General features: G+C 52.4%; 50 protein-coding genes. 26 read left to right on the forward strand and 24 right to left on the reverse strand.

Features of this window, described 5'->3' with window-relative positions; translation table 11 throughout:
* The 9 genes from VFA09_26680 to VFA09_26720 form a co-directional block, all read left to right on the forward strand.
* The coding region (locus tag VFA09_26680) for a hypothetical protein (protein HZU70890.1) at nucleotides 1-195 on the forward strand (195 nt) is incomplete at its 5' end.
* 196 nt (nucleotides 196-391) lie between these two features.
* On the forward strand, nucleotides 392-997 hold the full coding sequence (locus tag VFA09_26685; protein HZU70891.1) for a matrixin family metalloprotease: 606 nt from the start codon (nucleotides 392-394) through the stop codon (nucleotides 995-997).
* Between the two features lie 141 nt (nucleotides 998-1,138).
* Nucleotides 1,139-1,726: a hypothetical protein gene (locus tag VFA09_26690; protein ID HZU70892.1), complete on the forward strand. Its 588-nt coding sequence runs from the start codon at nucleotides 1,139-1,141 to the stop codon at nucleotides 1,724-1,726.
* 281 nt (nucleotides 1,727-2,007) lie between these two features.
* A complete protein-coding gene (locus VFA09_26695; GenBank protein ID HZU70893.1) occupies nucleotides 2,008-2,280 on the forward strand; it encodes a hypothetical protein in 273 nt (90 codons plus the stop codon).
* Between the two features lie 457 nt (nucleotides 2,281-2,737).
* On the forward strand, nucleotides 2,738-5,113 hold the full coding sequence (locus tag VFA09_26700; GenBank protein HZU70894.1) for a serine/threonine-protein kinase: 2,376 nt from the start codon (nucleotides 2,738-2,740) through the stop codon (nucleotides 5,111-5,113).
* Nucleotides 5,114-5,442: 329 nt separating this feature from the next.
* Complete coding sequence (locus VFA09_26705) at nucleotides 5,443-7,629, forward strand: serine/threonine-protein kinase (protein ID HZU70895.1); 2,187 nt, start codon at nucleotides 5,443-5,445, stop codon at nucleotides 7,627-7,629.
* 96 nt (nucleotides 7,630-7,725) lie between these two features.
* Nucleotides 7,726-8,124, forward strand: a complete 399-nt coding sequence (locus VFA09_26710) for a hypothetical protein (protein HZU70896.1) — start codon at nucleotides 7,726-7,728, stop codon at nucleotides 8,122-8,124.
* A 201-nt stretch (nucleotides 8,125-8,325) separates the two neighbouring features.
* On the forward strand, nucleotides 8,326-9,165 hold the full coding sequence (locus VFA09_26715; GenBank protein ID HZU70897.1) for an ABC transporter ATP-binding protein: 840 nt from the start codon (nucleotides 8,326-8,328) through the stop codon (nucleotides 9,163-9,165).
* A 55-nt stretch (nucleotides 9,166-9,220) separates the two neighbouring features.
* Nucleotides 9,221-10,894, forward strand: a complete 1,674-nt coding sequence (locus tag VFA09_26720) for a hypothetical protein (GenBank protein HZU70898.1) — start codon at nucleotides 9,221-9,223, stop codon at nucleotides 10,892-10,894.
* A 6-nt stretch (nucleotides 10,895-10,900) separates the two neighbouring features.
* Here the strand turns inward: VFA09_26720 and VFA09_26725 are convergent, their stop codons facing one another.
* The 7 genes from VFA09_26725 to VFA09_26755 form a co-directional block, all read right to left on the reverse strand.
* Entirely contained in the window at nucleotides 10,901-12,073 is a 1,173-nt protein-coding gene (locus VFA09_26725) for a YncE family protein (GenBank protein HZU70899.1), read from the reverse strand.
* Nucleotides 12,074-12,084: 11 nt separating this feature from the next.
* Complete coding sequence (locus VFA09_26730) at nucleotides 12,085-13,164, reverse strand: hypothetical protein (GenBank protein HZU70900.1); 1,080 nt, start codon at nucleotides 13,162-13,164, stop codon at nucleotides 12,085-12,087.
* Nucleotides 13,165-13,447: 283 nt separating this feature from the next.
* Nucleotides 13,448-15,055: a FixH family protein gene (locus tag VFA09_26735; protein ID HZU70901.1), complete on the reverse strand. Its 1,608-nt coding sequence runs from the start codon at nucleotides 15,053-15,055 to the stop codon at nucleotides 13,448-13,450.
* A 368-nt stretch (nucleotides 15,056-15,423) separates the two neighbouring features.
* Nucleotides 15,424-16,146 carry a response regulator transcription factor gene (locus VFA09_26740; protein ID HZU70902.1) on the reverse strand — a complete coding sequence of 241 codons (723 nt, stop codon included), beginning with the start codon at nucleotides 16,144-16,146 and terminating at the stop codon, nucleotides 15,424-15,426.
* A complete protein-coding gene (locus tag VFA09_26745) occupies nucleotides 16,136-17,221 on the reverse strand; it encodes a sensor histidine kinase (GenBank protein ID HZU70903.1) in 1,086 nt (361 codons plus the stop codon). The genes VFA09_26740 and VFA09_26745 overlap by 11 nt, the downstream gene beginning before the upstream one ends.
* A 108-nt stretch (nucleotides 17,222-17,329) precedes the next feature.
* Nucleotides 17,330-17,716, reverse strand: a complete 387-nt coding sequence (locus VFA09_26750; protein ID HZU70904.1) for a FixH family protein — start codon at nucleotides 17,714-17,716, stop codon at nucleotides 17,330-17,332.
* 118 nt (nucleotides 17,717-17,834) lie between these two features.
* Entirely contained in the window at nucleotides 17,835-18,965 is a 1,131-nt protein-coding gene (locus VFA09_26755; protein HZU70905.1) for a hypothetical protein, read from the reverse strand.
* A 219-nt stretch (nucleotides 18,966-19,184) separates the two neighbouring features.
* Here VFA09_26755 and VFA09_26760 point away from each other — a divergent pair, with 219 nt between their 5' ends.
* On the forward strand, nucleotides 19,185-20,354 hold the full coding sequence (locus tag VFA09_26760) for an alpha/beta fold hydrolase (protein HZU70906.1): 1,170 nt from the start codon (nucleotides 19,185-19,187) through the stop codon (nucleotides 20,352-20,354).
* Between the two features lie 63 nt (nucleotides 20,355-20,417).
* Here VFA09_26760 and VFA09_26765 read toward each other — a convergent pair whose 3' ends face one another.
* Genes VFA09_26765 through VFA09_26785 form a run of 5 tightly spaced genes read right to left on the reverse strand, consistent with a single transcriptional unit; the run spans nucleotide 20,418 to nucleotide 24,597 of the window.
* Nucleotides 20,418-20,864 carry a Fur family transcriptional regulator gene (locus tag VFA09_26765; protein ID HZU70907.1) on the reverse strand — a complete coding sequence of 149 codons (447 nt, stop codon included), beginning with the start codon at nucleotides 20,862-20,864 and terminating at the stop codon, nucleotides 20,418-20,420.
* Nucleotides 20,865-20,923: 59 nt separating this feature from the next.
* The gene (locus VFA09_26770) at nucleotides 20,924-21,859 is read right to left on the reverse strand and encodes a metal ABC transporter permease (GenBank protein ID HZU70908.1); all 936 of its coding nucleotides are present in this window, start codon (nucleotides 21,857-21,859) and stop codon (nucleotides 20,924-20,926) included.
* Complete coding sequence (locus VFA09_26775; GenBank protein HZU70909.1) at nucleotides 21,856-22,776, reverse strand: metal ABC transporter permease; 921 nt, start codon at nucleotides 22,774-22,776, stop codon at nucleotides 21,856-21,858. The genes VFA09_26770 and VFA09_26775 overlap by 4 nt, the downstream gene beginning before the upstream one ends.
* Nucleotides 22,757-23,617 carry an ABC transporter ATP-binding protein gene (locus VFA09_26780; protein ID HZU70910.1) on the reverse strand — a complete coding sequence of 287 codons (861 nt, stop codon included), beginning with the start codon at nucleotides 23,615-23,617 and terminating at the stop codon, nucleotides 22,757-22,759. Before VFA09_26780 ends, VFA09_26775 begins: the two co-directional genes overlap by 20 nt.
* 44 nt (nucleotides 23,618-23,661) lie before the next feature.
* Nucleotides 23,662-24,597, reverse strand: a complete 936-nt coding sequence (locus VFA09_26785; protein HZU70911.1) for a zinc ABC transporter substrate-binding protein — start codon at nucleotides 24,595-24,597, stop codon at nucleotides 23,662-23,664.
* 188 nt (nucleotides 24,598-24,785) lie between these two features.
* Between VFA09_26785 and rnc the strand changes: the two genes are divergently transcribed.
* Complete coding sequence (gene rnc, locus VFA09_26790; protein ID HZU70912.1) at nucleotides 24,786-25,493, forward strand: ribonuclease III; 708 nt, start codon at nucleotides 24,786-24,788, stop codon at nucleotides 25,491-25,493.
* Nucleotides 25,494-25,527: 34 nt separating this feature from the next.
* On the opposite strand, the gene VFA09_26795 is transcribed toward rnc, so the two are convergent.
* Complete coding sequence (locus VFA09_26795) at nucleotides 25,528-26,016, reverse strand: hypothetical protein (GenBank protein ID HZU70913.1); 489 nt, start codon at nucleotides 26,014-26,016, stop codon at nucleotides 25,528-25,530.
* A gap of 191 nt (nucleotides 26,017-26,207) precedes the next feature.
* Here VFA09_26795 and VFA09_26800 point away from each other — a divergent pair, with 191 nt between their 5' ends.
* From VFA09_26800 to VFA09_26850, 11 genes are all read left to right on the forward strand, one after another.
* On the forward strand, nucleotides 26,208-27,824 hold the full coding sequence (locus VFA09_26800; GenBank protein HZU70914.1) for an N-6 DNA methylase: 1,617 nt from the start codon (nucleotides 26,208-26,210) through the stop codon (nucleotides 27,822-27,824).
* A complete protein-coding gene (locus VFA09_26805) occupies nucleotides 27,817-28,239 on the forward strand; it encodes a cobalamin B12-binding domain-containing protein (protein HZU70915.1) in 423 nt (140 codons plus the stop codon). The genes VFA09_26800 and VFA09_26805 overlap by 8 nt, the downstream gene beginning before the upstream one ends.
* Nucleotides 28,240-28,245: 6 nt before the next feature.
* The gene (meaB, locus tag VFA09_26810; GenBank protein ID HZU70916.1) at nucleotides 28,246-29,208 is read left to right on the forward strand and encodes a methylmalonyl Co-A mutase-associated GTPase MeaB; all 963 of its coding nucleotides are present in this window, start codon (nucleotides 28,246-28,248) and stop codon (nucleotides 29,206-29,208) included.
* Between the two features lie 539 nt (nucleotides 29,209-29,747).
* Nucleotides 29,748-30,446 carry a DUF3800 domain-containing protein gene (locus VFA09_26815; GenBank protein ID HZU70917.1) on the forward strand — a complete coding sequence of 233 codons (699 nt, stop codon included), beginning with the start codon at nucleotides 29,748-29,750 and terminating at the stop codon, nucleotides 30,444-30,446.
* Nucleotides 30,447-30,454: 8 nt separating this feature from the next.
* Nucleotides 30,455-30,994, forward strand: coding sequence for a hypothetical protein (locus tag VFA09_26820; GenBank protein HZU70918.1), 540 nt, complete (start codon nucleotides 30,455-30,457; stop codon nucleotides 30,992-30,994).
* Nucleotides 30,995-31,084: 90 nt separating this feature from the next.
* Nucleotides 31,085-33,136 (forward strand): RecQ family ATP-dependent DNA helicase, encoded by a 2,052-nt coding sequence (locus VFA09_26825; GenBank protein ID HZU70919.1) that lies wholly within the window; start codon nucleotides 31,085-31,087, stop codon nucleotides 33,134-33,136.
* Nucleotides 33,137-33,146: 10 nt separating this feature from the next.
* Nucleotides 33,147-34,148 carry a DNA-processing protein DprA gene (locus tag VFA09_26830; protein HZU70920.1) on the forward strand — a complete coding sequence of 334 codons (1,002 nt, stop codon included), beginning with the start codon at nucleotides 33,147-33,149 and terminating at the stop codon, nucleotides 34,146-34,148.
* A gap of 15 nt (nucleotides 34,149-34,163) precedes the next feature.
* Nucleotides 34,164-34,886 (forward strand): DEAD/DEAH box helicase family protein, encoded by a 723-nt coding sequence (locus tag VFA09_26835; GenBank protein HZU70921.1) that lies wholly within the window; start codon nucleotides 34,164-34,166, stop codon nucleotides 34,884-34,886.
* Nucleotides 34,887-35,035: 149 nt separating this feature from the next.
* Complete coding sequence (locus VFA09_26840) at nucleotides 35,036-35,938, forward strand: hypothetical protein (GenBank protein HZU70922.1); 903 nt, start codon at nucleotides 35,036-35,038, stop codon at nucleotides 35,936-35,938.
* Nucleotides 35,939-35,993: 55 nt separating this feature from the next.
* Nucleotides 35,994-37,139, forward strand: a complete 1,146-nt coding sequence (locus VFA09_26845; GenBank protein HZU70923.1) for a nucleotidyltransferase — start codon at nucleotides 35,994-35,996, stop codon at nucleotides 37,137-37,139.
* The gene (locus VFA09_26850; protein ID HZU70924.1) at nucleotides 37,108-38,121 is read left to right on the forward strand and encodes a hypothetical protein; all 1,014 of its coding nucleotides are present in this window, start codon (nucleotides 37,108-37,110) and stop codon (nucleotides 38,119-38,121) included. Before VFA09_26845 ends, VFA09_26850 begins: the two co-directional genes overlap by 32 nt.
* 21 nt (nucleotides 38,122-38,142) lie before the next feature.
* Here the strand turns inward: VFA09_26850 and VFA09_26855 are convergent, their stop codons facing one another.
* The 5 genes from VFA09_26855 to VFA09_26875 all read right to left on the reverse strand — a co-directional run bounded on the left by VFA09_26855 (nucleotide 38,143) and on the right by VFA09_26875 (nucleotide 44,839).
* Nucleotides 38,143-39,009 (reverse strand): S-4TM family putative pore-forming effector, encoded by an 867-nt coding sequence (locus VFA09_26855; GenBank protein ID HZU70925.1) that lies wholly within the window; start codon nucleotides 39,007-39,009, stop codon nucleotides 38,143-38,145.
* A 315-nt stretch (nucleotides 39,010-39,324) separates the two neighbouring features.
* Nucleotides 39,325-39,894, reverse strand: a complete 570-nt coding sequence (locus VFA09_26860) for a tyrosine-type recombinase/integrase (GenBank protein HZU70926.1) — start codon at nucleotides 39,892-39,894, stop codon at nucleotides 39,325-39,327.
* A 288-nt stretch (nucleotides 39,895-40,182) separates the two neighbouring features.
* A complete protein-coding gene (locus VFA09_26865; protein ID HZU70927.1) occupies nucleotides 40,183-42,426 on the reverse strand; it encodes an ATP-dependent RecD-like DNA helicase in 2,244 nt (747 codons plus the stop codon).
* 192 nt (nucleotides 42,427-42,618) lie between these two features.
* Entirely contained in the window at nucleotides 42,619-43,560 is a 942-nt protein-coding gene (locus tag VFA09_26870; GenBank protein HZU70928.1) for a hypothetical protein, read from the reverse strand.
* Between the two features lie 88 nt (nucleotides 43,561-43,648).
* Nucleotides 43,649-44,839 (reverse strand): hypothetical protein, encoded by a 1,191-nt coding sequence (locus VFA09_26875; protein ID HZU70929.1) that lies wholly within the window; start codon nucleotides 44,837-44,839, stop codon nucleotides 43,649-43,651.
* A 143-nt stretch (nucleotides 44,840-44,982) separates the two neighbouring features.
* Between VFA09_26875 and VFA09_26880 the strand changes: the two genes are divergently transcribed.
* The gene (locus VFA09_26880; GenBank protein ID HZU70930.1) at nucleotides 44,983-45,156 is read left to right on the forward strand and encodes a hypothetical protein; all 174 of its coding nucleotides are present in this window, start codon (nucleotides 44,983-44,985) and stop codon (nucleotides 45,154-45,156) included.
* Nucleotides 45,157-45,385: 229 nt separating this feature from the next.
* On the opposite strand, the gene VFA09_26885 is transcribed toward VFA09_26880, so the two are convergent.
* From VFA09_26885 to VFA09_26895, 3 genes are all read right to left on the reverse strand, one after another.
* Nucleotides 45,386-47,197, reverse strand: a complete 1,812-nt coding sequence (locus tag VFA09_26885; GenBank protein ID HZU70931.1) for a hypothetical protein — start codon at nucleotides 47,195-47,197, stop codon at nucleotides 45,386-45,388.
* 210 nt (nucleotides 47,198-47,407) lie between these two features.
* Nucleotides 47,408-48,571 carry an XRE family transcriptional regulator gene (locus VFA09_26890; protein ID HZU70932.1) on the reverse strand — a complete coding sequence of 388 codons (1,164 nt, stop codon included), beginning with the start codon at nucleotides 48,569-48,571 and terminating at the stop codon, nucleotides 47,408-47,410.
* Nucleotides 48,571-49,179: a hypothetical protein gene (locus tag VFA09_26895; protein HZU70933.1), complete on the reverse strand. Its 609-nt coding sequence runs from the start codon at nucleotides 49,177-49,179 to the stop codon at nucleotides 48,571-48,573. The genes VFA09_26890 and VFA09_26895 overlap by 1 nt, the downstream gene beginning before the upstream one ends.
* Before the next feature lie 503 nt (nucleotides 49,180-49,682).
* On the opposite strand from VFA09_26895, the gene VFA09_26900 reads away from it, so the two are divergent.
* The 3 genes from VFA09_26900 to VFA09_26910 all read left to right on the forward strand — a co-directional run bounded on the left by VFA09_26900 (nucleotide 49,683) and on the right by VFA09_26910 (nucleotide 52,908).
* Complete coding sequence (locus tag VFA09_26900; protein HZU70934.1) at nucleotides 49,683-50,693, forward strand: tyrosine-type recombinase/integrase; 1,011 nt, start codon at nucleotides 49,683-49,685, stop codon at nucleotides 50,691-50,693.
* Between the two features lie 414 nt (nucleotides 50,694-51,107).
* Nucleotides 51,108-51,815, forward strand: coding sequence for a hypothetical protein (locus VFA09_26905; GenBank protein ID HZU70935.1), 708 nt, complete (start codon nucleotides 51,108-51,110; stop codon nucleotides 51,813-51,815).
* A 169-nt stretch (nucleotides 51,816-51,984) separates the two neighbouring features.
* Nucleotides 51,985-52,908, forward strand: a complete 924-nt coding sequence (locus VFA09_26910; protein HZU70936.1) for an NAD-dependent epimerase/dehydratase family protein — start codon at nucleotides 51,985-51,987, stop codon at nucleotides 52,906-52,908.
* Nucleotides 52,909-53,380: 472 nt separating this feature from the next.
* On the opposite strand, the gene VFA09_26915 is transcribed toward VFA09_26910, so the two are convergent.
* From VFA09_26915 to VFA09_26925, 3 genes are all read right to left on the reverse strand, one after another.
* The gene (locus VFA09_26915) at nucleotides 53,381-54,166 is read right to left on the reverse strand and encodes a hypothetical protein (GenBank protein ID HZU70937.1); all 786 of its coding nucleotides are present in this window, start codon (nucleotides 54,164-54,166) and stop codon (nucleotides 53,381-53,383) included.
* 62 nt (nucleotides 54,167-54,228) lie between these two features.
* Nucleotides 54,229-55,203: a 2-hydroxyacid dehydrogenase gene (locus VFA09_26920; protein HZU70938.1), complete on the reverse strand. Its 975-nt coding sequence runs from the start codon at nucleotides 55,201-55,203 to the stop codon at nucleotides 54,229-54,231.
* 130 nt (nucleotides 55,204-55,333) lie between these two features.
* A partial coding sequence (locus tag VFA09_26925) for a hypothetical protein (GenBank protein HZU70939.1) occupies nucleotides 55,334-55,566 on the reverse strand: 233 nt, incomplete at its 5' end.

Here is a 55,566-nt window from a genome sequence, read left to right on the forward strand (position 1 = left end):
TTCATCTCGTTGGGCCAGTCGCTCATGCAAGTCTTTATTCTCTTGTCGAAGCTGAAGCAGTTCTTCTTCTGGCGTCATGCCCTTACTCTACAGGATGTTGAACTCTTTGGCAAATCTCTAGGACACCTGAGTAGTTACAAATTTTTTTCGTATTTCACATGTAGCAACAGCGATCCTTGCTCTCCTATAACTTGAGCCTCTCGTTATTACTGAGTTTTTACAAAATATTCCTTGAATTTACTAATATTCTTGGGATTTTAAAAACTGAGATATTGACAAAAGCACAAGTACTTATTATAATATTGATGAGTAATAGTTATTCAGCCAGAAAACTGAGAGATCTAGCCAAGCTATTAGTATTTTAGGATATCTATTGAAAGGAGTGCATTCAATGCATCCTCGTCGCTTCTTCTCACAATTACTACCGTTTTGCTTTGCTCTAATGCTGGTTTCTTTTATAAGTACTCTGCGGTCGCCCATCATCTTTGCAAATTATAGCTTCGATGGTGGTTATTGGCCGAATAATTTTGCAATTCAGTACATCAAAGATTCCATGACGAGCAAGGATAGCGCAGGGTTTACCAATGGTATAAATGCATGGAATAATGATCCTTATGCTCCTGTTTACTTTGTTGGTTATTCAGGTGGGAATCATGTAGAAATGTGGGATCAAAACGATGGTAACGATGGATATGACGGCTATTCATGGAGGGATACTTCGTCTTTTGGTTGCAATGTTAACGGTACTACGGTATATGTAATTGCCTATGCGGCGGCATATTTGAATACCTACTATACAAATCAGAGTAAATATACTAGTGGTGGAGCAGTTCAAAGTGTAGCGGCACACGAACTTGGACATGATGTTGGTTTGGGTCATGATCCCAATGAAAATCAACTTATGTATGCTACTACAGATCGATGGTGGGTTGATGGGATAAATAGCCCTCAAAGTGATGATAACGCTGGTGTTAATGCCATCTATTCCAAATGCTGATATGCGCTAATTGAAGCGACTCGCATTCAAGAAAAAGGAAGAACTTGGTCTTTCGCCGGATGTTCTCAAGAGCAAATTATCTCTTGCTCTAGTTTGCAATGAGAGAGGTTAATGAAAGTTTAGCTTGCAAGGAGATTTCTAATGCCAAATACTAGTAAGCATAGCCCTATATTAGCGGTCTTGATGAAAGCCCTACTTGCAATAGTGATGATTGCAGGAATTGCAGCATGCCAACAATCACCCGGCATGACGAGCAAAAAAACTTCTAGCAGCACCTCTCATATAGTGATGGTGGACGCATCTCTCGCTCATATCTACAGATCACTGAAGGAGTTAAAAGGTGACTCAACTTTGATTGTGCTAGGTACTGTAAACTCACAGTCAACGTCTATTGGAAATCATGGCATACCCTACACAACTTCGGTCTTAAATATTGAGCGCACTTTACTGGGCAAATTAACAAAGAAGGTACTTGTACGACAGATAGGAGGTATAATGTCGGATGGCGCATCCATGGAAGTGGAAGGTTTTCCATTGCTACACATTGGCTCCCGCTATTTTCTATTTCTCACACCTAGTCCAATCACTGCACAGATGTATCCAGTTGGAGCATATCAAGGGGTGTTTGTCGTAGACACAAACAATCAGGTAAGCTCTATCAATGGGCAAGGATTGCCAATCAAAGATGTTCCACTCAATACATTTGTTCAAGAAGTGCTCTCGTCATAAGTATTGCAATTAAATTTATCAGACCGTAGAATTATTATATAACTTTTCCGCTGGGAAAAGTTTAAGCCCATTACTCCAAAAAAATGTTATGGGTGGTCAGAATCAACCCATTGGAAGATAATCATTTGGAGACGGGAGTCTGGCAGTATATGAACGCGGAGAATCTGACTAACAATAGATTAAATCTTCACCCCCACATATCTTTCATGGCCCGAATAACCATGTTATTGGGAATTTTGAGTCTAGTATCTGTCTTTCTCGCTCTTACAGCAGTGTTTCTGGTGATGACAGCAGGTATCTATACCTATCTCCCAGCAGGTCGTGAGTACCTCTACCTACTCTTCTGGCTGCTCTGGTTGCCTCTCCCAATCGTTACCATCATCTGTGGCACTTATGCCAGGAAAGCCGCAACCGTGCGTGGAAAGTATGATCTTGCTTTGATTGGCCTCATGCTTGGCTATGTGAGCCTTGCTATCATCAGTGCCATTATATTTGCCGAAATAACTCTGTTCTTCCGTGCATCAGGATGCACGCCTGCTGTTCCATGCGAATAATAATGTAACTGGATAGTCAATCAGGAAGTAGCTTGCCAACCGGCCAAATTTGCTAAACTTCATCAAATCACCACTGCGTTCTCGTTTATTGCCAGTGAAAGCCGTCCTGAAGAATTGTGACAACCAAATCAGGTAATCTCCCGTCCTGTAGGGACAGCGGCTGGTGCCTGTCCTAGTATCGCAACCAGGACAGGCACCAGCCGCTGTCCCTACAGGAGCTTTGTGAACAATTTTTCATAAAAATACCACCCACATACCATTACTTTGGTCATGCTCTCAAGCCTGATCCATTGTCATACACGACTATTTTAATTAACATGTATTGACGAAAGCCAACATTCCAACGGGTGTTAGCGGCACATATTGATTGAAGTGCAAAGTGGTAGAGTGCGGATTTATCCAGCACGTGGTAGAGTGTGGGTTTATCTCGCACATCAGCAGAAGAGGTAGAGATTTGATGAACGCTGAAGCATTGATAGGAACGGTACTTGGAACGTGTACACTGCAACGATTGATTGGGCAAGGGGGCATGGGCGCGGTCTACCTGGCCCAGCAATCTCGTCCTCGCCGCCAGGTGGCCGTAAAGGTATTGCTGCCGGCTGCGAAGCTCAAGCCGCACCAGCTGGCCGCTTTCCTGGAACGCTTCCGCCGTGAGACGGACGCAGCCGCCTCGTTGGAGCATCCCAATATCATGCCCGTCCACGAATATGGCGAGTACGATGGACTGGCTTACCTGGTGATGCCCTATATCAGCGGGGGCACGCTGCGCGATGCCATGGAGCGCGAAGGGCCGATGAGCCTGGAGAAAGCTGCCTTCTACCTCGATCAAGTCGCCGCCGCCCTCGATTTCGCTCATGCGCACGGCGTCATCCACCGCGACATCAAGCCTGCCAATATTTTATTGACCTCCGAAGGTCGTGCCTTGCTGACCGATTTCGGCCTCGTCAAAGTGATTGCCGATGGGCAGTCCGCCCAGACTCGCCTCACCGGAGAAGGCGCTCCCGTTGGCACCCCGGACTATATGTCTCCCGAGCAGGTCATGGGAGATGAGGTCGATGGGCGCGCCGACCTCTATTCGTTGGGCGTCATCCTCTACCAGATGATTACCGGCACGACGCCATTTCAGGGCGAGACGCCCATGCAGATTGCGGCGCAGCAGTTGCATACTCAACCCGCTTCGCCTCGCCTGCTGCGCCCCGATTTGCCCATAGCTGTTGAACAGGTCATGCTGCGCATGATGGCCAAACGACCCGCCGACCGCTTCCCGACTGGGCGTGAGTTCGCCCTTGCTTTCCGCGCCGCCATGACCTCCGTGGAACTCCCATCCTTTGTAGCGACGAATTCAGCCTCCATCCCTGCTACTCCTGCCCATACCGGCTCATCGAGCCTGCTCTCCCGGCGTTCAGGTGGGCTGCTCGATCCCCAGTGGCAATCAGGCATGTTTCCGGTAGTGACTCAGGACCAGGACAGGAGCTATGCAACGGGCGTTCTGCCCGCCGCTAATGCCGCTATGCCGGTCCGCTCCTCCGGTCTGCTTTCCAGAACAGGCATGTTTCCCAGGGTCGGAACCACAGGAACCTTCGCGGCAGCCACGGCAAACGACCAGGTACCTGTCACACCGCCTGGCGGGCGTTCCCTACTCGGGCGCAATCAAGCTAGCGCCTATGCTCCAGCCCAGGACCTCTACGGCCAGCCAACGCTGCCACAGGTGGACTTTAACGGCATGCCTATCCCATTCGATCAAATGCCGGGCAGCGCCAATCTCACCGCCGGTGTAGCGATGTTTCCAACCGCGAGCGACAAACAGCCGGCGATACTCCCCTCTGCTTTCACACAAATGTCGCCGGATTTCAAAACAACCTCGGGTTCTCTGGCCGTGCCGAACTACGAGCAGATCAATGGCAGCACTACCGTCAAGTTGACCGGCCCTCTGAAGATTGTACAGGTTCCGGTAGCCGGTCAACCAGGCCAGTACATGACCGGCCTTTTGAGCGTCCCAACACAGGCGCCACCCCCGGCTCCCCCCACCAGAGGCTTCTCGAAAAAAGTCCGCATCATAGGACTATTGATCGCCCTGGTTATCCTGCTAGCAGGTGGCACAGCGGGACTCGCCTTCGTGCGTTCGCACTCCTCGCAGCAGTCAACATCCTTGAACAGCGGTTATCCTGCCGCAAGTAGCACTCCCAACTTGCAGGCTACCACCATCGCCCAGGCAACGGCTACCGCTCAGGCAAATATTATCCTTTCAGATGCGCTTGACCAGAACTATCACAACTGGCCCATCTCAAATTCCGGCACGAAACTCTACCAGTTCAAGAATGGCGCATATCATATTACCAATCTAAGCGATCAAGGCGTTGCGGTTGTGCTGCAGGCCGGCTCATATAGCCAGCCAATCGGTTACCAGTTAACCATGCAGGAGATCAAGGGAGATGATACCTCGATTAATAACTCCTTCGGCATGATTATCCGCTATAGCCAGCAGACCAAAGGCAACCAGGTCATCAACACCTTCTATAGCTTTGAAGTCGTCAATACCAACAACGGGGAATACAGATTTTACAAGTATGACAACAGCAAGGGCCCCTCGGTCAACCCGTGGACGTTGCTCTGGCACCAACCATTTGGCAAAGAATTTCACCAGGGTCACACCTCTAAGAGCATCAATACGGTGAAAATCTTTGCTAACGGCAGCACTTTTACTTTTACTGTGAATGGTAAGGTAGTGGGAACCGCTAAAGATAGCTCGTTCAAAGCTGGCACCGTTGGTATGCTCGTCAACCTCAAAGGTACCGAAGTCGCCTTTTCCGATCTGCTGATCACCAGGAATTAAAACATCGGTGAGCGTGCAGAGGGCGACCCCATGAATAGGGTTTTTGCAGCGCCCAGGCAAAAACCCTATTCATGTAAGGCCCTCCAGGGTTCCTACACGCTTGCCTTGATAAGTACTTTTGTCACCCCCCTGAGCCTGAAAGATTGTCAGAACTGTCTCAGTTTAATACTATACACACATGGGGATGTTGGCCGTGGGTATTCGTGTGCCCGCGAGCAATACACCTATCTATCCTGCGACCGTGTCATTCTGAGCGCAGCGAACGGGGAAGAATCTCAGTCTGACATCGCCGCGAGGTAGGCAGGGACGGACGTAAGGAGAAAATTTTGATGAAAACGGAAGCGTTGATCGGAAAGGAATTAGGCTCAAGCACACTGCAAAGACTCATTGGCCACGGCACGTTAGGCACCGTCTACCTGGCTCAGCAGAGCCGCCCGCGTCGCCAGGTTGCCGTCAAAGTGTTCGTGCGCGCAGCTGCGCTGGAACCTCCTCTCCTCGACGAATTTCTCGCGCGTTTCCAGCATGAAGTGGATGCCGCCTCTTCGCTGGAACATCCACATATTCTCTCCATCCATGAATATGGTCAACATGTTAAATTAGCATACCTGGTCATGCCGTTCGTGAAAGGTGGCACACTCCGCGACAGATTGGAACGTGATAGCGCGCTTCCCCTTTCTACAGCTGCCGATTACCTGGAGCAACTGGCAACCGCTGTAGATTTCGCTCATAGCAAGGCAATCATTCATCGTGATATCAAACCGGGCAATGTATTGATTGCGTCCGATGGCAGGCTGCTGCTTGCCGATTTCGGCTTGACCAATGTTGTATCAGAGGGCAAAATGGCCTCCGTGCGCCTGGCCGCGGCAGGAATGCTCGATTATATGGCCCCCGAGCAGGTCGTGGGCAAAAGGATAGATAGCCGCGCGGACATCTATTCGCTCGGCGTTGTGCTTTACCACATGGTTACCGGAACAGTTCCTTTTAAAGGGGAGACGTTGACACAGGTGGCCGTGAAGCATTTGCAGGTACCTCCTCCATCGCCGCGCGCCTTACGCCCGGATTTGCCGCTAGAAGCAGAACAGGTCATCTTGCGCGCGCTGGCCAAGCGCCCGGGAGAGCGCTACCAACACGCGCAGGAACTCGCCTCCGCTTTCCGCCTCGCCTTGCAATCCAGCGTTGAAGCACAAACTCAAACCGGGCAGCTCCGCGAGCAGAGCGGCACATATGAAATCAACACCCAGCCTGCATCCCATAAGCCTCACAGCCTGTTTGATCCACAGTGGCAGACGGGCACGCTTAACGTAGTACACAATGGGCGCCAGGACACAGGAGCAGATAAGGCGCTTCCATGGGCCTCGCACGGGCAAACGGGGTTCTTGCAGGAACCCACGACGAGCAGCGGAACCGGGCAGTTTCGCATGCTCGGCAAAACTTCAAGGAGCGCCACGCAAGAAGATAGGGCTTCCGGTCAGGCATTGGAGACGCCTGTGAAAGCCGATCCCGTGTCTCCTTCTCCTGACGCGGGTACGACAGGAGCCTTAAGGCTACAAAACTACGAGCCGGGCAATACCGGCACGATCAAGCTGACCGGCCCGGCCAAAGTCGTGCGCGTGCCTGTCGCGGGCCAGCCAGGTCAATATGTGACCGGACTGCTGCCGGTATTGCCTGCCGCCGAGCCACAATCATCGCCCGGCAGGCCAGCAGGTGCCAGGAATAGAAATGTAAAGGTCCTGGCAACCGCGTTGCTCGTCCTGCTCCTGGTCGGCTCCGGTATCTTCGCGTTCGCCAGGATACGTAGTAATCAGTCACCATCAACGGCTCAAAACAAATTACATAACAAACCCATGATGGTTAACCAGACGCCTGATATTGCAGCTACGGCTACCGCAGATGTGAAGGCGACTGCTGAGGCCAATATCATTCTCTCCGACCCCCTGGATCACAATATTCACAACTGGCTCGTCAAGAACACCGGAACCACACTCTATCAGTTTCAAAATGGCGCATATGTCATCACCAACAACGACCCTGCGCGGGGAGCGCCCGCTATCTTGCAGGGCGTAACTCTGAGCAGCCCGTTTGGCTATGCTTTGACGATGGAAGAAATTCGTGGCGATGACAACTCCATCAATAATGCGTTTGGCATGATCTTGCGCGCCACCACGCAGCAGAAGGGTGGCAGGACGATCACGACCTTCTATAGCTTCGAGGTCACGAATAATCCGGGCGGCGAATACGAGTTCTGGAAATACGATGACAGCCAGGGATCGAAGGCGAATCCCTGGCAAGAGCTCTGGCACCAACCATTTGGCAAAGAATTTCATGAGGGACATGGGCCAAAAAGTATCAATACCTTCAAAGTCTTCGCCAATGGCAAAAGTTTTACGTTGACAGTAAATGGGAAACACGTTGGCACCGTCCAGGATGGCTCGTTCTCCAGCGGTGCCGTTGGCATGCTCGTCAATCAGAAAGGGACAGAAGTCGCTTTCTCAAATTTGTTACTGACAAGAAACTAGTAGGGACAGCGCCTTGTGCCTGTCCTCAACAGAGCCATATTGATCGGTTGATTGTGAAAAATCATTGCCTGTTCTCATTGGAGCTGGAGGCATCACTTGACAAACATACTCATCACTATCACGCTTGTGCTTACCGTTTTTCTGTTGGCCTTGAACTGTTTCCTCGCGGTGTTCTACCGTAAAAGACGTGCTGCCGAGATTGTGTCGTATATTGTGGTGGGATTGATCGAGCTGGGCCTGTTTGTCTTTACGCTCATGCTGCGTCTTGGCATTCTGCGGCATATCCCCTATCACCTGCCGCCCCATTTGCCTTTTAACCGCGCCGAAATCGGTGCGACGATTACCATTGCCATCGGCCTCTTCCCCGCCGCTTACTGGCATCGCACCTCACTCTCGCAACTACGACAGCGTATGGCACGCGATGCCCAGGCCATGCAGCAGCGCGAAGCCGGTGTTCAGGTCCGCAGTAGCGCACCAGGAGAATGGATGAACTAGGACGAATAACTGATCTTCTGAAACTACGCGCCCTCTATTCGCGTAGTTTGCTTAGTGTCATCGACTCATTTTTCCTATTTGATAGCCATATCCATCATGCGTTCTTAACTAGCAGGTGTCTTGACAACAGCCTGTTATTCAGTTATTATGTGCTATAGCAATTAGTTATATCTTTAAATGTAGCACTAAGAAAGGGTAACAATGCTTCCTGAGCAGAATCAATCCATGATGGCAAAGCCGGTGATGCGACAGCAAAATCCTTTTCAAGAGAAGATATCGGCTGCCGTGGTAGCGCGTGACCTTGTGCGGATGTTTGGGCAGAAGGTCGCGGTGAACCATCTCAATCTGACAGTACAGCGTGGTGAGTTTTTCGGCTTTCTGGGTCCAAATGGAGCCGGTAAATCCACCACCATCAAAATGCTGACCGGCCTTTTGCGGCCTACAAGCGGCTCCGCATACGTGGGCGGCGTCGACGTATGGAGCGACCCTATCCGGGCGCGCTCGTTGATGGGCGTCCTGCCGGAATATCTGAACCTGTATGAACGCCTGACCGGGCGCGAGTTTCTTACCTTCGCCGGACACATGTACGGGGTGCCGGAAGCCGATATCCGGCGCCGTTCGGAGGAGCTGCTGCAAGTGCTGACGCTCAATGATGATGCCGATAAGTTGATCGTCGATTACTCTGTCGGCATGCGCAAAAAGATCGCGCTGGCAGCCGCGCTCATCCATCGCCCGCAGGTACTCTTCCTCGATGAGCCATTCGAGGGCATTGATCCGGTCAGTTCGCGCGTCATTCGCGATATCCTGCACGATGCGACGCGCCATGGCACCACCATCTTTTTCTCCTCGCATATTATGGAGGTGGTGGAGCGCCTTTCCACACGCGTCGGCATTATCAACCAGGGAACGCTGGTGGCCGAAGGTACGCTGCAAGAACTGCGCGACCGGGCACAGGAGGGCAAGGATGCAACCCTCGAAGACATCTTCCTGAACGTGATTGGCGCGCGCGAAGAGGCACATAATCTAAGCTGGCTTGAATAGCTCGCCGGGTGGAACATTAGCGTTTCCGCCGTTTTCCTATCTCCAGGAGGGATATATGGTCGTGCATAGTGATAAGCTGCGCTGGCTCTTCTGGTTGCGCTGGAAGGTCTTCACGCGAGGCTTTGTACGCAGCCCATGGAGCGCAGTCGGTTCCATTTTCCTGTTTCTATTCGTTTTGGGATTCGCGGGTTCGGTTGCTGTAGGCTCCTTCTTTGCCTATCGTCTCCTGCCTGCCCCTGCCAATACAGAACTGGTATTCATTGTCCTGACCGCGGTCTACTTCTTGTGGATCATCCTGCCCCTGCTGGAATATACCGTTAATGAGGGTCTGGATGTCTCCAAATTAATACAATTCCCGCTCACGCGTGCTGAATTGATGTCGAGCCTGCTGTTCTCGACCCTGCTTGATATTCCCACCATCGGTCTTATCCTTGTTTTTGCCGCCGTAGTCGCAGGTTGGGCCATTTCTGTGCCCGTGGGAATACTGGCTTTTGTCGCCATGCTGATCTTCTATGTGCAGGTAATCGGCATCAGCCAGCTGGTGCTGGCCATCTTGATGCGCACATTGCAGAGCCGCCGTTTCCGCGACCTGAGCATTATCATCATCGCCGTCTTTTCCTCGTCCTGTTACCTGATCCAGCAGTTCGTGCTGGGTGGCACGCGGCTGCAACACTTTTACGAGAGCCTGAAAAGCGCCAGTTTCTCCCCTTATCTACAGTGGTTGCCGCCGGGTATGGCTGCGCGCTCAATTCAACAGGCGGTCGCCGGCAACTGGGGGGCAAGCCTTGCCTTCCTTGGTCTCTTGCTGGTCGTCACCGCGGTAGTATTGTACCTCTGGCAGGTTGTGCTTGAAAGCAGCATCAGCACGCCTGAGGTTAGCGGCTCCGGGCGCAGGCATGCCCGTCGCCAGCATGCCCCGGCCTTGCCTGCCGGTACTGAAATTGCCGGCACGACCCTGTGGAGTCGATTGATATCTCCGCAGGTACGCGCCATCGCCACAAAAGATCTCAAATACTTCTGGCGCGACCCCCAGCTCAAGGTGGTGATGTTCCAATCGCTAATCTACGTCGCCATCTTCATTCTAGGGCCATTATTCAACCCCAACTCCGCCCGTTTCGGCGGTAGTAGCTACACGCTGTATATTGTCCCCTTAATCGTCTTCCTGTTCACCATCACGCTCTCGCTTAACTCCCTGGGCCTGGAGCGACAGAGCCTTACCACGCTATTCCTTTTTCCAGTCAAGCCGGAACGCATCCTGTGGGCAAAAAACCTGGCTGTGTTTATGCTGGGTTTAGGAGAACTGATTGTACTGATCATTCTGGCCGCATTCCTGTCGCGGGCCTGGAATCTTGTCTTGCCTGTGCTGGCTATCGCGCTGGCGGGAATGGGCATCACCCTCGGCTGCGGCAACTTCACATCCGTTTACTTTCCGCAGTACGTGCGGCAGATGCAGCGCGGCTTTCGCGCTACCGGGCAATCGTCGCAGGGAGGGTGCCTGCGCGGCATCGTATCGCTGCTCATGCTGGCCGTAACCGCCGTCTTATTGATACCGGTTGGTGTGGCGCTGATCCTGCCCGTTCTTTTCCATGTGCAGTGGGTATGGGCCGTTTCCATTCCCCTGGCTCTCGTCTACGGCATCACCTTTCACCAGGTCGTGACGCGCCTGGTAGCGCCGCGCATCATCGATCGGACGCCGGAGATACTGGCGATTACGACGCGGGAGCAATAGTCATCCCTACTGCTTCCTCATCAAGTCCTTTTTATGAGCCGATGAGCGCATATATCTCCAGAGCAGGAAAAGAGGGATGACGATGAGCGCGATGACCAGCGCGTAGGCTCCGATTGCGATGATCGTTGACAATCGCTGCGCCTGCTGTGGACTACTGTTGCCGATGGCGGGCGGATACAGCCCTGTGATGATGAAGTGTGGCTCGCCGCCTACATGGATGGTATTGAAGATTTGCTTGCCTGGAATGTCCAGCATTGCCACGTTTCCGCCCTGCAGCGCGATAAAACCGAGCTGCCCATCGCTTGTGATGGCGATTGATTGCGGGGCAACACCCAGGCGAATAGTGTTGATCGGTTCGTGCGGCGGGACAGTCGTGCCAGGTGTAATTGGGCTTAGCACCTCAATGACCTTGTGCTGTATGTCGGGTACGTAAACTTCGCCTGTGATCGCGTCATAATCCATTGGGCCAAACTGACCTCCGCTCAACAAGGCAGGCAGAGGCTTGCGCGATGCCAGGTCTATGGCGTAGACATCGCCGTTGCGCGTTGTCAGGTACACAAACTCTCCCGCCGGAATGGTGACATATTGCGGACCGCCAGGGATCGGAATGCTGGCAATCAGGTTGCTGTTGGTATACACATTCATGGCGGTCGTCGTGGCTACCCACAGCTGGTTGCCGTTCCCTCCCGAGATGCCGGAGCCAACGTAGGCTACCGCCATGCCATAGACGTCACCGCTGGTGGTGATGGTTTTCTTTATGGCGCAATTCGTGGGGTCGATTTCTGTGATCGTGTTGGAAGCGTTGCCGGCCGCGTAAAGGATATTGAGGCCTGCATCGAATGCCACCAGGCTGGGCCGTCCGGGAACATTTGCCGTACAAACCGTCTGCCCCGTTTTTGCCGCGAGCAAGGTAACGCGTCCCAATGCTGGCTGCGCGATATAGAGAAAACGCCCATCCAGGCTTAAATAGACCATGGATGGGTCGCCTGGAACAGCAAAGTTATTGACTACTTTTTGCTGCGAGATGTCGATAACACTCATGCCATTCCCTGCCCCTGCCACATATGCCAGGTTGGGCGCTCCCCCATCGGCATAGGCAAGCTGAGTGGCGGGGGACAGCAAAAATAAGCACAGCAGAGCAATGCCTATCCCATATATTTTTACATGATGCAAACTCATTGTCTCCATACTCACGATGCCGGAGGTGTTAATGAAGTCCACCCCTTGCTATTTGCGTCCAGGCGATACATTGCCGTTGGATAGGAAAGCGAGAGATATACTACTGAGGGATTGGTTGGATCGGCGGCCAGAACTGCCAGGTTGCCATTGATGTGCGGCAGCTGGCTCCAGGTGCGTCCACCATCTTCGCTGCGATAGACGGCCAGCCCGGTTTTGCCATAAATGACCTGCGGCGAAGCAGGTGACACGGTTAGCGCGGCAATAGAAGCCTGGCTATACATCAACTTGAACGTCTTGCCACCATCTTGTGATGCGTAGACACCCGCGTCACCGGAGGCATAGATAGGGCTATGTGGTCCTGCCGTCGCTACGTCATCGATGCCGCCCTCGATATTTTTGAAGACCTGCCAGTGATTCCCGCCGTCTGTACTGCGTGCCATACCATCGCTGCCGTAGACCAGCAGTTGACCCGGCGCTCCCGGAATGGGCAGGATGCCAAAGATCAATCCAAAGGGCAGTGTGCCGGTGCTGGAGAAGTGCTGGCCGTTATCCAGGCTGACTTTCAGTCCCAACGCTCCCTGGTCGAAAAGATAGATGTAGACCTCGTTGGGGTTGTCGTTACCGGCTGCCTCAGTATAGATATAGCTGGAGGTGAGGCTGGACGTGGGTATCGAAAGTTTCCACGTTTTGCCCTGATCGTCGCTTGTATAGAGGCCCAATGTACCGGAATGGGGAACTGTCGCAAGTTGTGTCAGGACATAGAGCCTGTCGGGATCGAGCGGGCTATAGGTGAGCGCATAGGCCATTAAGCCGCCCATTGGTTGGCCCGGACCTGCCGCCACCTGTTGCCAGGTCGCGCCATCATCCTGGGAGCGAAAAATACCGTAATGTGTTGCCAGCACCAGGACATGCGAAGGCAAGGCGATCAAGGAATGCACGTGATTGGTCGCTATTCCAAAACCATTGACTGCTAGAGGCGTTGCGGTTGCATCGGATTGTGCTCCATTGCCGCTCCCACCGCCACTGCAGGCGGCCAGCAAAAACGCGATCGCTATAAACATGATAATGCGTGCATGTTTAAACTGTTCCATAGTTACACTGGTTACATCTTTCTCTGTGAACGATGAACTTCAAAACCGCTCACTATATTACCATATCTAACGAATATTGACGCATCAAAATATCCTGGTGATTACCTACAAGTGGGTGGGAGATTCTTCGTTGCACTCAGAATGACATGCCCCGCGCTGTCATATCGCATTCTCTACGTTGTCATAGGGATGTTCTGCAATGGACGTAGGGCCGATTCATCGGCCTCGCGCCCGTTGCCACAGTAGCTTGTTCAAACCCATTATCGGCCCCGCCGTTGTAACATCAATCTTGCGCGGTAAATTTGACCGTCGCCTCGTGCAATGCGCCATCGGGCGTATGTATTATTATCCTCACCTGCCAGTCGCCCGGCATACTTAAATCCCCGGCGGCACTGAAATGCCCTTTCCCATCGGGTTGTAGAGTAAGCGTATCGGTCCCCATATCCATATCGAGCATGGTGTTGTCAAGCGAAACCCCGACATTTGTAGCAGGCTGACCCGTTGCATTGTCAGTAACCGTCGCTGTGAAGACGTTGGAGCCGAAGCGATCAGGATTGATGTTGAGCGTGATAGTAAATTTCTTATCGGTTGTTTTCACTGTGGTATTGAACGACGAATTTTTCGCCGCCGGGGCCGCGGAGGTTGTAACCGGAGCAAGCGTACCAACAAAGACATTCATCAGCCCGGCGCATACCAGTATACCTGCGCCCAGCAGTGGCTGCCAGCGCAGGACCGATTTCAGTTGTTGAGTTTTCTTCGCCATCCGTCCTTCGCGCAATCTCACCTGTTGAGCAAGCAATTGATTCTGGCGCGAAGTTTCCCGGCCATTGGCTGCGGTTGTGGCCTGCTGTAACGTACTACCTCGATTTATTACGTTCCCCTCTTCTGCCGCTGTCGCCTGTTCGGATGGGGCAATCAGCTGCGCTCCTACAGGCGACCCGGTGACTTGCAGATTTTTTAAGCGCTGCGCAGCATAAGCGTATTTCTTCTGCTCTTTTTTCAGTCGCGGGCTGAGCAGGCCAATCTGAATGGCGCTGGCTAGCAGTAATAAACCCGTAAGCACGATATGGACAAGCAGCGCGCGTCCATAAGCAGTCGCTAGAAATTGTTGCCCGGAACTCAGATGGAATGTGGCGCTGAAAGGACCTGTGACGGCCATAATCAGCACTCCGGCAACGACCAGCGGCGTGGCATAGGGAATGACGGTTGCCAGCGAGCGTGACTGTTCTGCCGGCGCCCTGCGTTTGAGAACCGGCAGGTAAGCGGTCGCGATGTACATGATGCCACCAACCCAGAGCGCCGCCGCCAGCAGGTGCAACCAGTCTATCACGACGGCAAAGACAAAGAGGTTTATTCTGACCCCTGTAGCAGGGCTTGACATAGACATGGCGACGAATAGCAGCGAGCCCAGGAAAAAATTGACCAGGGAAAGCCCGTTATTGACGGCCCGCGAGCGCTGCTTGTGCGCTACCATGTAGACTGCGAGCAGCAATGCCACAACAATCACTATCTCGCCCATCGTCCAGTATGTGCCGAAACGCCCGCCGCCAAGGACATCTCCAAGCAGCGAAAGGGAGAATGCATCTGCCCAGTTCCCGCCCGCGATATTGACTGCCTGCCCGATCAACACACCGATATTAGCCAGCAGGAGCACGACGAGCGTGGGCAGCGAAAGGCGCTGTTCGAAATACTGCTCCACCTCTTCATTGATGGATCGTTCCTCTACATGTGCCTGCGATGCAAGTCCAGGCACGAAATTCGACCACAGCTGCGCTCCCATCCAGAAGACAGCCCCAAGCTCAACCAGCGTTATCATAATGAAGTTGAAAAATGTCGGGCCGTCGATTTGACTGGCATTCAGGACGGCGAGCGTCTCTAAAAAATATCTCATCTATTTCATCCAAATCTTCTACTGTCAGGCGCGGGATCCTGATGAATTTTGACGAGCGAATCAGGGAATCCGTTCGTGTCATGCTGAGCGCAGCGAGAATTCCGCTCTGTTCACTTAATAAAAAGTCAGCATCAAATAGAGAATCCGTTCATGTCATGCTGAGCGCAGCGAAGAATCTGCGTCGAGGGCCACCGAGATTCTTCGCTGCGCTCAGCATGACATGGCCAGAGATTGCTTGCCTCATTCGGTTGTCAAATTTCACGAGGGGCGTACCCTGGTGGTCGCCCGCCGTCAGGTATATTGTCTTTCATCTTTATAAGAGCGTCAAGTAGGGGCGTACCCCGGTGGTCGCTCGCCGTCTCTCAGGCTCAGGGAGCGGCCGGTATAAGTTTATGCCGGATGGCGAAGCGCACCAGGTGCGTTATGTCGCGCAACCCCAGCTTTTCCATGACGTTCGCGCGGTGCGCCTGCACGGTCTTGATGCTCAGCACCAGCCGGTCGGCAATTTCTTGATTGGTATGCCCTTCCGCTACCAGCTTCAGCACCTCTATTTCGCGCGGAGTCAGCGTTCGCAGTTCCTGAGCAAGGTTCGTTGCTGCGGGGTTCGCAACATCTCTATTCTGGTCGTTTAGCCCCGCTGGAGATGCTGTAACATAGGCATGAATGAGGGCCCTGGCCAATCCGGGGTACAGGAACGCATCCCCGCGAGCCACGGCGGAAATAGCCATCTGCAAGTCGCCGGGCGCGGCCTTCTTGACTAGATAGCCAGCTGCGCCCATCCGCAGCGCCTGCAAAAAATATTCCTCGCTTTCGTGCATAGTCAGAATCAGCACCTGCGTGGCCGGCTGCTCGCTGCGAATTCGCCGGCATGCCTCAAGGCCGTCCATGTCGGGCATGCTGATATCCAGCACGATGACATCCGGTTGCAGTTCTTGCGCCAGTGCTACCGCTTCCCGCCCGGTACGTGCCTCACCCACGACCTGCAAATCCTTTTGCAGGCTGAGCAGCATCTTGAGTCCCTGGCGCAGGATATCATGATCGTCGGCGAGCAACACGCGAATTGGAGCTTGAATCCCTGCTTCAGCGCCCATATATCCCCCCTTCCGCTTGCGTTACCGGCAGAGGTAGTATGACTTCAACCGTTGTTCCCTGGCCAGGCGCAGACTGTATCGTAATTGTCCCGCCCAGTAATGCCGCGCGTTCGCGCATGCCGGGTATTCCCAACCCTGTATGTGATGTAGAGAGGTCAAAGCCGCAACCATCGTCGCGAACTTGCAGGAAGATGTGCTGCTGCTCGCGCGCCAGTGTGATACAGGCCTGCTGCGCTCGCGCGTGCCGGGCCACGTTCGTGAGGCATTCCTGGGCGACGCGGAACAATGTCGTCTCGTAGAGGCCTGAACTATCGCTCTCCCCTACGATATGCTCTACGTCATCCAGGTGCAGCTCTACAGGCAGGTGCAGGCGCTGGAAACTATCCTCAGCCAGCCAGCGAAACGCGGCATGTAATCCAAGATCGTCCAGCACGCCCGGCCTCAATTGCTGCGCTAACGTGCGTATATTTTCCAGCGTATCCTGGATGAGGTGGGACAGGTTATTTAGACCGGTACGAAGCGATGCGCGCACCTCCTCCGTAATCGCGGGGTCCGGCAATGCCGCGAGCGACTGGTTGAGAATTTCCGCGTGAATAAGGAGCGCGGTAAGCGTCTGGCTGCTCTCGTCGTGCAGTTCGAGCGCGAGCCGGCGGCGTTCCTCTTCTTGCGCCTGCAGGATCAAGAGAGCCTGTTCGCGTCGCGTCGCTTCCAGTTGATCGAGCATACCGTTGAATGCCTGGGCCAGTTCCGCGATCTGCGAATCGGTCGCCGTGATTTTCGCGCGCGCCTGTGTCTTTCCGGCACTGATAGCGCGGATCGTCGCGAGCAAGCTGAAGAGTGGGCGAAAACTGATACGCAGGAGAATCACGTTGATTGTTAGAGTGAGCAGGGTAGCCGCGACGATGAAGCTGGTATCGATCAGGTAGTGATGCGCCTCCAGGCTGTGGCTGGTCACCCATAGACCAACCAGAGCCTCGCCAACCAGCATCAAGCTATTGGCCAGGATAACTTTCTCAAATAGAGAGAGCCGCAAACGCTGTAACTGTTTCCGGCAAAAACGCCTAACTCGCGACACGCCGATATCTCACTTCTTCGCTCTATGGCAGCAAAACTCTCAGTAACTCGACATAACTATAGACCTGATTGCCCCATATCGTCAAGATTGATACTGCGCTTTGAGCCATTATTCTACCTGAACGAACAACGTGCGTTGCTGGGGATCAAAGCCGTCGGCGTTGGCTACAATGCGAATCTCCCACGGCCCCGTCATATACAATTGCAACTGCACGCTGTAGTTTCCCTGACCTTGCGCTGTGACATGAATACGGTTCGTTATCATGTCCATATTAGTCATTTTAGCACTCGGCAAAACCTGTGCCTGCTCAATGGGCAATCCCTGCGGGTCTGTCAGATGCAGTTCCACAGTGGTGAACCCGCTTGCAACCGGAGTTCGCTGTTCGAGATACACATGCAGGATCGCGGGTGAATGTTCGCGCAGGGTCGCGGCGAAGATCAGTACGCCGGTACAGCATACAGCAAGAAAACACCAGAAAATGGGTCGCACGCGCATAGATGTATTTCCTCTTTATTCATTCGGAAACGAGTTACACAGTATAGTGTAGGTTAATGTGCCGCGGCTGGCTATTAGGATGAATCCCTATTTTGCACCGTAGGGTGTTTGCCATATCTCAGTTCGTTAATACCTGCCACGACTTGCCTCCGTTTGTGCTATACAGCACCTCGGCGGGTAGAAAGAAACCGGCATAGAGATGATCGGGATGCAGGGGGTCAACGAGTAAAGAAACCATATCGCCGCGATTGAAATGCCAGCGGTGCTGCCAGGTGTTCCCGCCATCTGCTGAATACCACAGGTCTTGCCCGGATAGCGCGTACAGCGTCTTTCCTGTGGCATCGATAGCGAGGCGTGTTGGCGGACTCGCCATCGGTGAAGTTGCTAGCTGCGTAATTTGTGAACTGCCCTCGTGCCAGTAATATATCCCCTGGTCGGTAGCGCAGAAAATAATGCGCGGCGTAGTCCCGGAAGCTACGATACTGTAAACGTTGCCTTTCACAGCAGTAATATGGTTCCAGGAGTGTCCATCGTCATGCGTTTCATATAGTCCCTGATCGCCGCCGAGGATCAGGTGGTCAGGATCAGCAGGGTCGGTCAGTAGAGAAGGAACCTGCATATTTGAAAGGGTGTTATTCGTGATGGAATACCAGTGAACGCCCATATCTCTCGTCTCGAACAATCCCGCGCTGATGAAATAGGCGTAGAACTGGCCGCTGGCCGGTCCGGCTTTGATAGTATAGGGATAGGCCGAAGCGGATAAGTTGGGCGGATTATGCGCCTGCCAGCTCTTGCCGCCATCTGAACTGAAATATGTCCCCATACTCTGACCAAATCCGCTGATGGGAATAGCCGTGACCGCCAGCAAATTCGGGTTGGCGGGGCTGTCCGCAATGGAAGTAATCATCAGAGAATTCAGTACCCCGCGCGCTTGAGGCCAGGTGCGCCCGTCATCAGTACTGGTAAACATGCCGTAGTGAGTGCCCAGATAAACAACTCCCGGCTTTACGCCGAGAGCTACTGTGTGCAGGTGGGTATGTGGATTCGAGAGCGGGCGTCCTGCTACTGTTGGGTCGGTGCTATTCACCTGCCTGTTGAGTAGCAGCCAGGTGGCAACGATGACGATGGCAAGCAGCACCGGAATAAGTACGCGCAGTAGCCGTTTGCGTGGAGTGGATTTTATCACGCGGCGGCTAGATTCCTGCTCTTTTGCCGTATTGGAAACTGAAGGTGGTTTCGACAGTGACATTGCTCTTTCTGTCCTTTAACAGGCTCATAAATATATTCTTGTTACTACTCTAAGCCTTCAGGTCAAGAGGTTCCAGAAATCGGCTCGCGCGGAAAGACTATGCCTGTTGAGTTTAATGTACAGGTGGACACTAGCGCCAGCGCGTGATACAGTATGATAGCTCTTGCGCTCATCAATTCCGTGGACAGAGTACGGCAAGAGAAAGAAGAGGTATAGCCAATGAAAGACTCAGGCAAGACTACTTCGTCCCTCCAGAAGCGACCGCACCGGCGTATTGTCAAGGTCGTACTGATAGCTCTTCTCGTTCTCATCTTTCTTGCAGTAGCGGCAATTGGTGGCGTCAGTTTCTACTTCTCCAACGCCATCCTTGAGGTGATCCATTACACTCCTACCTATGCTATAACTGTGGACGCGGTCGGCGCGAAGGTGATCACGCTGCAACGGAACTCCAGCACGCTGGCTCCGGGGGTATTTGAGATCGAATGGCCCGCGGGACAGGCTATCGTAGGCCCGATTCTCTCCTCGAATGCAAGTACTGTGACGCGCCAGTTTATGCAAACCACCGGGTCTCTCGCTCCTGGCACGAAGGTATACTGGAACAGGAGGGTCTACGCGGGCAAATTCATGGACAGCCTGGGATTGACAATCAACAACGTGCAGATTCCTGATCCTCTAGGGCCAATGCCCGCGTGGTATGTTGCCGGCAAACTCTCCACCTGGGCTATCCTGGTACATGGTCGAGGGGTAACACGAGAAGAAACATTGCGCGTTTTTCAACCATTGGCACATCTCGGCCTGCCCCTGCTTGCCATTTCGTATCGCAATGATCTCGGTTCCCCGGCCAGCCCCGACGGCTACGATCATTTCGGCGATACCGAGTGGCAAGACCTGGAAGCCGGTGTCAAGTACGCGCTGGCCCACGGCGCGCAACACCTGGTACTCTACGGCTGGTCACAAGGAGGGGCCATCGTTGAAGCCTTCGTGCATCGCTCATCCTATACATCATATATCCAGGCCCTTGTGCTCGATGCCCCGATTCTCGACCTGCGTTCGACGCTCGCGTTCCAGGCCCAGATGCTTTCAGTACCAGGATTTATCGACCCTATTGCGGAAGAGGTTGCCACCATACGCGGTGGTCTCAATTTCGATGCGCTCGATCAATTGCAATTGCCTCAGCCTGCCATTCCCGTCCTGCTCTTTCACGGTGAAAGTGATACGACGACGCCGATTGGAGTTAGCGATGCTTTTGCGAAAGCCCATCTTGCTATTGTCACATACATTCGCGTTCCACATACGGACCATACTGAAGCCTGGAATACAGACCCGAAAGCCTACGATGCTGAATTGACCTCATTTCTGACGCAAAAGCTGCACCTGGTGGAGTCATAGCAACCCGCACCAGGGCGACCGGTAGGGTGCAGATTTATCCAGCACGCGGTACGCCTTCCCAGGTCAGATTTTCTCCGCGTGCTTGCGGCAGTCGGGGCAGCGGCCAAAGATGCTGAGGGAATGCCCCTCGATGGCAAAGTCGGTCTGGTTCTCAAGCGCGGCCAGTTGCTCTCTGGGAAGGCAGATGTTTACTTCGACCACGCGGTGACAATCAGTGCAGGTCAGGTGATGATGATGATTGCCGCCGCAGACGCGGTAGTGGTGTGTCCCGTCGGCAAACTCGATGCGGTCGAGCAGGCCCGCGCTGAAAAGCATTTCGACCGAGCGGTAGACAGTTGCCCGCCCAAGGCGCGGCTCAACCTCGCGCAGCTGCTGCCACAATTCATCGGTTGTGAAATCGGCCCCACTGGCTGCGAGCGCTTGCAGTCGTTCCGCGATAAGCTGGCGCGGGCGCGTGTTGCGCTGTCCCACCTCGTCGAATGCTGTACGTATCTGGTCCTCGATCCCCATGCCCATTTACTTTCTCTCCAGCTGCCTCATCTTTCTTTATAGTCTACCATGTTTACTTCTTAGCTGCCAATGGCCTGGCTGGCTTCTTTTCTTCCGGTAGAAGATATAGTTCTATTGAGCCTTCGTGCCAGTGCGCTGCCTCCAACCACTGCAACATAGCTTGCGAAAGCCAGCAGGCTGATGCAGACGCTGCTGGGGTATCCTGTATAAAAACCAATCGTAATACCTATCCAGGTCATCGCTATTGCGAGCACGCCGGATAGGGCCAGCGCGGCGTAGGGGCGAATGGTCACCTGCTGCGCGATGGCCGCGGGCAACAACAGCAGCGCGAGTACCAGCAGCGCCCCTACCGCCAGCGTTGTCTCGCTAACAGTAATCGCCAGCAGCGCCATGAAGCCCAGGCCAAGCGCTCGCACCGGAATGCCTTTTGCCGCCGCTACATCCGGGTCCAGCGAGGCAAAGAGCAATGGGCGCGCGATCATCAGGAGCGCCAGTATCGCCAGGGTGCTGGTGATGGCGATGATGCCTAGCTGGCCGGTTGAGATGCCCAGGATGTTTCCGAACAACACCGTTACCCCTGAGAAACCGGTTCCAGTGCCACTGACCTGGGAAGTGAACAGGTACAGGAAAAGTACTCCAAGCCCCAGAACCCAGGAAAGTACAATCCCAACGGCTACATCCCGTCCCCGCAGTCGCTCACCGAAGCCGCCCATTGCTAACGCGACGGCAATGGTCGTTACCAGCAGGCTCAAGAGCGGATTGAAGCCGAGAGCTGCGCCTCCCAACGCGCCCGTGAAGGCCACATCCGAGAGCGCCTCGCCTGCGAAGACCTGGTGACGCAGCACCACAAAGTAGCCGATCAGTCCCGCGACGAGGCTCAAGATGGTTCCCGCGAGCAGAGCCTGCCGCATAAAATCGTAATTGAGTATTGCCTGAACATCCTGCCACAGATTCAGCGAGAAAGGGGGCAGGATGCTCGCGAATAGTATGTTCATGCCTCACCCCCTATCTGCGCTGTACGCGATACAAATGCGCGCTGTCCTCTCCAATCAAGCACGAAGCGGGCGCCACGCACCAGGAGGTATGTCCCGAAAGCGAAAGTCGTGATAAAAAAGCTGACCGGATAGGGCGTGAAGTAGCCCACGGCCAGTCCCAGCCACGTGAAGATGAGGGCCAGTATAACCGCTACAATCACGGCTATGGCAGGGCGCGTAGTCATGTATTGCGCGATGGCCGCGGGCGTGACCAGTAGGGCGAAGATAAGCAGCACGCCCACTATCTGCACGGCCAGCGCAACCACGAGCGCCAGCAGCGCCAGGTAGCCGAAGGCGAGAGCGCGAACCGGTACGCCTCTCGCGGCAGCAACATCGGGATCGAGCGAGGCAAAGAATAAGGGCCGGGCAATCCAGGCCAGGATGCCAAGCAGGGCAATAGTTGCCCAGACGATCACATTTACATCAGCATCGCGAATGCCCAGGATGTTACCGAACAGCACATCGTAGACGCTGGCCGCGTACTCCGAGGTATTCAGGTGAATGAAGAGGAAACCCAGCGCGAGCGAGGCGGTAAGAACGGCCCCTACCGCGATATCGCTCTGGCGGCTCTGTCGCTCTCCTACGTTGAGCGCCTGGATGCCGATGGCGGCTCCAAGGCCCGCGATAAAGAGGCCCACGACCGCCGGAATCCCGAACAGGGCCGCTCCGGTCGCCCCGGCGAAACCGACATTGGAGAGGCTGTGTCCCGCGAAGCTCTGGCTGCGCAGTACCATAAAATAGCCCATAATCCCCGCGCCGATGGCAACCAGCGTACCGGCGAGGTAGGCGTTTTGCATGAAGTGAAACTGCAGCAATATCTGGAGATCGATGACCGGGTTCCAGGAGAGCGATATCCCATCAGCGAAGAGGGCGTGCATAGTGATTTGCCTCCTCTGCCGGTTGTCCCACTACCACAATGCGTCCGTCGCTGGTACGCAGCACTTCAACAGGTGTCTGGTAGAGCCGCGAGAGTGTCTCCGTGGTGATGACTTCTTCCGGTGTTCCCACGGCAACCTGCCCGTTTGCCACGTACACCACGCGATCAACAGCCGGTAGGATGGGATTGACATCGTGCGCGACCAGTAGCACCGCTGCCCCCGTTTCCTGGCTGATCTGCCGGATCACGCCTGCGACGCCTTGCTGGTTTTTCAAATCCAGGCTTTCTAGCGGCTCGTCCAGCGCCAGGATTTGTGGTCGTGTGACCAGTGCCTGCGCAATGAGCAGCCGTTGCTGCTCGCCGCCCGAAAGCTCTCCAATGGGCCGGTCGGCATAGGCGCCGGCTCCCACGAGGTCGATGGCTTCCTGAACGCGCCGTGTAGCATCACGCGCCTTGCGGGGCTGGAGAAATGGCAGGGGCAAGCCCCAGTTGCTCCCATCCAGCCCTAATCGCACGATACTGCGACCGCGTACCCGGATATCAGCATCAAAATGTCGTCTCTGTGGAACGTAGCCGATAGCCGCGTTGCCACGCCGCGCCGGGTGGCCGAATATAGACAGACTGCCCTGGGACAGTGGAATCAGTCCAAGGATAGCTTTGAGCAGCGTCGACTTGCCGGCTCCATTGGGGCCAAGGATGGCAAGGAATTCTCCTGGCTGTACGGAAAGATTCACGTTCTTCCAGATGGTGCGCCCACCCAGCACAACCTCTGCCCCCTCCAACTGAATGATTGCCGGAGCGGTAGCCAGTGTGACGAAAGTGGAAAGTGATTCATCAGTCATCAAAGTTCTGAACTCCTTGCACAAAAGTAAATGTTTTGCAACCCCTACTTGCCCGTAGCCTGAGCCAGGACGCTTTCTATCCCCTGTAATTGCGCCGATTGCCATGCCTGGAATGTTACATGCGCCGGCGATAGTGTTTCTGTGATCGTCGTTACGGGAATTGAATTGGAATGCGCCAGGCTAATCAATGCCTGTATGTTGTTAGGCGTGTTCTGCGAATTATAGACCAGGATTTTGATCTGATGCTGGCGAATCTGCTGTTCGACGGTCGCCTGGTCTGAGGCCGAAATATCTTCTCCCTCGGATACCGCTTTCAGGTAGGAATACGGCGTGATAAGGTTCAGTCCTAGCGCGGGTGCCATATAGGAAAAGATGCTTTCGGTCGCCCCGACAGGTGTGCCGGAATACTTCGCTTTGATGGAAGCGATCAGGTCATGATACTGCTTGAGACCAACGTTCAGGAATGCCTGCGCCGCCTGGTCAAATGCCGCGGCAGCGGTCGGATCGATGGCCTTCAAATCATCGCGAATCTTGTTCGCCACGGCGGTCACATAGTCAGGATTATACCACATGTGTGGGTTATCTCCGGCGTGCTTGCCGAGGAAATCACCCACGTTCAGTTCTTTGCGCCCATTTACCGGGTTGGCTTGCAGGAGCCGGTCAGCCCAGGGATCGTAGCCAGCGCCGTTGACGATGACATATTGCGCGCCTGCCATCGTTCGTGCATCCGCCGTGGTTGGTTCGTAGCTGTGCGGATCAACATTAGGATCGACAATAATGCTCGTGACCTGCACCTGTTTGCCACCAATCTGGGCCGCGATACTACCCCAGAAATTTTCCACCGCTACGACCTGCACCTGTCCGCCACTATTGTTGCCAGACGAACTCACAGTCGTGCTACAGGCGCTGGCAATCAGCAGCAGCACAAGCGCAACCCCTGCCATGGTTCGTGGCAAAGTGAAAATATGCAAGCGGAACATAGCGCTCTCCTTATAACCAACACAGGCGAAATAACCTGTTTGCAATCCTGGCCGTTTGTCTCAGCATAATGATATGCAGTATCAATAATGTACCATTTAATGAGACAAAGTGTCAATAGCTAATGAGATGGAATCTCGTTAAGTGAGTTTGGTGTGATTAGTAGCCTTTCCATGCTATAATAAGGCATATGGATAAGGTAGATAAGCTGGACGAATTAGAAGCGCTGCTGCAAGTAAAATTTCACGATCGTTCCATCTTAGAACGAGCGCTGACGCACCACTCTGTCTGTCCAGATACGGCTGTGCATGATTCGTATGACACGCTGGAATTTCTCGGCGATGCGATTCTGGGTGCGCATGTTGTGGAATATATCTACCGCCATTCCCCCGATGCCTCGGAAGGCGAGATGACCTCGCTGAAGTCAGAGGCCGTCAGCCGCCGCGTGCTGGCGAAGATCGGGCAGGACCTCGGTCTTTTCCCCTACATTCGTGTGGATGTCGCCAATTTGCGCACCTTTAATGAGCGCTCTCGCGATTCGCTGTGCGCCGATGTGCTGGAAGCGCTGGTAGGGGCAATCCAGATCGACCAGGGAGCGCAGGCGGCCTACGATTTTGTGGCGCGCATCGTTTTTCCCGTCGTCGAGCAATTAAGCCATCAGACCCTCGATAGCAATCCGAAAGGGCGCTTGCAAAAGATTGTGTTGCAGCGTTCTGGCACGCTGCCACGTTATCGCGTGTTAGAGCAGAGCGGGCGCAACAATGATCGCCTGTTTACGGTTGGTGTGTTTGAGCATGAATTTCTGCTGGGCCTGGGTCAGGCCTCGAGCATTAAAGAGGCCGGGCGCCTGGCCGCGCGCGAGGCTCTGGAAATCCTGCGCGCCCAGTACGATATTTGATGCCTTTCCACTTCATCGCGGCTCATCTTATAGCTTATTTTGACTCCATCCCGGCGAGAGCCTCGTATGTGAAAACGGTAACCAGGCCGTAGATCAGATGCGGAATAACATCACTGACCCAGCCTGAGACGCCCCACGTCTTGGGATTGCTCACGCCCGAGGTTATCAGCGGTACATCGCTTTCGGCCATTGCCGCCATGCCGACCACGGCCCCGGCAAGTGGTGCCGGAACGCTGCCGACTTGCGAGCGGAAAACTCCATACAGGATGCCTGTTCCCACTCCATTTATGTAGCCTAACAATGCGCCCAGCCCGCTTTCGCGACTCTTGGCTACCTGGTCGTTATAACCTGTGCCATTAGAAGATAAACGGAGACCTGTTTTGACAGCCATTTTCTCGACTAATTGTGCCGGTGCATTGCTCGATGAGCGACCACGAATAGCCATATCCGCATACGTCGCCATATCGAGTGCGACGGTTCCCGCCGCTCCCGCAATGGCACCTATCAGTACACTACGCAACATAGGATGTCTTCTCCTTTCTCTGCATTATGAATAGTAGATTATGTGATATCTCTATTACGGTACTGTGTCATCATGTGTTTCGTATGCCCGGGCAAGCGAGAGTGGGCTTGCCTCTATCCTCATAATGTCGCATACTTGCATCAAGGATATACAATGGACTGGATAACTCACAGAGGGGCGAGAAATTGTAGATGGCACAGGTCGGGTTAATACAGGAGCAATTTGGATGGTACGAGGCGGGTTTGCCGCTTGTAGAGCGTAAAAGACGCGGCCATTTTTCAACACCTCCGCTGCTGGTCGAACAAATCCTGGATGCCTGTGGTTATACTCCCGCAGCAAACCTCGCCCACCTGCGCGTACTCGATCCTGCCTGTGGTAGCGGTAATTTTCTCGTGGGTGCCGCGCGCCGCTTACTGGCTTTTGGCGAACGAACCGGTGTGTCGAACGCGGAATGCATTGCCATGCTCGAACGCAACCTGTGGGGATTTGATCCTGACCCGGTCTCGTGTTTTCTGGCCGAGATGCAACTGCGTATGGTAATGGGGAATGTGCCGGCTTCTCTGCATATTCACCAGGCCGATAGCCTGGTGCTCTCATGGGAGCCCTGTGTTGATCTGTTGATCGCCAATCCTCCATATTTAGCCGCCAGGAATAACGACCTCAGCGGCTATCGCTCCACGCACAGGCGAGGTCAGGTCGATAGCTACCTGCTGTTTCTGAATCTGGCACTTTCGGTGGTCAGGCCTGGTGGCTGGATTGGCCTGGTATTGCCCGATCCGGTACTGGCACGTGCGAATGCTACCGGCGAGCGTGCCCGTTTGCTCAAAGAGATGACGGTGCATCATCTCTGGCACCTGTCCAGCGTCTTCGCGGCAGAAGTGGGAGCCGTGGTAATCATTGCACAAAAACGTCCTCCCACCCCGATGCACCAGGTGGCCTGGGTAAGGGAACAGTGGGCACGCGTGAGAGTATCCCGGCAAGGGCGACCACCTGAACTTCGTGCCGCCTCGCTGAAAACCTCTGGTACGGTCCCCCAATCCATTTTCATGGAACAACCGAACGCCGAACTGCGCTATCTTTTGAGCAGCAAGCGGGGCATGGCAATTGAACGCCTGCGCTCCTATCTCGCCGGTGCTTCCGGTGAAAGGAAACGCCTGGCGTCTCTCGGCGAATTTTTATCGATTTGCCGTGGAGAGGAACTTGGCCGCGAGAGCCCATGGTTGGGTGAGATATTGGAGCAGTCGCCTGCCTATCGCCCCGTCCTGCGCGGCGGCGTAGATATCCATCCCTATTGCATACCGCGGGCGCGCTGGCAAATAGCGCAAGATGCTATTGAAAAGCCCATTCAGCGCTACTTATCACCCAAATTGCTGGTAGTGAAGAGTACTGACCACTTGCAGGCGACGCTTGACCTGCATGGACACGTGGCCTTGCAGACACTCTATTTACTGCACCCGCGTGATACAAGTAGCGTCGATACCCTGTATTTTTTCCTGGCGTTGCTCAATTCGCGGCTGCTCCGTGAATATGTATATCTCCTGCATACGGCCTATAAATGGGTGCAGCCGCAGATAGAGCAGGGTGTTTTAACTCGCCTGCCTGTTCCTCTGGTCGCGCCGGAGGAACGGCAGCAGATTATTGAGCGGGCAAAACGCCTGGTCGATGCTTGCAGCGCGGCGGACGCCGTTGTAGAATGGGATGAGCATATTACCAGCATGTACGAGGAACTGGAGTGCGCCATCTGCGCGCTTTACGATGCAGTTTTACCAGGATTATTTGCTGACAAAGGAGTCATGACATATGGCTGAGACTCGCCCAATTCGTGTACTAGTCGCCAAGCCGGGCCTGGATGGGCATGATCGCGGTGCCAAAGTCATCGCCCGTGCCCTGCGCGACGCCGGCATGGAAGTCATTTATACAGGTATTCGCCAGACGCCAGAAATGATCGTCGAGGCGGCCATTCAGGAAGACGTAGATGCTATTTTAATGAGCATTCTCTCCGGCGCGCACATGGCCATCTTCCCTAAAGTAATGGAGTTGTTGAAGGAGAATGGCGTGGATGATGTGCTGGTAGCCGCGGGTGGCATCCTGCCGGACGAGGATATCCCTGCCATCAAGGCCATGGGCATCAAGGGGTGTTTTGGACCCGGCACATCGACCGAAGAGATCATTGAATTTGTGCGCAACAACATCCATGCGGATCGCCTGAAAGCGGAGGTCTAGCATACCTTGCAGAACATTGTTGAACGGCTGCTCGATGGAGACCGCCGGGCGCTGGCCCGCATGGTAACGCTGATCGAGAATGAATCCCCAGTTGCCCGGCGCTATCTTGCCGAGTTGCACCAGTACGCGGGCCGCGCCCATATCATCGGCGTGACGGGCGCGCCGGGGGCCGGTAAAAGCACATTGGTGACGCACATAGTGCGCGAATTGCGCCGCCGCGAGCGCAAAGTAGGAGTGGTGGCCGTTGATCCGACCAGCCCTTTCACCGGCGGGGCCATTCTGGGCGACCGCATCCGCATGATGGAACTGGCGGGCGACCCCAACGTTTTCATTCGTAGCATGGCCAGTCGTGGCAGCCTGGGAGGGCTATCCGCCTCGACGCGCGACGTGGTGCGCGCCATGGATGCCGCCGGCTACGATCCAATCATCATCGAAACGGTCGGCACCGGGCAGGCCGAGGTCGAGGTGATGCGCGCCGCCCAGACGGTGCTGGTAGTGAGCGCTCCCGGTATGGGTGACGAGGTGCAGGCCATCAAAGCCGGCATCCTGGAGATCGCCGATATTTTCGTCGTCAGTAAAGCGGATAAACCGGGCGCCGATCAGACCGTCGCAGAACTTGCAATGCTCCTGAGCCTCGATCCGCAGCGTCGTCTTCACGATAAATCGAAACCCTACTGGCGTATCCCCGTCCTCAAGACCTCCGCCATCAAAGATCAGGGCATCACGCAGCTCGTAGACGCTATAGAACAGCATCGTGCATACCTGCTGGAGAGTGGCATGCTCGGCCATCGCTCTCAGCGCCAGGTCGAAAGCGAGGTGCAGGCCCTGGTGTTGCACGCGGTAGTCAACGCGCTCAAGGCCAATGTAAGTGGGGATGAATGGCGGCAGATGGTGGAAGATATTACAAAGCGGGAACGCGATCCGTACAGCGTGGCGAAGGAGTTGGAGGAGAGGATAGGGCTGAAGTAATCCTAAATCAAATCTCTACGCTTGATAGGCCCTACATGTGGCATCAGGCTACCTCTCCAACAGGTAGTTCGATTCCATCAACAGCAGGTAAAGGGAAATGGAGGGAGACGCGCAATAAAATCTCGCCTTCCAGCACTTCTTTCAGCAAGTCACGGCATGCTTCGAGTGTTTCCGCTGGCAATATCCTTGCTCTCAACCGAATTTTAACCACATCTTTACCAGAAGGTCATTGGTTTTCATCTACAATCTTCTATGGCCCAGACAAAAATAGTATAGTAGGAGATTATCATTGGCTCTCTTTCCTGAAGAAGTGATCGGGGTGGACCTACCTCAATCCTCTCAAATGAGGAAGTACTTATTATCACGGGCATTCCCAAAATCCGCTCTCAATCTACAATAGAGCCACTTTAGTAGAGCAGAGCTAGCGCCCAACGTGTCGACGGTTGCATAGTGGAGTAACTAACGAAGATACTGCTGTTAAAACGTGTCTATATTTTGAGGTATGAAAGCCGGGCTTTGTAACGAAGTATGAGGTGAGGATGAGTGCTACTTTTAACATCTATTGTGATGAAAGTTGCCATCTACAAAATGATCGTCAAAAGGTCATGGTTTTGGGTGCTGTATGGTGTCCGTTAGAAAAGACCAGGGAAATTGCCATACGTATTCGTGAAATTAAAAGACGTCACGGACTTTCACTTAATTTTGAGATTAAATGGTCCAAGGTTTCTCCTGCTAAACAATTATTTTATATGGATTTATTGGATTATTTTTTTGATGACGATGACCTACATTTTCGGGCTTTGATAGTTGCTGATAAATCAAAATTGCGTCATCAGGATTTCGCACAAGATCATGATACATGGTATTACAAAATGTATTTTGATCTATTAAAGGTTTTGCTTTTACCTCAGGCAGAATATAGTATTTACCTCGATATTAAAGATACTAGAAGTGCTACTAAAATTGCTGAGCTACATGAGGTTCTTTCTAACAATATGTATGATTATGAGCGCAAGATCATTAAACGTATTCAAACTGTCCGCTCACATGAGATTGAGCAAATACAATTGGCAGATCTATTGATTGGAATTGTGGGTTATGCAAATCGCAATCTCAATACCAATCAAGCTAAATTGGCTCTTGTTGAGAGAATGCGCTATAGGTCACATTATAGCCTCACGAAAACGACCTTACTACGTGAAGATAAAGTGAATTTATTCCGCTGGGAGGCGAGGTAAGCCTTACTATGCGTAGTGGTACACTGGTGCTTCCTCCACTGATTCTTTTGCAAGATTATCAGAACAATTGGGATCAATATTTGGAAGCAATCTATCAAATCTTCTGCCGGGATTTTGTCACGTCCAAGCCAGATTTCGAGGGTAAGCGCTTTGCGCTGAAACGTCACCCTATGATAAAAGGTAAAGAGGCCACTTTTTGGCATATTATCAGTGAAGGTGATGTAGAAGATGAACGTCTGCCAGATTTACGTCGTTGTGAACGTATACCCTGGCCACGCCCAATGATAGAAGCGATCAAATTCGAGCAGATAAAGTGGTGGAGGAACAGGCGGAAAGAGGAAGAGAGGATAGTGATTGCCCTGGATGATTTTAGCTATATTGTTGTGTTGGCTGACCGTGGCGATTATGTACTTCTCTGGACAGCTTATTGTGTGGAGCAAGAGCATAGGCGTCAAAAATTACGGCGCGAATACGACGCATATAGGGGGGAAAAGGCTGGTGCCGCCCCGAAGAACGGCACCGTTACTCCTTCTACACATGGTAGATGAGCTACCTTACGTCAGGAATCATATTCCAAAAAAATGGGGAAGTCAAGGGTTCTTTTCACAAAAATTGAATAATCAGGGGGATTTGTTCAAATGGCATCGGCGGGTACGTGGCACAGTGTTCCACCGGAAAAGCTGCTGGAAGAACGTTTCCATATCTCAGCAGGCTTCCATCCAGGTCAGCGTGACATCATCGAGCAACTTGTGCAGGGCAAACGCGTTTTTGCTATCCAGCGAACTGGTTGGGGAAAATCGCTTTGTTATCAAATGACCAGCTTATATTATCCACATCTCACGCTCGTCTTCTCACCCTTAAAAGCACTCATGCGCGATCAATGCAAACGCTGTAATGAAGTATATGCTATTCCTGCAGCTATCGTCAGCTCAGATTTTACTGAGGATGAGAACCGAATGACATTAGAACGAGCGGTAGCAGGACACTTCAAAATACTGTATATTGCTCCCGAACGTTTGAGCAATATGCTCTGGCAATCCTACGTGTATAGGATGCGCATCAGTATGATCGTGATTGATGAAGCTCATTGCATTTCTACATGGGGTCACGATTTTCGCCCGCATTATCGTCGTATTGTGAATTTGTTGAGGGCGCTTTCTGATAGAGTTCCCGTACTGGCTCTGACTGCGACTGCAAACAAACGTGTTGAGCAGGATGTACTGCAACAGATTGGGGAAAGCGCGCAAGTAGTTCGTGGTACCATGCGGCGTCCCAACTTACACCTGAACGTTGTGACGTTGAGTGGCGATCAGGAGAAGCTCAGCTATCTAGGAGAAGTCCTTCCTCAGTGGCCCGGTACGGGCATTATCTACACAGCAACTAAAAGCAGTGCGGAAGTGGTAGCCGCATTTCTCCAAAAACAGGGACTGGGAGCAGAGTATTACCATGCAGGCAGAGAAGATACTATTCGGCAGAATATTGAGCACAAGTTTATGGCCAATCAATACAAGGTTGTTTGTTCTACCAATGCACTCGGCATGGGCATTGACAAGCCAGATGTACGTTTCATTGTGCATTATCAAATTCCTGCCTCTCCCATCCACTATTATCAAGAGATGGGTAGGGCAGGGCGTGATGGGAAAGATTCTACATGTCTTCTTCTCTATGATGGTACTGACTTACTTATACAAGAACACTTTATACGTAATGCGAAGCCTGAAGGAAAGGCTTATGAGACCGTTTTGTTCCAGCTACGGATGAATCCTCAAGGTCTACGTGAGAGCGATATGATGCGAGCCACCGGATTTTCTCAGGGGTCTATTCGCACTATTCTCGCAGACCTTGAAGATCAGGGGTTGATCAAGCGCGATGTTAGAAATCCCACCTATACTGCCGTAGAATGGCCAGGGAAAATTGATTTTTCTGAGTACGATATGGTACGCGAACAGAAACAGCGCGAATTAGCTGATATTCGGAATTATGCAACCTTACAATCGTGCTACATGGGGTATCTCACGACCTATCTTGGCGATTTACCTGGATATCAATGTGGAACATGCGGATATTGCCAGCCTACAAATTTTCCACTTATTAGGCCTTCAGAAAGAATACAAGGAGCAGCGGCATATTTTCTTGAGGAGGAGCTTTTGCCTCGTATTGAGAAACGTGGAAGTGAGAGAAATCCCATTCATGAGGCCGGTTGGTCGCTTTCGTATCATGGAGATAGTCGTGTAGCTAAGCTGGTGCGGGCCAGCAAATACGAAAATGCTGGCCCATTTCCTTTAAGTCTGGTTATACGGGCCGCTGAAACGATACGTACTTGCTATCCAATTGCTGAAATCAGTGGTATAGTGAGTGTACCACCAACAAAGAGTGGATCATTGGTGGAAGTATTTGCCCGCCAGGTTGCTGATCGGTTAGGAGTTGAATACTTGCCTGTGATTATGAAAGTGCGACAGACTGGTGAGCAGAAGAGTTTTACAAATCGCTTACAGAAAGAGGATAATGTAAAAGGAGCTTTCTCAGTTCCCTCTCGTGCGCGCGTGACTGGACGTACGTTATTACTGGTAGATGACATTTATGATTCTGGCTACATGCTGCGTGAGGTGGCAAAAACACTCATGCAAGCTGGAGCAAGAGCTGTTTATCCATTCACCATAACACGCACTGTACACTCAGATGATCAATAGGAGGAAAACAATGATGAGAGATTTACGAGAGCAAGCATGCTGGCTCCTGCTGGCTTTTGAAAGCGGGCTTCCTATTCGTATCATCAATGATATTCTTGTGTCCTGGTGTGTACAAAGTAAGCGCTCCTTACAAGAGTTCTTTGCCGCAAGTTCGGAGGAATGGATAAAAACCTGCCATCTCAATGCAGGCATGATTGAGAAATTAGAGAAAGCCAATGAGAAACTTGTGGGGCAGGCATTTCTTGTGGAACAGCTGGCTCACAACTCTATCTCCTTGCTAACTGTTCTCGACGATGATTATCCTAAGTTACTCAAAACCGCTCTCAAACGTGATCAAACACCTCCAGTTCTTTTCTACGCCGGTAATTTGCGGATTCTCGAACGCAAAACTATTGCAATTATAGGTTCGCGCAATGCCGGGGAAGAAAGTCTTGCATTCACTCGCGCTGTGGCCCAATATTTAGCAACACAAGGAGCTAATGTTATCAGTGGAAATGCGCGTGGTGTTGATCGGACTGCATATGAGGGGGCAACCAATACTGATGGATGTACAACTGTTGTGTTACCTCACGGTATTCGTAAGCTGAGCCGCGTTCAGATGCAGGCGCTATTGCCGAAGATTGAAGCTGGAAAAGTACTACTGGTGAGCCAATTTCATCCTGATGCCCAATGGGTAGTAAGCCGGGCTATGGAACGCAATAAGGTCGTAACTGGTCTCGCGCAAATCGTGATTGTTGCCGAATCGGATGTTCAAGGCGGTACCTGGGCAGGCGCAAATGGAGCTTTGAAGCAGCATCGGCCACTCTATGTACGTAAGCCGGAGCTTACTTCATCACTTCCAGGCAATAAAGCCTTGATAGAGCTTGGTGGTCATCCCTTACCCTGGCCTACAGATGCACTATCAGATGTTCTATCCCCTTTACTCGTAGCAAGCGATCAAATACGTCAGAAGCAGAATGGCACATCGACCCGTCCGAGCCAACTTTCGTTGCTTGCCCTTTCTAACGAGTAGCGAATCTATCGATCTATGTCTATAACTACTCTTGACCTGCGAGGCCGCGACCTCATCATCATCCCACCCAAAGACATGCTGCACCTGCCCACTGAGGAATTGCAGCAGGCCCTTTTTGGCGATTACTTGCCCACGGCTATACGCATCTCCATGGGCCGTGATAAACGCCAGCATTTTTTGCGTACCCTGCCCATGAATTTCAGCGCTCTTAAAAGTGCTCTACGCAAACAGCAGACGCCGTTCACCGTCGCCTTTGAGGAACGGCCCGTGCTGCCTTTTGCAACCTCGCTTACGATGGAACCACGCCCATATCAGGAGGAGGCTTTGACGCGCTGGCTGGCGGAGGGTAGCGCGGGCGTCGTCGTGCTTCCTACGGGCGCGGGCAAGACGCTGGTGGCGGCCATGGCTATCCATGAAACCGGGCTGTGGACGCTGGTCGTGGTGCCCACACTTGATCTGCTGCAACAATGGCGCAATGCGTTGACCGCCGCCTTGGGATTGGCGGAGGCCGATGAATCGGCGGCGGGCGCGATTCATCGGCCCCTAAAGGCAGAAGATGGGATTCCAGAAGAGGATGGGCTTACGCTGACGGAAAAGATTGGCGTCTTTGGCGGCGGCGACAAAGATATTCGACCGATTACGATCATCACCTATGATTCCGCGGCGCTGTATCCACGCGAGTTGCGGCGCTTTGGGCTGCTGGTCTTCGACGTGCTCTGGGTAATCGAGGAGTGTTAATTAACTTTCTCCTTTATTTTGCTTACTGATTTATTCATTAGAGAGACGAGACCTTGTCATTTATGAACAGATGTGTTACTATCAAGCACGATTACTAGCAGTCTTACCAAAGGACTGCCAAAATTGTAAGGTTGCGAGGAGTTGGTCTCGTGGCAAAGACAGTGGCCCAGGGCTTTCAGGAATTTCGTTCAAGACTTGAAATCACTAATCTTCAAGCATCCGCAGTTTCTCAACGCCATCAGCATATACGCGAAATTCTTAAGAGAGAGTTGCCTGTGGTGGACGATGACGGCGATTTCTTAACCGGGTCGTATGTACGCAAGACGATGATTGCTCCACTCAAAGATGCTGATATTGACATTTTCTTCGTCCTGGATCGAAGTCTCTACTATCACCATGATCAGGCTTCACTCCTTGATACAGTGAAATCCACCCTGAAGAAGGCGTTCCCCACGACAGCAGATATTAGTCGAGATGGGCAAGCTGTCACCGTCTCCTTTCGTGATTTCAAGGTAGACGTCGTTTCCGCCTTTCATCGCATGCTCCGCTTTTTCTTTCCAAGCTATCTCATTGCCAATACGATCACGAACACATGGATCACCACCAACCCAAAGGAACATATCGCCATCTGGAGCAAGGCGAATCAAGAGCACGATGACAAGCTCATCCCGCTGATCAAAATGATGAAAGCCTGGAACAAGACGAATGGTGGTTTGCTCACCTCGTTCCATCTCGAGTGTCTCTTGCTGCAGATTTTGAAAGAACAGCCCATCACAGATTTCCCTTCGGCTGTGCAGTATGCGTTTGGCAAGGCCAGACGCTATTTTCGTTACCCTTTTTTCTTCACTGTACACGATCCCTCTGTATCCAATTCTGATGTGGGGGCCTACTTAAACACTCACAAGAAAAGAGAGGCCGTTTTCGGCCGGTTGGAAATGGCATACGCGAGGGCGAAAAAAGCCCAAGAATTGGCTGCTCAGGGCAACATCCAGGAAGCTTTCACGAATTGGCGGCATGTCTTCGGTGACTACTACTTCCCCGCCTTCGGGTAAACTTCTGAGGGCATGTGGGAGCAAACAGCGCTACTGATATCTGGTGAGGGAAGGCATGGGCAAAACAGTTGATGAGGGGTTTCGTGAGTTTCACGGGACACTGACGCCAACGCGCGGGGAATCTCAGGCAGCAAAAAGTCAGAGAATAGCTGTTGAGGCTTGCCTCCGAAAGAGCTTTGAGATCACCCGGTTCTTTCATACGGGTTCTTTCGGGAATGGCACTAGTATCCAGGGCTACAGCGATGTCGACTACTTTGCCTGCATTCCCGCCAAGCATCTTCGACAGCATTCGTTCACGATGTTACAGGAAGTTCGAGAAGCACTGCTTGGCTGTTTTCAGAGTGCCGATATTGCTATTCGGCCACCGGCTGTGCGGGTGCGTTTTGCCACCGGTGCACCTGAGTCGATAGAGGTTGTCCCGGCGGATTTCATTCACAGAGATCAAGGCGGCAACTTCATCTATGAGATTGCCGATGGTGCCGGTGGCTGGTTGCGATCCAGCCCAGATGCTCACAAGAACTATGTTGATGAAGTTGACCGGAAATTGGACGGTAAGGTCAAGCCGCTGGTGAGACTGTTGAAAGCATGGAAGTATTACCACGGCGCGCCTATTCGTTCATTCTACTTAGAACTTCATGTGACACGCTATGCTTCGCAAAAAAAGTCTATTGCCTATTCAAGTGATGTGAGAAATATCCTCAAGCTCCTTCTGGAGAACCGGCTTGCTACTCTACAAGACCCGAAAGGTATTTCTCGGCACATCTTGCCGTGCGCATCCGAGGCCCAGAGAACCGATGTGCTCTCAAAGCTAGCCATCGCCTTCACGCGAGCGGAAAAGGCACGAGAAGCGGAAAAAGCCGGAAACATTCGCGGGGCATACGAGTGGTGGAATTTGGTGTTTGCCAGAAAGTTCCCAGGATACGATGCGCTCCCTTTGAGGTGTAGCGACCTGCTAGAGGTAGCATCAAAGCGGGTCCATGAGCAGGGCACTGGAACAGTCTTTGCCCCGAATGCAGCTTGGTCAAGGCAAAATTGGCGCCGGATACCTATAGGCGTTTCGCTCGTCCTCCGATCGTGGCTGATCCATCTAGCGGAGATTCAGCGCTTGTTCTCCTTACATATCTATGGTACAGTTGTCCGAGCATCACCTTTGGAGGGAGCAACACAGCATGGCGTATACCGTATGGGGTGCGTTCGATAAGTTTCGCACCGAGACCGTCGATCTCGATCCTGAAGTGACCAGGGCGGGGCGGTCGAGCCGGGACTATCTTGTTGAGCAGATCAAGAAAGTCGCCCAGGACAACGTAGCCTTTCCGCGGCTAGGCGGCGAGTACCGCCCCTATGGCTCATTTGCCCGTCGAACGAAAATCCAGCCGTTGAACGATATCGACCTGCTCCTGGTTCTGAATAGCCGTGGCACGATGGAGGAGCGAACAGGAGAGCTGAACACCTCTCGGCTGAAAATCACTGATGCGACGTCCCCTCTGGCCTCTTTTTCGGAAATAATCACCTCTTACTTTGACAACCCCTGGTACGTGAATTCGACCAAGGTGCTGAATGCTATCAAAGTGGGTCTCGCCGCGATTCCCAACTACAGCAAGGCCGATATTAAGCGGACAGGCGTGGCTGTCACCCTCAACCTCACGAGTCGCCCCTGGGTCTTCGATATTGTGCCAGCTCTGGCGGTTGGAGACTCGGTGAACTACTATCTCATCCCCAACGGCAAAGGACAGTGGATGCGGACAGACCCCCGCATTGATAGCACTAACGTAACGACCGCATCCACTAGGCACGCTGGAAAGTTCTTGCCCACCCTTCGGTTGCTCAAGTATTGGAACGGGCGACCGACCAAGCCGCGGCTGGGATCCTATTACTTCGAGACGCTGGCGCTCAAGGCCTTCGCCTCGGGGCCCGCGATCGCTAGCGATCCCACGGCGGTCAAGCACTTCTTTGATCAAGGGTCAACATACTTGTGGCTGCCGTGTCCAGACCCAAAGGGACTTGGCGCAGCGTTGGACGTATCAGTCGACTCCACGACGAAGGCCAAAGTCGCGGAAGCGATGAAAGAGGCGGCAACGTGGGCCGGATACGCACTCATGTACGAAGGCCAGTCGGACATGAAGAGCGCGATCTACTGGTGGGGGCGAGTGTTTGGAAACGCATTCCCGGCGTACGGGGGTTGACGATCAAGGGATCGACTGCCATCAGAGGCGCTTTTTTAATGCCTGCACACCCTCACGCGCATCCAGGTCAAACTTGCTGCGCCATAACTCGTACCACCAGTCGGGAATGAGTGGCCTCGTGCTTCGCATCAGGTAAATCGAGTCCTGGATGCGGCGACACTCCTCGATTAAGCGTTGTGGGCGCTTCTTGTCTTTGAGGAGGGCCTCTACGTGCGCTAAGAGCTCTGCTTTCTCTCTCGCAGATTCGGTATGGCGTCTAAAGGTGTCGATCGCCTCCAGCAGTGCAGGCAGGGCGGGAACAAGGAGTGCGACGAGGTACGCCATCAGGCTTTCTTGCTTGAGGATGCCGATCAAGACCCCAACGAGAAGGTAGCCTACGGTGATGCCGAGGAGGGTGTACGCGTAAGTGCTCTGCAAGCGTACTCCCCACATCAGGTTCGTCCGTTGGCAGAGCAGCGCATCCTTTGGATAGAGTACCCCACCTGGGTCGGGGTACCAATCTCGAATCCTATCGCTCCCGCCTTTGTACTCGTTCGCGGCGCTATTAATAAGCTCGGGGGCCACTTCCTGACCAACCAGGGTCTCGTTCCACGGAAGCTGGAAGAGATGGACGTCCAACTGCTCTTGAACGGTAGCTGCCTGTTTCACTCTGCCCGCCTCTATGCCAATGAGCAGAAGAGCAGAGACAAGTGTGAGCACCGCCCCGACCAGTTCGAGCCCGTCCCTCCAGGCTGGCATGGCTAAGACAACAAACGGCGCAGCCAACTCCAGCAGCAGGACGGCCGCGATGCGCACAAAGTGTAACCGCTTTGCCAGGCTGTATAGACGCTTTTGAGCTGCGAGTAGTCGCAAGCTCTCAGGTGTGTTTTGTTCCTGTGCGATATCCATGTATGCCCACTTCTTTATAGAGAAAGTAATGCCCTCGTTGATGGTGGTATCTCTATAACTTCGGTCTGACGCACTCACGGGAATACAGTTAGGACAAAAACGAAGAGCATATTCTGCTGATTCTCTCTGCCCTTATGCCTCCTATCCTCATTAGCTATTGGAACTCTCTTCAAGATGGGCAGCACAAGTCTAGGAGTACCTAAGATCTGCAAGTCGCTGCTCTGCCGCGTTCAGTGTGTCAACACCGACCCCCTCTTTATCAGCGCTTTTGACAACCCCCGTTGCTCCGGAGATAGAAGTAGTCAGATCCAACGTTCAGAGATGGAAATACCTGTGCATCACATTGTCCGCTCGGTGACCCAATTGCCGTCTTAAAGCCCAGAATGGAACATCATCTTTGATCATTTGTGCAGCAAGTGTATAGGGAAATTGGTGCGATTGAAATCGCCATACTTTGCCTGAAGCATCACAAATATTCTTATCGACCGCAAGTCGATTGAGCTGAGTCATGAAGGTTTTCGGTGAGATCCCCTGCCCCTTAGCGTTGAGAAAAAGCAAGTTCGTTTCTCCATGATGGTCCTGCTCCAATGCTAGTTGTTGATCCAGAATCGTGGCCAGTGCAATTGGTGAAAGAGGGATGGTATATTCTATCGGCGTCTTCGACTTGTCGAAACCGAGGAACCAAACTTCTTGGGGATGTCGAACAAGGCAGTCAAATGGCAGAGAGCATAACTTGCTCAGGCTTATCCCACTCGTTAGAAGCAGGATGACCATCCTTCTGATATGAACCGGGAGCGAATCTAGATGTGTTATCAATTGCATTAAAACCTCTGGAGGCATAAATTGAGGCAATTCTCTCCGAGAGATTTCCCAATGGATTTTCATAGTACTTCTCCCTTCCGAAATGACTTATGATCCAGGTTTCCTTCAGTATACAGTTTACGAAGAGAATTAAGCATAATAATAGCCATATTTCTCTAAGGCATGGTTCATTTTAAGCGTAACACAATGTGACAATTGAACGATTTAACAGCCTCGAAAAAAATGCTTCAAGCCTTGTTAGAGGCCATTTCACGATTATTTCGTCAAATGAATAATTGTCACGTTCGTTTGAACCATGCCTAATGAAAACTAGCACCTTCCATTATGCCTGCTTCATGAGGCAGCAGATGCCTAGAGACTTTTCAGGTGATCGGACAAGGCGGTGTACCGCTGACGATGAGTCACTCTCTTGAGGGCCAGCCCGATAGCCCTCGTTGGCCCCACGATGACCGCCAGTTGTTTAGCGCGCGTTAGACCGGTGTAGAGCAGATTTCGGCTCAGCAGCAGATAGTGCTGCATGAAGATCGGAAAAATCACCACTGGGTACTCGCTGCCCTGCGATTTATGCACCGTCACAGCCCATGCCAGGGCAAGCTCGGAGAGGTCTGCGTAATCGTAGGTCACCGCCCGCTCTGTAAACTGAACTACGATTTCCTGTTCCTCCAGGTCAATCGAGGTAATCGTGCCGATATCCCCATTGAAGACCTCCCGCTGATAGTCGTTGACCTGCTGAATCACTCGGTCACCAACCCGCAAGGCGCTGCCTCCGCGTGCTAGTTCCACTTTTCCTGGCTTCGACGGATTAAGAATCTGCTGGAGCATCGCATTCATCTGTCTCGTTCCCACCTCTCCACGTGTTGCTGGACAGAGCACCTGCACCTGTCGCACGGGATCGATGCCATGCTGAGGAAAGAAATCGCTTATGAGATGACGAACGCCCTCCGCTCCCAGGACCGGCTCGGCTGCCTCCAGCCACAGGCAGTCCGACTCAGCGAACTTTGTGGTCGGTGTCAAGCGGGGGAACTGGCCAGCATTGATGCGGTGAGCGTTGGTCACGATGTGGCTGGATGCTGCTTGGCGAAACACCTCGGTCAGCCGCACGACAGGAACCTGCTGTGCGTCGATCAGATCACGCAAGACCATGCCAGGCCCCACGCTGGGAAGCTGATCAACATCCCCAACCAGGAGGACCTGCGCATCGGGAGGAATCGCCTTCAAGAGCGAATGAGCCAGGAACAGGTCTAGCATCGAGGTTTCATCCACGACGATGGCCTGCGCTTCAAGTGGTTGCTCCTCGTTGTAGCGGAAGCCCATCGTCTTAGGGTCAAAGGCAAGGAGGCGATGGATGGTCTTCGCTTCCTGTTTGGTCACCTCCGCTAGCCGTTGCGCGGCGCGTCCAGTCGGCGCGGCCAACAGAATCGATTTGCCCATCGCTCTCCACAGATCCACGATGGTTCTGGTCGTAAACGTCTTGCCACATCCAGGCCCTCCGGTGAGCACTAGCAGGCGTGAGGTCGCCGCCAGTTCCACCGCGTGGCGCTGTTCTTGCGACAACGTAATAGCTCGTTTCTCGGTATACATCTCGATCCAGCGCTGCACGCGTGGGAGGAGATTGACTCCGACTGGCGCTCTGGCAAAGATGGAGAGCCGCGCGGCAAGGGCCTGTTCGGTGTAGTAAAACGCCGGCGTATAACAAATGCGCTGGTCCGCGAGGTCGGCATAGCCTGGCTGCGTAATGAGTTGCTTCTCCCCGGCCATCTGGACAATTAACTCACTGATGCGCGCCGGGTCCACCTGGGAATCCGGCAGCACCAGCTGCTTGACCACCCGCTCCACCAGTTCGCGCTCCGGCAGAAAACAGTGCCCATCTTCGGCAGCCTGCTGAAGTACGTACAGAATACCTGCCTGGTAGCGAAAGGCAGAATCAGGCGCAATCCCGACATTGCGTGCAATGGTGTCAGCCGTCACAAAGCCGATGCCGAAGATGTCGGCGGCCAGCTGATAGGGGTTGTGTATGACGACATCAACCGCCTGGTCGCCATACTGCTTGTAGATCTTCACGGCGTAGGTGGTCGAGACGCCGTGCCCACGCAGAAAGATCATGACCTCCTTGATCGCCTTCTGCGCTGCCCAGGCACGCTCAATCATGGCCACGCGCTTCCGGGCAATGCCCGGCACCTCGCTAAGACGGAAGCACGACTGCTCAATGATGTCGAGCGTTTCCAGGCCGAAGTGTTCCACGATACGCTTGGCCGTTACGGGCCCGATGCCTTTGATGAGGCCGCTGCCCAGGTATTTCTCCAAGCCGGTGAGCGTGGCGGACTGCATCTCCTGTGCATGCACCACCTGAAATTGTCGCCCGTATTTTGGATGATCTCGCCAAAAACCGGTGAGACGGAGCGTCTGGCCCGCGTGAATATCCGGAAAGCGCCCCAGGATGGTGATGAGGTCACGTTCCCCTGATGCCTTGAGCCGAGCCACGGTATAGCCGGTGTCCTCAGCGTGATAGGTTACCCGCTCTACGATGCCTTGTAGCTGCTCCGTTAGATGCTGTGGCCTTGACAGCTCAATTGGTTCATCTGGTGACGTCGACATCGTTGCGTTAGTCCTCTCACTGCTGTTAAAGATAGTATATCAAGAGCGATACGTGCTGCCAAGATCGACGCAACGACTCTCTTCAGAGGCACAGCGAACATGAAACGAATTTGCAAAAAGCTCTCTTGAGTCCCTTTCACAAGATCAGTCTCTAATGCGGAGAAGGTATAAAACTCATCCTGCTTGCTTCATTTACTTGCTGCTCTGCTTAAAGTCTTCATAGGCCTGCACAAGAAAAACAATGTTTGCTGCGGCCACGTGCAGAGCATACTCAGCAATATATTTCGGAAGAGCCACAGGTTCTGCTCCTTGACCATGACCGCTCGTCCTATTTCTGACTGGGAGGAGACCGCTTTCGAGCAAACCGCGAAGTTGGGTAAACTGGCTTTGTAACATGGCAGGAATTAGCTGGTGGTCAAACAGAATCTGGAGAAGATTTCTCGCCGTGTCCCTCTCTCTTTCATAGTGCCACCCTCGATCATCGAGAATACTTTTCATCGTACTCTCGAACGCCTTCAGTGCATCAGCCACCGCCTCCTTATACCGCTGTTCCCGATAATGCCGATGAGCACTTAGAAACTCATCTTGAGCCCCTCGAAACTGCGGACCTGTGAGCAACGTCAGAGCCGGTAGCACAACTTCCTCGTGAAGATACTGATCCGTCTGCTTGATAAGTTCCCCGTTTTGAAACTGATAGCCGATGTGATGCTCTTGAAATCGCTGATTCAGCTCTACAATCGCTTCATCAACCAGACGAACTTGATAGCCTCTACCAGGCACGTGTACGATATACTCTGAATCTTGGCGCAGGTCCCGATCGATGAACTGGAAAGCGCAATCAATAAAATCGAGGGTCTGCTCAGTAGGTGCAGCTTGTATATACCGGAGACACTGTTCATAAGGATTTGCATCGGGGTCATTCTCAAGATGAAAAATGCCCATCTCGCGTGTGTAGCGCGAGAAGAGTGTTTCCCATCGTCCATTGGCAGAAGGCAATGAAAGAGAAGAGTAACGACCATCCCGGTATACTCCAAGCGTATCAACGAGGATATGAATAACCTGCCTGCGAAATGTGTCAGGTAAGACATCATACTGATAGACATCTAGATTCTCTTCTGGTCGCCGCCGTCGCATAGACCACAACCTGAATCTGGGCAATCGCTTTCTCCGATCACATATTGTTCATTCGACTAAGCGCTGATAATGTGAATGAACCATCATATTACGTCTGAGATTTTAATTGTGCAGTGCTTGCCTCTAGCGCCTGAGACAGCTCAGGACGGTGTGCCAAAAACGCCTCCACCTCTGGCGCATACTGCTGGGCCAGATGACGCGCCAGATCGAGCGCGTACTCCATCGCCGCAGGTCGATGAAGGGCATCACCTAGTTGCTCAGACCCAAGCACTTCCGCAGTAGCGGGGACCTCCTCGCGTAAGTGCTTCAGACCCCGGAATATGGGTAACCATACCTGCTGCCACTGACGTGCGAGTACAAGGAGTGCGTCCATCCCATCACCCAGCCCCCACATACGGAACATCCTCCAGAATAGAAGCATCATGGCCTGATCCGGTGGTCTCATTTCCCGAATCAGATTTGCGAACACGGAAAGTCCAAGCGCTCCCCGCCCAAGCAGCTCATCCAGACTAGCGCTGCAGCTTTCCAGGAAAGCAAGAAAACTGCGGACTTCATCGCGTGCGCCCATCAGATCAGTATCTTGCGCCATCGCGAGATGTTCTCCAGGAGGGTGTTCGCCGAGGAGAACGCTACACATTTTGAAGGCTTCACTGATATCCTCGCCGGCCAGCCAGGGTTTTGCGCCCCCGACCCGCTCGGTACGAGCGCGCCGAAGGCCGAAGCCGTTCTCTACAATAGTCCGCTCGCGACTGTCCGTCCCGGTCTCAGGGTCGATCGCGTACCCCTCGAATGTGCCCGTCGCTATGCGGAACAGAACGCCGATGAACGTGGGGAAATTCCTTCTTCCCACCCGTTTTCGCGCCCGGGCCAGCGTCTTCGTGAGTTTACGATCAAAGAGAGCAGTCAGCAGTTCAGGATGCTCTTGCAGCTCCTGGAGGTGTTCGATCCCTTGTCGCCACGAGGCTGTGGCCTCTTCCAGAAATTGCCAGGCATAGCGCATGGGTACATCATAGCCGACCCACCACAAGCGCCAGGCGACAAAGGGAAGTCGCTTTTCCGAATGGTGAATCTCACACAACGCGAGGAGTTGGTCCGCCGTTCCATGAGGATAAATTGATACCATTCCTCGTCCACGCCCGCGCGAGTGCCGCTCGGGACGCGGAAGGAGGCCCGCTCGATGCCAGCGGGCCAGTTCTGGCCTTGTGACTGTGAAGCCATGCGCCTGCATGCTCGTCATTAAGGCCTCGGCAGTCTCACCATGGATCGTCAGTTCACTCATGCTCTCTATAATACATCCTATCGCGAACATATGCAAGAAGTGCCAATATTGACTCTTCTGGAGGAGTATATTATGCTTGAAGAGGCATGAGCAAGGAGCTATGTCCATTTACATCCTTATATATAAGAAAGGGAAAAAGAGCTATGAGTAAGAAAGATCTTGCCACCTTGGCCTCATTTATCGGCCTAGTCCTCCTCATCATGCACGCATTAACCATTGCGGAGGATGTTCAGGCGATCATCGATGATCCGAACAAGGTCAATAAACCGGGTGAAATCCTCAAGCTGGCTGTTGATTTCACCCGCTACTTTGGCTAGGAAGCCACAAAGTCTTCCAGGCTTGTTCTGGTCAGCAGCATTGCTGACCATCATAGAGTGTGAGGCCTCATGTTCGCTATTCGAGGCCTCTCCTCCGCTACTCTTCCGACTTCGCGGCTTCTTGAACCGTTTTCAGGATGGGGAAATGCCGACCCCTAAACTCCGCCCTTGTTAGGCCAGGTAACGGCAAGAGTACCACCTCTTCTCTTCTAGGAAGCAGGAAGTTCATCTAAATCACGCGTTCGGGATCATCGACAAAGTTGATCATGCTCTTGAGAATGTCTCGTAAGCGATTGACTGCGATATCAAACAGTCCCAGCACATGCATGTTCGGCTGCTCCTCCAAATTCTTCCAGCGGAGCAAGTAATCCTTCATACTCATCGTGGCAGTTTCATCGTGCTCCATCTTTTGAGCAAGCAAAGCAGGTAAGGAGAAGGAACCACCACTGAGCAGCGGTTCCAGCATCTCGAGTTCTTCCGCGGTAAGGATCTGGGGAGCATGCACGTATGCCTCTGTGCCAATCGCTCCCAATACATACTGACCGGGTTTTTTGGCGAAATCGAGGACGTGGTTCCAGGTCACAGAATGCTGCGGAAAAGGCTGTAGGAGCACCAGAACTGGATAGACGTGAGCAATCGTGTCCCGCTTCAATCCTGGAAGATCTATTATGTGCTGTGCTAGCCCATCAAATGTGTGGCCTAACTGCTCTATTTTGTGCTGAAACTTGCGGCGCACCTCGTCTGGAAACGTCGTTGGATCCGCTTCTACCAGCGTCTGGACGGGCAGTGCCGTCGCTGTCATCTCGAAGAGTACCAGGCTGTTCCCGCTGACGAGTATGCCATCGCAACAGCGGGGTGGCTTTCCTCTCCTTATCGCCTGCTGCATCCGGGGCGATGCCTGAAGAATTGATGCCTCGTCAAAAAAACGCTCCGGCTGCACGGCGACATAGACGCGGGTGAGGAGATCTGTGATGTAGTCCTGAAACAGTTCGCCGACATATTTGGTGAAGGCCGGTACACCCTTCTTCGCATCAGCCACGCGAAAAGATTCGTGCAGAAGCCAATACGCGCCGACAGACATCTTATCGTACAGGAAGGACAGGGCGATCGGAATGGCTGAGCCATTACTCAGTCGAAACAACGGGTAGAGTTGAAACGGGAGATAGCTCAAATGCTCGACCGGCTGATCGCCCCTGTCATACCAGATCGCCTGAAACTCCTCCGCATTCCGTGCAAACAATTGCTGACAACGTGTCAGGAACTGCGGATCGCGAACTTGCGTTTCGAAGAGGCGAACGCGATGTAGAAAATCATTCTGCTGGAGATCATGAACACTCGCTGCTCCAAAGAACGGTCCCTGGTAGAGAAGCGCAAAGGCCATATACTCTTCAAGCGAGATATGTGCCTGCCTCAGGAAGGCAGCATCAAGATCGCATGTGGCCTGCGCCTTCTTGCGCGAACGAGTCACGAACATATCGAAGTAGCGCGCCAGCTGATAGCGGGGTTGTCCGCTAAGAGCGATTGCCTGACGGCGTGAAGCAAGGGTAATCAGAAGCTCCTGTGGCGTGGTCGGCTGCTGCCCATAGTTGAAGAGATCATTAATACCCAGTAAGAGTTCTCCAATGAGTTCGAGTGGAGTACCCTCTGATGGACCGGGCTGTCCGTGAAGAAATGCCAAGCGAGCAGCCAGCAGAAGCTGTTCATGATGCACAATCGCATCGCCTCGGCCTGACCTAATAAGGAGTTCGATCCGTCGCGCCAGCCAGGGCACACTCAGCCGCTGGGCCAAATCAGCGTGTTGTTGGCGGATCACCTCAACCCGTGAGGGCGTATTCGTCGTAATGATACTAATCATGCTAATAGCGATGAGAATCGATTCCGTCCGCAGCGAGGATAGAAGTTCTACGAGACGCTCGTAGGGCATAGCATTCCCGGTGACATCGCGCCAACCCAAATAGACGAGCACTCCAGAACGGCGCATGTGGACCTGGTGCTCCCAGAAACTCTCAGGGAGCCAGAGACGAGTAAGTGGGTCAATCACTGTCAAATCCTCATTTCAATACCATCATTTTACTCAACTTAACACCCTCTATGGTTAGAGTGTTCAGCCAGCTTGTGCCGGCTAGTCAACCTCTCAAATACCGCCATAAGCTCTTTCAGCGACCAGTCACTAGAGGAGACATGCCTATTTCCATTAGTCCTTGTCGGCTCGCTTCACTGAATATCCAGGCAAATATTATGACAGAAGACTTCATCCAAACTCATCATCAACTGATTCTTCAGTCAGTGCTTGAAACATAATATCAACTTCTTCCCGTTTTTTGACGGTATTTCTACTATATTCCTCACGCGTGGCATAGGTGCTGAGCAGCCGCTTCACAAAAAGAGGATACAGGTCAACATCACGAGCAAACTGCTGATAGTTGATATTCGGAGTGCCTTTCCCATACACTATCTCTGCCATTTGCTGTAAGGCGCGCGGTTTTTCCACTTGCAGAGAAATGGGTTCTCTCGTCCTCCATCCGTGTTCAGTCAATTGCTTAAACAAATATCTGTATTGGCGTTCCGTTATGATCTTGAGATCATAGGCACGCCGAATGAGCATTTGAATCGACACCCCCCAAACGGGCTTAAGCCTGGACAAGCTCGTTAAGGTCACAGGGGTTGTGATCTCTTCACGTATAGCTTGTTCGGGAAGCAAAAGCTCAGCAGCAAACCTGTACGCTTCATCTTCCATCTCGCGCGCTGTTCCCCTGACTGCTTGATGCATCACTAAATGACCAAGTTCGTGAGCCAGAGTAGATCGAAGTCGATCACCGGGTGTCTCACCTGAGAGGACAATCAGCGGTTTCTTCATCTCAAAAGCTGTTTGTGGTGAGGGGACATTCGCCCACAATGAGAAGGCATCGCAGGTAGCAAAATGCGCTGGCAATGCTAAAACAGACGCGCCACTCTGCTCGACGGCTTTTACCAAATGAGGAATAGGGACATCGAAAGAGAGACCAAGCGCATTGCGTGTGTATTGAGCCGCTGCAACAATGTCAACTTGTTCATCCGAGAGTTGAGGCAGCCGCATAACAACCTTGTTTCTCACTCGTTTTAATAAAGCGGTTAGCACTTCAAATTCGAGTTGACCTAATCGATGTACCTCATCTCTATCGGCTGCTGCCATATTCACGTGTGAACGGAAGAGCAATGATCCGAGTGGAAAGTTAGGAGGATCTTCTCGCCCAAAAAAGGGCAGTGGGAACCCTAACCGTGATGCTATCGCTTCAAGCAGCGCATCTGACGGCATGAGGCGCCCGCTTTCAATCTGGGCAATCGTTGATTGCGTGATTTCAAGAGACTCGGCTAACTCGCTCTGAGTGAGTCGCATCAGCTCACGCGCCTGTCGGATGCGATACCCGTTAATCATTATCCCTCTTCTTGAAGGTCGTCGTTGTCCTCTTCTAGAGGTTCGATGTCCAAATCACCCAATTCTTCAAAAGCGGCCTGGTAAGTCGTCGCTATATCAGCTTGTTCAGCGGGGTGAGGAATTTCTGCCCGCCATTTCATCACATTTGGTGAAAGTGGATAAACAAGTGATAAGCCCTTAAAGTCGCCAATATTGTTGGCTTTCCACAAGAGCAAAAGGCAATGCACATCGCTAAATTCTGAGGGAAGTAACAGTTGCGGGTGCTGTCGATAAAATTGACCTAGCGCCACTGAACGCCCTGGAGAGGGCACTTCCCCATTTAACGCTTTCCGGACTCGAATGGCGTATTCCTTGAACGTTAATTGCAGGCCGGCGTTGGCGAGATTCCTCGGTTCAAACTCCGTTTTCAAGTGATGTCCATCAAGAGCGTTCTTTGCCCAATTACGAACGAGGTCGGCATGTAACCAGGGATTGTAAGGAAACTTCTGGGTTTCAAAGTAACTCTTGGCATGGTCGGTACCAGATTCGAAAACATCGTAAAATGTGGGAAAGAGGTTGGATAAGGTTGCGAGAGCCTCGCACATCGGTGGAACGTCTTTAGCCTTCACTACAAATTCTCCTTAAAAGGACGGTCAAATTCTTACTTATAAAATTATCAGAAAAATGACAAAGCTGCAAGAGAGGTAATCGGGCTAGTACATTTGTCTGTCCGCTTATGAAGAGGCGTTGAAAGGTATTCTTGTTCCTCTGCTGCCAATCCATTTTTAGGCAGACCGCCGACTTTTTAGGCAAACGGCATTATTTGGGCAAAGCCTACTGGAGCAATAAGTTCCTCCGAAAATCGCCCGAAGAGGTTACTAATACACGAAATATGCATATTTTCATCCGCTTTCAGGTCGCACCGCGACAGAGCGCTTTCGCCCATTATAAACGATCGTCCTTCGCTAGGCAAACCTCAACTTTTACCAACGGCAAGTAAGAGCGGGAAATCGCTTTTTCCCGCTGTTCTATGGTATACTTCGACCATGAGTTACGCACAAGCAAAGCCCAAATAACCCGGTGTAACTTGTAAAAATAACAGCGGGAAATATTTATCGGCCAGGAGGAACCGATGCAACGGCGCATGACTTCGCCGAAAGCTGAGCGGAAGGAATGGACACCTCAACAGGTACTCGAATTATGGCGCCAGTATCTGCAAGGAAAAGATCATTCCGCTGGCACTATCAGAAAATATACTCAGGCCATCGCACACTTTTGTGCCTGGTACGAGCAAGAGGAACATGCAGCACTGACGCTCTCGGCTCTCACGCCTATTGCGCTCATTGGCTATCGCAACGAACTGCAGCATGAACAGCATAAATCGCTCAGTACGATCAACCTTCACATCAGCGCGCTACGGGCCTGGTGCGGGTGGATGACTGAGAAGGGTTATCTGGCCGCTGATCCTGCCGCTCATGTCAAACTGGTTGGCGGAGAAGCACCGTCCTCACGGACAGGGCTGAAAAGCGCGCAGATCAATGCTCTCCTCCGTCAGGCTCAAATCTCTCACGATCCAACACGCAACTACGCGATAGTCCAGGTGTTGCTGCAGACCGGGATCCGCTTAAGCGAGTGCGCCTCATTGACCTTCGAAGATATCACCTTTAATGAACGCAGTGGCTTGCTGCGAATCCGGGCTGGCAAGGGCAATAAGGCCCGTTCGGTCCCGCTCAATGCCTCGGCGCGGGAAGCAATCGCGGCCTACGTTGCTCCACGACTTGGAGTGGAGAAACCGTCGCTCAAGGGAGTGGCCGCCAAGTGGCCTAAACCCAAATCCCTGCAATCGTTTGAGCCACTCTGGCTGAGCCAGAAAGGGGGAGCACTCACAACCTCAGCCATGGGGCAGATGATTGCAGAGCTCGTGAAAGCCGCTGGAGAGTTGGTGCCGGAAGTAACGAGCGCCCATACGCTGCGGCACACCTTTGCCCGCAGTTATTTAGCGCAGTTTCCAGGGGATGTCGTTGGATTGGCGACACTGCTCGGACATAGCTCTTTGGATACGACAAGGCTCTATAGCCAGCCGGAAGTCTCCCAGTTAGCGTCGCGGGTCGAACAGCTTAATACCAATGCCTACTCGGGATGAAGCATTCTGGCATCCCACTGGAATATCGAAAAGATTTTTTTGGAATAAAGCAGACTATATCGCAGCTTGATAGGATAAGTTATGACATAGCTAAAAGCCAATTCACGTTCATCTACACCTATGTTGGAATTCACATAAGGACAAAGATCATTGGAATCATTCCTCACATTTGGAGGTGGCTCTTCTACAATGCTGTCCGGGACATCTATTTCGAACATGAAAAAAGGAACTAATTGGAACTATAAGCCCAGCAATTGCCAAGTGAGGGAAACCTAGGTTTTCAGTAGTGAATGGCTCACTATCCTCTTGACGTTTACATCACATTGCGCCAAGAGAAGACATGAAGCAGGTGCAGAAAGGCAAAGGTACTAGCCTGCTCGTGGCAGCCTAATACCTGAGAAGGGAGAAGCCGCCATGCCACGATTTGCTGTCTACTACATTCCTCAAGCCGATGATCCCTTCTATCTATTAGGAACCCAGGTCCTTGGCTACGATGTGCGAGCCCACCAAAACGTCATTCCGCCCTCTGAGCTAAAGGAGGTCCTGGGTCCAGGTAAGCAATCCTGGACAATGTTCTGCCGTCCCTATGGATTTCACTTGACCATTTGTGAGGCGCTCGATGTCGATTGGGCAACCATCCCTCGTGTGGAACAGGAACTGGCTGATCTACTCAAATGCTTTGATTCCAGCCATCTCTTTGTGCTTGATCGTAGAGATGACCAGCCAGTAGGTGTCTGGGAGGAAGGGGCTAGCAAGATATTGGCGTTACTCTACGAGCCCAACATGTCTCTGCGCATGCTCCATACTCTTCTCGTAGCACGGCTGACTCTGCTTGGGACCGGCTCAGGCTTTCTGAAGCGCTACCTGACACACCCACAGAAAGAACTTCCGCTTCATCTGGTGCAACAACTCAGATTGTTTTACAGCCCTAGGGTGTTCGAGAACTGGCATCCTCACTTCACCTTGCTCAATCCGTATGAAGGGGAAGAGGCACCTATGATAGCCTCCCGCCTCGCGCAGCTCTTCCAATCTTACAGGCGGGTCATAGTGCCAACGATTTGTCTACTCATTCAGGAGAACAATGAAGCCAATTGGCAGATCTATCAGGAGTTCCGTCGATGACTTGGTCAATCCTCTGTTTCAGTGAGTCCGAGCAAACTCTGAACTCCAAGTATCTAAAGCTCCTAACTTAATTGAAAGAATTGCCGGCCTATGCTAGAATAGGTCAGAGCAGCTATTAAACGAGGCTGAAACACACGTGTCAAGAATATTTTTAAGAAGGGCTTGTTTAATGAGAATATTAGTTACTGGCGGAGCTGGTTTCATAGGATCACACATTGTTGATAGCTACATAGCAGCGGGACACAGCGTGGCTGTTGTCGATAATTTATGGGAACATGGTGGGAAAGCGTCAAATGTCAATCCTAAAGCGGATTTCTTCAAAGTAGATATTAGAGATCAGGCTGCATTAGCCAGTGTCTTTGATGAGGTAAAGCCAGAGGTGGTGAACCATCAAGCTGCGCAAATGAGTGTCTTTGTCTCAACTCAAGACCCCAAATTTGATGCTGAAGTCAATATTATAGGTCTCTTCAATGTCTTAGAGAATGCTGGCCGGGTTGGCACTCGTAAAATCATTTTTGCCTCAACGGGTGCCGTTTACGGTAGCCCAGATCATTTTCCTATCACGGAGAAGTCGGAGTTATGGCCGGAATCTCCGTATGGAATTAGCAAAATGGCAGGAGAACATTATTTACGTGAATGGGCACTATCTAATGGAAGGACTTATACAATATTGCGTTATGCCAATATATATGGTCCGCGCCAAGACCCTTATGGGGAAGCTGGAGTAATTGCTATATTCATTAATCGCTTTCTCACGCACCAGTCGATACGTATTGATTGGGATGGCAACCAACAACGAGATTTTCTTTATGTAGGAGACCTCGTTCGGATGCATCAGCTTGTACTCAATGCAGGCGATAATGAAATATTTTGTGTGGGAACAGGAGTAGGAACATCAGTTAACGAAATTTACGAGCATTTGGCAGCCATCTTGGGGTACAGGCCAGAAATTATACGAGCTCCTAAACGCCCGGGTGACTTCTACAAGGCTTATTTTAGTTATTCTAAGGCTCAAACTGTTCTTGGATGGGAACCTCAAGTGACCCTGAGAGAAGGGTTAAAGGAAACAGTGGAGTTTTTCAGAAATCAATAAAAATTCTCACTCTGGAGAGATAGAGTACATAGTGGCGATTGGTGAGACAATGCTCGCTGCTATACCGAATTTAGGCTCTTCCGCTTTGTAGTACCCAGCAATAAAGCGAAAATGGCGTAGCGGGCGTGATAAGATGGACTACACCAAATTCAACATGTTGGGGATGAGTTTGGAAGGAATTGTCCCTCATTATAGCTCTGCACTGGTTTCTAGGTAGATCTACACAATAGCTGGGCATACGACCTTGGCTCAACATACTGCCAGCGGGTGCGTCCAGAACTGAAAGGGCTGTGCAGGAGCGCTGGATACGTGTTGTAGCAGGTGAGGGGCGCTTGCCATATCTACTCCCGAAGCGAGCGTTCACAGGCAGGCGTTTTCCAACATCAACGGCCTCTTACCTTGACATCAACGAATCGCCCGACCTATGAACGCACGGATACATACTGCGGCTGCGTTAAGCAGAGCAGTCGTATTAACTTGTGACCGGGTAGTTGGCAGCGCCTTTATGTTGCGTTGATGGCGCGGAATACTTCCGAATTAGTTTTGATAGAAGTTGCTCATGCTCTATAAGAAACTCTTCCGCTTCTTTAACCTGCTCGATAGCAACTTCCTCCAATCCGAAGGATTCGAAAGCACTATCAATAGTCGACCTGGGGATCTGAACTATAGATGCGACGGCTGTTCGATTCACCATAGCCTTGATCAGCGCTGCTCCGTCTAGTCTAATGGACCATAGCCGGTCATTAAAGAACTCTTGGCGGAATGCTGATATGTTTTCTGGATAATACAGTATGGTCCGAAACTCAATTGGATCCAGTTCAGACCAAAGCTCCCACTTCCCACATGGGTAAACTGACTGGGGTAGAAATGCTTGCATCGGATTGTTGAAAATGTCCTGGTATGTGTGAGATACATACCCAATCAGTACACTGAGAAAGTCGGGATCAAACGGAGAGAGTTTTATCCTCGTTTCGCATTCAAATGTCTCCGCGAACGACCTCATACGCGGACGATCATGAAGGAAGCGGGAAGCTGCGTAATCGCCTTCAAGTTCCTCCTGAACGGTACCCGTTTTGTAAATCCCTGTGCCGATCTTTGCCAAACGCTTAATCTGGAAAAATGGGTGTCCATACATCCTGTGAAAATAAGCTGGCTCACGGTCGATCTGCGGAAAGAGAGAGCAGACCGCAGCGGAGGTATCTCTACCAGACATGATCAACAGTTTGTGCGCGAAGTAGATGTGAGTTAAGCTGTCCATTAATCGTCTCCTTCTTGATTGGGCCGGAAGTCACTTTAGCTGCAAGTTGCGCCTCTAGCTGTTTAGGCTCCAGTCGTTATGACATGATGCGGCGTCTCGCCCCTCGAGACGAGTAGCACATTCATGGCACACTGTTTTGTGATAAACTGCATCGCCTCCTTTGTCCTCCCCGCTATGTGTGGGGAGGAGACCACATTTGGTAACTGCAAAAGACTGTTTTCATGAGACGGGGGTTCGGGTTCAAAGACGTCTAAGCCTGCTCCAGCAATATTCCCCTCCGTCAGGGCACGATAGAGATCCGCTTCTTTAAGAACAGCGCCTCGCGAAACGTTTATCAGCACGGATGATGGCTTCATCATCTGCAACAGGTCCATGCCGAACATTCCCTTAGTCTCATTTGTCAAAGGAACCGCCAGTCCCACAATATCTACTTGTCGAACCAAGTCAGTCACAGCCAGAAAAGAAACTTGCATCTCGCGCTCTTTCTCCGAGTCCAAGGGTTTGCGCTTGTAGTAAAAGACCTGCATGCCGAAAGGGATTGCCCGAGTGGCGATTGCGCATCCTATTTGCCCCAAACCAACGATACCCAATGACTTGCCATTTAACTCCCAGATTCCTTGCTCCATGAGTTGAGCTTGAACCCATTGCCCTGCGCGCATAGCCGAATCAGCCAAGCACAGTCTCTTGTAGAGGGCTAATAAGAGCGCAAAAAAATGTTCAGCTACCGCTATCGCATTTCCGCCCTGCACATTGGCAACCCACACACCTCGTCGCCCCGCTGCTGATACATCAATCCCGTCGACTCCGGCACCCCATTTTTGAATAAGCTTTAGTTGTGGCCCCTGCGCTATTAACTGTTCTGAAATCTCCACTCCTGTCCAGATCAGGAAGTCGGCTTGTTCTAAAGCAGTGGAGATCGCCTTATACCGCTGACCAGGTGTTAGCGAGACGATGTGTATGTCTGGTAAAAGTTCGGATAGTATTGGATAAGCTTCTCGAGCGAACTGCTCAGGCATTAAAAGAAGCAGTCTTTTCATAGCTCTCTTTGACCCCCTCTCGCGATCTATTAGGGCGCTAAGCGCTGTGTGAATTCAGCCGCATTGGAAAATGGACAACCGTAGTCGACAACAAGCTATTAACGGGCCAGTTGTCTTTATCTTTTCTGATTTAATTTTTCTTTATACGTCTCCATCTCGTAGTAGCCGGTTCTTTCTCTGTACTGCTCTTAGATCTTTCTTCTAACGTTTTCAGGAACTCTCGTATATCCGTGATCTGGCGTTGGATGCGGAGTTGACGCATACAGGTCAGCGCTTCTTCGGCCAGGCTAGCCGCCGACTCCAGATCTCCGTCGGCTAACTTGAGCATGGCCTGGCCGAACTTGACGTAGCCGGTCCCCTCCA

The sequence above is a fragment of the Ktedonobacteraceae bacterium genome, assembly GCA_035653615.1.
GTDB lineage: Bacteria > Chloroflexota > Ktedonobacteria > Ktedonobacterales > Ktedonobacteraceae > DASRBN01.

What these genes read in the sequence shown, in the direction of transcription:
- VFA09_26685 (HZU70891.1), top strand. Translation starts at nt 392, where the DNA reads ATGCATCCTCGTCGCTTCTTCTCACAATTACTACCGTTTTGCTTTGCT.
- VFA09_26690 (HZU70892.1), top strand. Translation starts at nt 1,139, where the DNA reads ATGCCAAATACTAGTAAGCATAGCCCTATATTAGCGGTCTTGATGAAA.
- VFA09_26700 (HZU70894.1), top strand. Translation starts at nt 2,738, where the DNA reads ATGAACGCTGAAGCATTGATAGGAACGGTACTTGGAACGTGTACACTG.
- VFA09_26705 (HZU70895.1), top strand. Translation starts at nt 5,443, where the DNA reads ATGAAAACGGAAGCGTTGATCGGAAAGGAATTAGGCTCAAGCACACTG.
- VFA09_26715 (HZU70897.1), top strand. Translation starts at nt 8,326, where the DNA reads ATGCTTCCTGAGCAGAATCAATCCATGATGGCAAAGCCGGTGATGCGA.
- VFA09_26720 (HZU70898.1), top strand. Translation starts at nt 9,221, where the DNA reads ATGGTCGTGCATAGTGATAAGCTGCGCTGGCTCTTCTGGTTGCGCTGG.
- VFA09_26725 (HZU70899.1), bottom strand. Translation starts at nt 12,073, where the DNA reads ATGAGTTTGCATCATGTAAAAATATATGGGATAGGCATTGCTCTGCTG.
- VFA09_26730 (HZU70900.1), bottom strand. Translation starts at nt 13,164, where the DNA reads ATGGAACAGTTTAAACATGCACGCATTATCATGTTTATAGCGATCGCG.
- VFA09_26735 (HZU70901.1), bottom strand. Translation starts at nt 15,055, where the DNA reads ATGAGATATTTTTTAGAGACGCTCGCCGTCCTGAATGCCAGTCAAATC.
- VFA09_26740 (HZU70902.1), bottom strand. Translation starts at nt 16,146, where the DNA reads ATGGGCGCTGAAGCAGGGATTCAAGCTCCAATTCGCGTGTTGCTCGCC.
- VFA09_26750 (HZU70904.1), bottom strand. Translation starts at nt 17,716, where the DNA reads ATGCGCGTGCGACCCATTTTCTGGTGTTTTCTTGCTGTATGCTGTACC.
- VFA09_26755 (HZU70905.1), bottom strand. Translation starts at nt 18,965, where the DNA reads ATGTCACTGTCGAAACCACCTTCAGTTTCCAATACGGCAAAAGAGCAG.
- VFA09_26760 (HZU70906.1), top strand. Translation starts at nt 19,185, where the DNA reads ATGAAAGACTCAGGCAAGACTACTTCGTCCCTCCAGAAGCGACCGCAC.
- VFA09_26765 (HZU70907.1), bottom strand. Translation starts at nt 20,864, where the DNA reads ATGGGGATCGAGGACCAGATACGTACAGCATTCGACGAGGTGGGACAG.
- VFA09_26770 (HZU70908.1), bottom strand. Translation starts at nt 21,859, where the DNA reads ATGAACATACTATTCGCGAGCATCCTGCCCCCTTTCTCGCTGAATCTG.
- VFA09_26775 (HZU70909.1), bottom strand. Translation starts at nt 22,776, where the DNA reads ATGCACGCCCTCTTCGCTGATGGGATATCGCTCTCCTGGAACCCGGTC.
- VFA09_26780 (HZU70910.1), bottom strand. Translation starts at nt 23,617, where the DNA reads ATGACTGATGAATCACTTTCCACTTTCGTCACACTGGCTACCGCTCCG.
- VFA09_26785 (HZU70911.1), bottom strand. Translation starts at nt 24,597, where the DNA reads ATGTTCCGCTTGCATATTTTCACTTTGCCACGAACCATGGCAGGGGTT.
- rnc (HZU70912.1), top strand. Translation starts at nt 24,786, where the DNA reads ATGGATAAGGTAGATAAGCTGGACGAATTAGAAGCGCTGCTGCAAGTA.
- VFA09_26795 (HZU70913.1), bottom strand. Translation starts at nt 26,016, where the DNA reads ATGTTGCGTAGTGTACTGATAGGTGCCATTGCGGGAGCGGCGGGAACC.
- VFA09_26800 (HZU70914.1), top strand. Translation starts at nt 26,208, where the DNA reads ATGGCACAGGTCGGGTTAATACAGGAGCAATTTGGATGGTACGAGGCG.
- VFA09_26805 (HZU70915.1), top strand. Translation starts at nt 27,817, where the DNA reads ATGGCTGAGACTCGCCCAATTCGTGTACTAGTCGCCAAGCCGGGCCTG.
- VFA09_26815 (HZU70917.1), top strand. Translation starts at nt 29,748, where the DNA reads ATGAGTGCTACTTTTAACATCTATTGTGATGAAAGTTGCCATCTACAA.
- VFA09_26820 (HZU70918.1), top strand. Translation starts at nt 30,455, where the DNA reads ATGCGTAGTGGTACACTGGTGCTTCCTCCACTGATTCTTTTGCAAGAT.
- VFA09_26825 (HZU70919.1), top strand. Translation starts at nt 31,085, where the DNA reads ATGGCATCGGCGGGTACGTGGCACAGTGTTCCACCGGAAAAGCTGCTG.
- VFA09_26830 (HZU70920.1), top strand. Translation starts at nt 33,147, where the DNA reads ATGATGAGAGATTTACGAGAGCAAGCATGCTGGCTCCTGCTGGCTTTT.
- VFA09_26835 (HZU70921.1), top strand. Translation starts at nt 34,164, where the DNA reads ATGTCTATAACTACTCTTGACCTGCGAGGCCGCGACCTCATCATCATC.
- VFA09_26845 (HZU70923.1), top strand. Translation starts at nt 35,994, where the DNA reads ATGGGCAAAACAGTTGATGAGGGGTTTCGTGAGTTTCACGGGACACTG.
- VFA09_26850 (HZU70924.1), top strand. Translation starts at nt 37,108, where the DNA reads ATGGCGTATACCGTATGGGGTGCGTTCGATAAGTTTCGCACCGAGACC.
- VFA09_26855 (HZU70925.1), bottom strand. Translation starts at nt 39,009, where the DNA reads ATGGATATCGCACAGGAACAAAACACACCTGAGAGCTTGCGACTACTC.
- VFA09_26860 (HZU70926.1), bottom strand. Translation starts at nt 39,894, where the DNA reads ATGAAAATCCATTGGGAAATCTCTCGGAGAGAATTGCCTCAATTTATG.
- VFA09_26865 (HZU70927.1), bottom strand. Translation starts at nt 42,426, where the DNA reads ATGTCGACGTCACCAGATGAACCAATTGAGCTGTCAAGGCCACAGCAT.
- VFA09_26870 (HZU70928.1), bottom strand. Translation starts at nt 43,560, where the DNA reads ATGCGACGGCGGCGACCAGAAGAGAATCTAGATGTCTATCAGTATGAT.
- VFA09_26875 (HZU70929.1), bottom strand. Translation starts at nt 44,839, where the DNA reads ATGAGTGAACTGACGATCCATGGTGAGACTGCCGAGGCCTTAATGACG.
- VFA09_26880 (HZU70930.1), top strand. Translation starts at nt 44,983, where the DNA reads ATGAGTAAGAAAGATCTTGCCACCTTGGCCTCATTTATCGGCCTAGTC.
- VFA09_26890 (HZU70932.1), bottom strand. Translation starts at nt 48,571, where the DNA reads ATGATTAACGGGTATCGCATCCGACAGGCGCGTGAGCTGATGCGACTC.
- VFA09_26900 (HZU70934.1), top strand. Translation starts at nt 49,683, where the DNA reads ATGCAACGGCGCATGACTTCGCCGAAAGCTGAGCGGAAGGAATGGACA.
- VFA09_26905 (HZU70935.1), top strand. Translation starts at nt 51,108, where the DNA reads ATGCCACGATTTGCTGTCTACTACATTCCTCAAGCCGATGATCCCTTC.
- VFA09_26910 (HZU70936.1), top strand. Translation starts at nt 51,985, where the DNA reads ATGAGAATATTAGTTACTGGCGGAGCTGGTTTCATAGGATCACACATT.
- VFA09_26915 (HZU70937.1), bottom strand. Translation starts at nt 54,166, where the DNA reads ATGGACAGCTTAACTCACATCTACTTCGCGCACAAACTGTTGATCATG.
- VFA09_26920 (HZU70938.1), bottom strand. Translation starts at nt 55,203, where the DNA reads ATGAAAAGACTGCTTCTTTTAATGCCTGAGCAGTTCGCTCGAGAAGCT.